Origin of the sequence: Pseudoalteromonas sp. BMB (assembly GCF_001709235.1) — a bacterium.
GTDB lineage: Bacteria > Pseudomonadota > Gammaproteobacteria > Enterobacterales > Alteromonadaceae > Pseudoalteromonas > Pseudoalteromonas maricaloris.
The window spans coordinates 1-52792 of the sequence record NZ_MBQA01000176.1; the positions used below are offsets into that span (position 1 = coordinate 1).

The 52792-nt window shown below is 42.8% G+C and carries 39 protein-coding genes; 28 read left to right on the plus strand and 11 right to left on the minus strand.

Annotated features, from left to right (window positions below; all coding sequences use genetic code 11):
- Nucleotides 1–1122 precede the first annotated feature (1122 nt).
- A complete protein-coding gene (locus BB427_RS15450; protein WP_083229896.1) occupies nucleotides 1123–3402 on the minus strand; it encodes a CHRD domain-containing protein in 2280 nt (759 codons plus the stop codon).
- Between the two features lie 318 nt (nucleotides 3403–3720).
- On the opposite strand from BB427_RS15450, the gene BB427_RS15455 reads away from it, so the two are divergent.
- The gene (locus tag BB427_RS15455) at nucleotides 3721–5559 is read left to right on the plus strand and encodes a choice-of-anchor I family protein (protein ID WP_069021733.1); all 1839 of its coding nucleotides are present in this window, start codon (nucleotides 3721–3723) and stop codon (nucleotides 5557–5559) included.
- A 285-nt stretch (nucleotides 5560–5844) separates the two neighbouring features.
- On the opposite strand, the gene BB427_RS15460 is transcribed toward BB427_RS15455, so the two are convergent.
- Both BB427_RS15460 and BB427_RS15465 read right to left on the minus strand, forming a co-directional pair.
- Nucleotides 5845–7143 (minus strand): methyl-accepting chemotaxis protein, encoded by a 1299-nt coding sequence (locus tag BB427_RS15460; protein ID WP_069021735.1) that lies wholly within the window; start codon nucleotides 7141–7143, stop codon nucleotides 5845–5847.
- 191 nt (nucleotides 7144–7334) lie between these two features.
- Nucleotides 7335–9242 carry a M6 family metalloprotease domain-containing protein gene (locus BB427_RS15465; RefSeq protein ID WP_069021737.1) on the minus strand — a complete coding sequence of 636 codons (1908 nt, stop codon included), beginning with the start codon at nucleotides 9240–9242 and terminating at the stop codon, nucleotides 7335–7337.
- A gap of 508 nt (nucleotides 9243–9750) precedes the next feature.
- On the opposite strand from BB427_RS15465, the gene nudB reads away from it, so the two are divergent.
- On the plus strand, nucleotides 9751–10191 hold the full coding sequence (nudB, locus tag BB427_RS15480; RefSeq protein ID WP_069021743.1) for a dihydroneopterin triphosphate diphosphatase: 441 nt from the start codon (nucleotides 9751–9753) through the stop codon (nucleotides 10189–10191).
- Nucleotides 10192–10198: 7 nt separating this feature from the next.
- Nucleotides 10199–11320 (plus strand): alanine racemase, encoded by a 1122-nt coding sequence (locus tag BB427_RS15485; RefSeq protein ID WP_069021745.1) that lies wholly within the window; start codon nucleotides 10199–10201, stop codon nucleotides 11318–11320.
- A gap of 43 nt (nucleotides 11321–11363) precedes the next feature.
- Here BB427_RS15485 and BB427_RS15490 read toward each other — a convergent pair whose 3' ends face one another.
- Nucleotides 11364–12242, minus strand: a complete 879-nt coding sequence (locus BB427_RS15490; protein ID WP_017218222.1) for a hypothetical protein — start codon at nucleotides 12240–12242, stop codon at nucleotides 11364–11366.
- A 189-nt stretch (nucleotides 12243–12431) separates the two neighbouring features.
- On the opposite strand from BB427_RS15490, the gene BB427_RS15495 reads away from it, so the two are divergent.
- The 15 genes from BB427_RS15495 (at nucleotide 12432) to BB427_RS15565 (ending at nucleotide 32777) form a co-directional block, all read left to right on the plus strand.
- Nucleotides 12432–13892 carry a pre-peptidase C-terminal domain-containing protein gene (locus tag BB427_RS15495; protein ID WP_069021748.1) on the plus strand — a complete coding sequence of 487 codons (1461 nt, stop codon included), beginning with the start codon at nucleotides 12432–12434 and terminating at the stop codon, nucleotides 13890–13892.
- Between the two features lie 147 nt (nucleotides 13893–14039).
- Entirely contained in the window at nucleotides 14040–14990 is a 951-nt protein-coding gene (locus BB427_RS15500) for an SPFH domain-containing protein (RefSeq protein WP_010377916.1), read from the plus strand.
- A 5-nt stretch (nucleotides 14991–14995) separates the two neighbouring features.
- Nucleotides 14996–15448, plus strand: coding sequence for an NfeD family protein (locus BB427_RS15505; protein WP_017218224.1), 453 nt, complete (start codon nucleotides 14996–14998; stop codon nucleotides 15446–15448).
- 226 nt (nucleotides 15449–15674) lie between these two features.
- On the plus strand, nucleotides 15675–16361 hold the full coding sequence (locus BB427_RS15510; protein WP_069021750.1) for an ABC transporter ATP-binding protein: 687 nt from the start codon (nucleotides 15675–15677) through the stop codon (nucleotides 16359–16361).
- Nucleotides 16343–17293, plus strand: a complete 951-nt coding sequence (locus BB427_RS15515) for an HlyD family secretion protein (RefSeq protein WP_069021752.1) — start codon at nucleotides 16343–16345, stop codon at nucleotides 17291–17293. The genes BB427_RS15510 and BB427_RS15515 overlap by 19 nt, the downstream gene beginning before the upstream one ends.
- A complete protein-coding gene (locus BB427_RS15520; protein WP_069021754.1) occupies nucleotides 17283–18437 on the plus strand; it encodes an efflux RND transporter periplasmic adaptor subunit in 1155 nt (384 codons plus the stop codon). Before BB427_RS15515 ends, BB427_RS15520 begins: the two co-directional genes overlap by 11 nt.
- On the plus strand, nucleotides 18434–19624 hold the full coding sequence (locus BB427_RS15525) for an efflux RND transporter periplasmic adaptor subunit (protein WP_069021756.1): 1191 nt from the start codon (nucleotides 18434–18436) through the stop codon (nucleotides 19622–19624). The genes BB427_RS15520 and BB427_RS15525 overlap by 4 nt, the downstream gene beginning before the upstream one ends.
- Complete coding sequence (locus BB427_RS15530; protein ID WP_010607432.1) at nucleotides 19624–20859, plus strand: ABC transporter permease; 1236 nt, start codon at nucleotides 19624–19626, stop codon at nucleotides 20857–20859. Before BB427_RS15525 ends, BB427_RS15530 begins: the two co-directional genes overlap by 1 nt.
- Nucleotides 20860–21164: 305 nt before the next feature.
- A complete protein-coding gene (locus tag BB427_RS15535) occupies nucleotides 21165–21701 on the plus strand; it encodes a hypothetical protein (protein WP_045989276.1) in 537 nt (178 codons plus the stop codon).
- A gap of 507 nt (nucleotides 21702–22208) precedes the next feature.
- Nucleotides 22209–25886, plus strand: coding sequence for a PKD domain-containing protein (locus tag BB427_RS15540; protein WP_069021758.1), 3678 nt, complete (start codon nucleotides 22209–22211; stop codon nucleotides 25884–25886).
- A gap of 10 nt (nucleotides 25887–25896) precedes the next feature.
- Nucleotides 25897–27843: a Hint domain-containing protein gene (locus tag BB427_RS15545; RefSeq protein WP_069021760.1), complete on the plus strand. Its 1947-nt coding sequence runs from the start codon at nucleotides 25897–25899 to the stop codon at nucleotides 27841–27843.
- 56 nt (nucleotides 27844–27899) lie between these two features.
- Entirely contained in the window at nucleotides 27900–29147 is a 1248-nt protein-coding gene (locus tag BB427_RS15550) for an internalin (RefSeq protein ID WP_069021762.1), read from the plus strand.
- Nucleotides 29148–29158: 11 nt separating this feature from the next.
- Nucleotides 29159–29998 carry a GEVED domain-containing protein gene (locus BB427_RS15555; protein ID WP_069021764.1) on the plus strand — a complete coding sequence of 280 codons (840 nt, stop codon included), beginning with the start codon at nucleotides 29159–29161 and terminating at the stop codon, nucleotides 29996–29998.
- An 11-nt stretch (nucleotides 29999–30009) separates the two neighbouring features.
- Entirely contained in the window at nucleotides 30010–31518 is a 1509-nt protein-coding gene (locus BB427_RS15560) for a hypothetical protein (protein ID WP_069021766.1), read from the plus strand.
- A 122-nt stretch (nucleotides 31519–31640) separates the two neighbouring features.
- A complete protein-coding gene (locus BB427_RS15565; RefSeq protein WP_045989281.1) occupies nucleotides 31641–32777 on the plus strand; it encodes a hypothetical protein in 1137 nt (378 codons plus the stop codon).
- Between the two features lie 157 nt (nucleotides 32778–32934).
- Here BB427_RS15565 and BB427_RS15570 read toward each other — a convergent pair whose 3' ends face one another.
- Together BB427_RS15570 and BB427_RS15575 are read right to left on the minus strand one after the other, a co-directional pair.
- Entirely contained in the window at nucleotides 32935–33732 is a 798-nt protein-coding gene (locus BB427_RS15570; RefSeq protein ID WP_069021768.1) for a hypothetical protein, read from the minus strand.
- A 185-nt stretch (nucleotides 33733–33917) separates the two neighbouring features.
- Nucleotides 33918–34811 (minus strand): LysR family transcriptional regulator, encoded by an 894-nt coding sequence (locus tag BB427_RS15575; protein WP_069021770.1) that lies wholly within the window; start codon nucleotides 34809–34811, stop codon nucleotides 33918–33920.
- Nucleotides 34812–35146: 335 nt separating this feature from the next.
- On the opposite strand from BB427_RS15575, the gene BB427_RS15580 reads away from it, so the two are divergent.
- Nucleotides 35147–37822: a leucine-rich repeat domain-containing protein gene (locus BB427_RS15580; RefSeq protein WP_254663653.1), complete on the plus strand. Its 2676-nt coding sequence runs from the start codon at nucleotides 35147–35149 to the stop codon at nucleotides 37820–37822.
- 122 nt (nucleotides 37823–37944) lie between these two features.
- Nucleotides 37945–38481, plus strand: a complete 537-nt coding sequence (locus BB427_RS15585) for a YaeQ family protein (RefSeq protein ID WP_069021772.1) — start codon at nucleotides 37945–37947, stop codon at nucleotides 38479–38481.
- Between the two features lie 91 nt (nucleotides 38482–38572).
- Here BB427_RS15585 and BB427_RS15590 read toward each other — a convergent pair whose 3' ends face one another.
- Both BB427_RS15590 and BB427_RS15595 read right to left on the minus strand, forming a co-directional pair.
- Complete coding sequence (locus tag BB427_RS15590; RefSeq protein WP_069021774.1) at nucleotides 38573–41218, minus strand: glycosyl hydrolase family 18 protein; 2646 nt, start codon at nucleotides 41216–41218, stop codon at nucleotides 38573–38575.
- Nucleotides 41219–41236: 18 nt separating this feature from the next.
- Nucleotides 41237–42811, minus strand: a complete 1575-nt coding sequence (locus BB427_RS15595) for a lytic polysaccharide monooxygenase (protein WP_069021776.1) — start codon at nucleotides 42809–42811, stop codon at nucleotides 41237–41239.
- A gap of 639 nt (nucleotides 42812–43450) precedes the next feature.
- On the opposite strand from BB427_RS15595, the gene BB427_RS15600 reads away from it, so the two are divergent.
- The gene (locus BB427_RS15600) at nucleotides 43451–43945 is read left to right on the plus strand and encodes a DM13 domain-containing protein (RefSeq protein WP_083229897.1); all 495 of its coding nucleotides are present in this window, start codon (nucleotides 43451–43453) and stop codon (nucleotides 43943–43945) included.
- A 44-nt stretch (nucleotides 43946–43989) separates the two neighbouring features.
- On the opposite strand, the gene BB427_RS23930 is transcribed toward BB427_RS15600, so the two are convergent.
- The 3 genes from BB427_RS23930 to ahpC all read right to left on the minus strand — a co-directional run bounded on the left by BB427_RS23930 (nucleotide 43990) and on the right by ahpC (nucleotide 46924).
- Nucleotides 43990–44388, minus strand: coding sequence for a DUF4177 domain-containing protein (locus BB427_RS23930; RefSeq protein WP_082086204.1), 399 nt, complete (start codon nucleotides 44386–44388; stop codon nucleotides 43990–43992).
- Between the two features lie 292 nt (nucleotides 44389–44680).
- On the minus strand, nucleotides 44681–46249 hold the full coding sequence (gene ahpF / locus BB427_RS15610; RefSeq protein ID WP_069021778.1) for an alkyl hydroperoxide reductase subunit F: 1569 nt from the start codon (nucleotides 46247–46249) through the stop codon (nucleotides 44681–44683).
- A 105-nt stretch (nucleotides 46250–46354) separates the two neighbouring features.
- A complete protein-coding gene (gene ahpC / locus BB427_RS15615) occupies nucleotides 46355–46924 on the minus strand; it encodes an alkyl hydroperoxide reductase subunit C (protein WP_069021780.1) in 570 nt (189 codons plus the stop codon).
- A gap of 229 nt (nucleotides 46925–47153) precedes the next feature.
- Between ahpC and BB427_RS15620 the strand changes: the two genes are divergently transcribed.
- The 7 genes from BB427_RS15620 (at nucleotide 47154) to BB427_RS15650 (ending at nucleotide 52768) form a co-directional block, all read left to right on the plus strand.
- Complete coding sequence (locus tag BB427_RS15620; protein WP_069021782.1) at nucleotides 47154–47576, plus strand: DUF3429 domain-containing protein; 423 nt, start codon at nucleotides 47154–47156, stop codon at nucleotides 47574–47576.
- 130 nt (nucleotides 47577–47706) lie between these two features.
- Entirely contained in the window at nucleotides 47707–48486 is a 780-nt protein-coding gene (locus tag BB427_RS15625) for a GGDEF domain-containing protein (protein WP_017218245.1), read from the plus strand.
- Nucleotides 48487–48660: 174 nt separating this feature from the next.
- Nucleotides 48661–49743, plus strand: coding sequence for a methyl-accepting chemotaxis protein (locus BB427_RS15630; RefSeq protein ID WP_069021784.1), 1083 nt, complete (start codon nucleotides 48661–48663; stop codon nucleotides 49741–49743).
- Between the two features lie 69 nt (nucleotides 49744–49812).
- Nucleotides 49813–50391: a DUF7010 family protein gene (locus BB427_RS15635; protein WP_069021786.1), complete on the plus strand. Its 579-nt coding sequence runs from the start codon at nucleotides 49813–49815 to the stop codon at nucleotides 50389–50391.
- A 58-nt stretch (nucleotides 50392–50449) separates the two neighbouring features.
- Nucleotides 50450–50905, plus strand: a complete 456-nt coding sequence (locus tag BB427_RS15640; RefSeq protein ID WP_069021788.1) for a hypothetical protein — start codon at nucleotides 50450–50452, stop codon at nucleotides 50903–50905.
- Nucleotides 50906–50951: 46 nt separating this feature from the next.
- Entirely contained in the window at nucleotides 50952–51734 is a 783-nt protein-coding gene (locus BB427_RS15645; protein WP_069021790.1) for a Rossmann-like fold-containing protein, read from the plus strand.
- A gap of 185 nt (nucleotides 51735–51919) precedes the next feature.
- Entirely contained in the window at nucleotides 51920–52768 is an 849-nt protein-coding gene (locus BB427_RS15650) for an EamA family transporter (RefSeq protein ID WP_069021792.1), read from the plus strand.
- Nucleotides 52769–52792: the final 24 nt, after the last annotated feature.

Here is a 52792-nt window from a genome sequence, read left to right on the forward strand (position 1 = left end):
AGCGCCCATTTTTATTCCGATTTTTATGTTGATTGTATTCTCTAGTAATCCTCTTCCAGAGTTCTTTAAAAATCTTTAATAAAAATTACTATTTTCTATATTACGCTCAATGGGCTTTTAACAGTTTGGTTATAGACTCCTTGACCTGCATTGAAGTAATTAACCTGAGCTGCGGATAATTAATGCCTTTCTAGCAGCCAGTTTCAGCGCTTCGTTCAAATAGCCAGCTATTGGTAAGTAAATTCGCCTTGCCTACAGCAAGTAGGTATCTAAAGCGAAAGCAGGACGCGGTGTTTCTCCTAAAACTCTCTGACTAGACAAGGAGGTAGAACATTCCTTATCCAAACTTGAGGTTAATTATCAACACCCCTCTTATTGTCTCGACCCCTTCTCTCCTTCCTCAAACTGTGCATCTACATTGGCTCGTTGAGATGCTTGAATAACGAACTCTGATTGCTACATTCGTACTGAGCTTCTGACCTTTGTCACTACTTGAACTTACATTAACATCTTCTATTAGTTATCGTCATGCTGCTAATATGACCCAAGCACAGCTGGCCGTGGTTTTGGATTTCTCTAAGAAGACAATGAGAAGTGAGAAAGTTAAGGGTTTCAGAGGAGGAAGTAGCTAACTTAAGAACTAGAGCTGAGTAATCTTTATACTCAGCTTCTTTACTTGAAAGATATAAACAGTAAGCCCTGTGATCAAATTCACCACAAATGAAACATAGCTACGGTGTCTTATTTGGTCTATCAGACTTAAGTTAATCAAATACAGCTTCAATACTGAAACCCTTTGATAGCTTCGCTTTATACCAATTTGACATAGATTGTCGCATCGTATTACTTCGTTGTTCTGTAACAAAGTTAGTTCCTTGTTCTGCTAAATTTAGCCTTTTAGCTACCTGATGCATAACCTTTATCAGCATACAAGTAGTCTGCCAATGAGATTAAAACAACAAACAACAAACAACAAACAACAAACAACAAACAACAAACAACAAACAACATTATCCGCATCTACGAAAATCGCGTCTAAGTTATTCATGCCCTTGTGGTGATCTGATCTTTGATCAGATCACCACAAGGGCTTTTCGTTCAATTTTTTATGCGCAGATCAGGTTAATTAACTATTTGGCCTCTTAACTCACCACTTGGATTTGCTGGTGTATGCACATTTACGTAGTGACCACCGCCTGCCAGAATCGCAAATATTTCCGCTGTCAATGCTGCATTGGCCGGAGCCATCCAGCGATTGGCATCACTACTATCTTGCATTAATGCCAATAACACAGGGCCGTTTTCACCAGCAATGCCAGTATGTATATGCGCAGCCGTTGCATCAGCAACACCTGAGGTGAGGACTTGTAATTCAAGGTCAAAGCCGTTTCGATTTACCAAAGCATATCCACTACCAGTGGCAGTGGTTGTAACGGCTGGGACTTCTTGCTCGCCACTCAATGGAAACGCTACCAACGTGTAGTTGTCAGTGAGGATCTGACCACGGAGTTCACCACTCGCATTTGCTGGTGTATGCACATTAACATAGTGACCACCTGATGCGAGTACCGCAAAAATCTCGGCGTTGATCATGGTGTTGTCTGGCGTCATCCATACATTCGTATCATCGGTGCTTTGCTCAAGGCCAACTAACACATCACCAGTCATGCCGATCCGGCCAGTATGAATATGTGCCGCAGTTGCATCCTCAACACCCATTGTCACTACACGAAGTTCAAGTTCATAATCGTTCATGTTAACCAATGCGTAGCCATCCCCTGACGCCATTGTCGATACCGCAGGAACCTCTTGCTGACCTGAAAGCGCAAATGTAGCGAGTGCATAATTTCTGGTAAGAATTTGGCCACGTAGCTCACCACTGGGATTGCTAGGAGTATGGACATTAACATAGTGACCACCCGATGCGAGTACCGCAAAAATCTCAGCATTGATCATGGTGTTGTCTGGCGTCATCCATACATTCATATCATCGGTGCTTTGCTCAAGGCCCACTAGAACATCACCAGTCATGCCGATCCGGCCAGTATGAATATGTGCCGCCGTTGCATCCTCAACACCCATTGTCACTACACGAAGTTCAACTTCATAATCGTTCATGTTAACCAAAGCGTAGCCATCCCCTGACGCCATTGTCGATACTGCAGGAACCTCTTGCTGACCTGAAAGCGCAAATGTAGCGAGCGCATAATTGCTGGTAAGAATTTGGCCACGTAACTCACCACTTGGATTGCTAGGAGTATGGACATTAACATAGTGACCACCCGATGCGAGTACCGCAAAAATCTCAGCATTGATCATGGTGTTGTCTGGCGTCATCCATACATTCATATCATCGGTGCTTTGCTCAAGGCCCACTAGAACATCACCATTCATGCCGATCCGGCCAGTATGAATATGTGCCGCCGTTGCATCCTCAACACCGCTAGTGACAACTCTGAGCTCTACTTCATAGTTATCTGTGTTAACAAGGGCATAGCCATCACCGGATGCCATTGTTGCTACTGCTGGCACTTCTTGTTTGCCGGATAAGTCAAATGTCGCAACTGCGTAATTGTCCGTCAGGATTTGGCCGCGGATCTCACCATTTGGTAGCTCTGGCGTATGAACATTGACGTAGTGTCCACCCGAGAGCAAAATATTCAATGTCGCTTCGTCGATCATCGTGTCATCTGGCGTTACCCAGTCTGTCATTACTTCGTCGTCCTGCTCTAACACCACAAGCACATCGCCGTTCATACCAATGCGGCCAGTGTGAATATGTGCTGCTGTGGCATCATCAACGTCCATAGTGACCGCGCGAAGGTAAAGCGCGCCATCGGTGCTGTCGTATGACGCATAACCATACCCCATGGCACTACTTTCATTCATTGGCACCTGTTGTGAGCCATCTAATTTGAACGTGATCACGCTTACCGTGTCAGATACAATCTGAGCGCGTAACTCGCCGTTTGGAAAGGCTTCGGTGTGTAGATTGATATACCAATCACCATCCAACATATCCTCAATTAGATCCTCAGACAGATCTGTGATTGGAATACTGACCTTATTGTCATCTGATGCTTCAAAAGCGAATGCCACATCGCCATTCGCCCCCAAATCACCATCGTGAATATGTGCAGCACTAAAACCTTCGACGTCGCTGTAGTCGAGTGTTGCTCTGAATTGCATCAGATTTTCATCAAGCTCAACTGTTGCGGAAGCGGTTTGCATTGACGTATTCATCGGTACTTCTTGCTTTCCTGATAACATCAATTCAAAGGTCTTAGTCGCTGAAAACTCTTGGGCTGGCGGCGGTGGCGGAGGTGTAACAGTATCGTTATCGTCATTATCGCTGCATGCCATAAGAAGCATGAAGCTGGCACTTACTATAAACTTTTTCATTATACTCATCCTGTAGACTCGGTTAAAAAGAATGACTTTTGTCACCCATAGCTAACCCTTACGAACAGGTTTGAATAAAAGTTCATCAAATTTGAAAAATTATTGTATATTTTTTGTCTGTACCTAATTGCGCCAACTGCAATACCAACTTTTGCCTGTTCATCCATTGATACCGATGATACTAACGCTTGAATGGCATTACATTCAGCTCAGTGATATCAATGAATTTCTCACCATAATTGTGAAACCTCATTGCCATATAAGAGTCATATTTTTGTGATTAAGTAGCTGCTTTAACAATAATAATCAGGATATTTTATGTTTAAGCACTCACTTATCGCGCTCTCTTTGCTTTCTCTTCTCACTGGCTGTTCACTTGATGGTGACGATGGCGCCACAGGCTCGCAAGGGCAACAAGGCGTTGCCGGACAAGATGGTAACGATGGTCAAAATGGCTCCGACGGCCAAGATGGAGCAAACGGACAAGACGGAACCAATGGCACTAACGCCAATAGCGTGCTTGAAATAAGTCTTGTGGGACGCGCAGTGCTTAATGCAGAAAGCCCTGAAGGCGCCGCTGAAATTGTCGCTTACCAAGCATCCAAAAAATGGATATATGCCATTAATAGTTCAGGCAGTGCCGCTGTGGTTGAAGTTATTCCAGCAACCAGCTTTGATACGGCCGCTCTGGTCAAAAATAATGAAGGTGTTATTACCGCTACAAATTTAACATCAGCCATGACAATCAACTTAAACGACAATACACCCGGCGACGCAAACAGTATTGCAGTTGACGAAAACAACCAACTATTGGCAGTTGCAATGGCTGCCAAGACTACGGGTGACGCAGGACAAATCGCTTTTTATGATATCTCAGGTGCAACTCCGGCCTTTGTTAAAAATGTAACGGCGGGTGCACTACCTGATATGGTTACCTTTACTCATGATGGCAGCAAGGTCGTGGTCGCAAATGAAGGGGAGCCCGCAGGTGACTACAGCGTTGATCCTGAAGGTAGCATCAGCATTATCAACATTACAAATGGCGTAGTTGCAAATACAGCAACACAATTAAACTTTAGCGCATTTAACACCAAGCAAGCTGAGCTAGAAGCACAAGGCATTGTCTTCGCCAATCCAACTGGTCGCACTATCAATGGCAAACTTATTAATACGACAGTTGCGATGGATTTAGAACCGGAATATGTCACCATCTCTAAAGACAACCGCTTCGCCTATGTTTCAATTCAAGAAAACAACGCACTCGCTATCGTAGATCTAAGTGACAATAGCCTTAATTTAGTCGGTTTGGGATTCAAAGACTGGTCAAATTACACCATGGATGCCTCGGATAAAGATAAAAAGATCAATTTTAAAAAGTACCCCGGTCTTTACGGCATGTATCAGCCAGACACTATCTCTAGCTACACGTGGAAAGGCGCTAACTTTATTGTCTCTGCTAACGAAGGTGATGGTAGAGAATATTTTTTTGATGCTGCCGATGAAGCCGACTGTACCGCGAAAGGTGGCCTAGATTACGATAAAGACGATGGCTGTTTAGCGTACATTGATGAGAGCCGTGCCGAAGATCTTACCCTAGCAAGCAACTTTGCTTATCTCAATAATGACGATGACGACATTGGTCGCCTTAAAGTCACAACGGTGAAAGGCGATGAAAATAATGACGGCCAATATGAAACGCTGTACACCTATGGTGCACGTTCATTCACCATTTGGGATAGCAACGGCCTTGTGGTGTTCGACTCTGGCGATCAAATCGAGCGGATCACAGCTTCCGTGCATGGCGCACAATTTAACAATGATGAAGACACCAATGAAGGCGATACGCGCTCCGATGCAAAAGGCCCAGAGCCGGAAGCACTAGCGCTAGGTCAAATTGGTGAACGCACTTTTGCATTCGTTGGCTTAGAGCGTATGGGTAGTATCATGGTTTACGATATCACCAACCCTTACGATGTTAAGTTTGAAGATTATTTTTACAACCGTGGATTAGTTGAAGATGCCGAAATCAGTGGCGACTTAGCCCCAGAGGGCATGGCATTTATTCCTGCCGACAAAAGTGCAACTGGCGAAGCCTTATTGGTGATCGGTAATGAAATTTCCGGCTCAGTTGCGGTATGGCAAATCGCTGAAAAATAAAGCATTCACATTATGTTGCAGTGGGAGGCGCTCTATGCGCCGATCTTGATGAAAAGATCGCGGGGTGAACCCGCTCCTACACCATATTCAAGCCTTTGGTGGGAGCCACTTTACTCGGCGATTATTGGGAAAAGCTGGCTGGGTGAACCCGCTCTCACAACATATTCAAGCTCTTGGGGGTAGGTGCTTTACGCGCCGAGCATTAGAGATAGGAGTGCGGGTAAACCCGCACCTACCAAATACTCAAGCTCTTGGTGGGAGGTGCTTTACGCGGCGATCTTTAGGTTATTCTGACAATCCTTTGACCGTATTTGTGAGGTTTTCTGCGCCTTGCTTTATTTCATTCATCACTTTATTCACTTCGTCGATTTGTGCAAGACCAAGTTCAGTGCTTTCAGACACCGTATTCATCAGTGCGGTGGCTTCTTTAGTTAACACTTCATTCTGATTTACCACATCATTGATTTCGTTGGTCGACTGCGAAGTACGTGCTGCCAAGCTTCTTACTTCATCGGCTACCACCGCAAACCCTCTTCCCTGCTCACCCGCTCTGGCGGCTTCTATCGCTGCATTTAACGCAAGTAAGTTAGTTTGCTCTGCAATCGCGCTGATGGTAGACACAATTGCCGAAATCCCTTTTGACTGTTCATTAAGCTGTGCTATTGCGGCCATTGCACTTTGCACTTGATTAGAAATAAGCCCTGAGGTACTAACAGACTCTTGCAACAGTAAACTCGCACGGGCCGCTATTTGCTCAGTTTGCTCTGATGTCACCTGCGCAACTTCGGCAGCTTGTGCGACTCGATGCGCTTTTTGCACCCGCGCCGTGATATTTGTTGCGAACTTTATCACTTTAATGACTTTGCCATGTTCATCAAAGATAGGGTTATACGTTGCTTCTATCCAAATATCTTCGCCATGTTTACCTAAGCGATGAAAGCGACCACTTTTATGCTGGCCTTTTGCCAGCTCTTGCCAAAAATGTGGCTGCTCTTTGTAAAAGCTGTCGTCACAGAACATTCGATGGTGCTGACCTTTAATCTCACTGAGCTTATAGCCCACAGTTGCCGTGAAATTTGGATTTGCATCTAAAATAACGCCCTCGGGTGTAAACTCTATGGTTGCCATGGACTTATTGAGTGCGTTAGCTATCGCTTCTTGTGCTTTGATAGTGAGCTTTTCTGCTGTGATGTCATTCGCAATTTTAACAATACGGGTGACTTTGCCATTTTCTTCAACCGGAAAATAGGTCGCATCGAGCCAAACCACGTCACCTGTTTTGGTAAAGCGCTCAAAATTACCAAACTGAGCTTGGCCACGTTGAAGGCTTGCCCAGAAACTGCGATATTCCGGAGAATTTACGTAGTCCTTGTGGCAAAAAATACGATGGTGCTGTCCTATCACTTCAGCCTCTGTGTAACCCACGACAGCGAGAAAATGTTGATTGACTGCAGCTATTTGACCATCGGGTGTAAATTCAATTTTTGCGACCGCTTCATCAATCGCAGAAAGTAATGCCCGAGCACGGTTGAGTTCAGCGGTCAAATTTTCAACTTCTTGATTTGGCTTTCGAAAAAAGTTCATAAGCTATTCCGTAACAAACAATATGCATGACTGCATTATTATCATAATTTTGGTAATAAAGTATGAATTATAGATAAGAAAGTGGAGTTTGGCGTTCTAACATACGCACCAAAACAAGCCGCGCGCTGATCACACAAGCAACGCGACTTGGCATTATATCAATTGTATTGACTAACCAGTGCTTTGGATAACTACTTCTGTACCGTTAGACGGTAGTCACCCGCACCGCTATATGAATAAACCAAAATGCGGTAATAACCTGAATTTGCCGTATAGTTAATTGACTCTTGTGAGGTTGGCGTCTCCGAAATAGCAACTTGTTGCCATGTACCACCTTGCCAAGCTTCGAGTTTCAAATCGAAGTCTGCGTTCGCCGGCCCCTCTAAAGTAAGTGCTATTGTGCCACCGCTGTACTGAAACCAACTGCCGTCAGGTTGTATGGCTTGTTGCTTGTCTGCTAAGTATCCAGTGTAAACATCTCCCGCAGGTGGTGGGGTTGTACTACCGCTTACGGTAAATTGGATCTCTGCAGCGGGATCAGAAATATTGCTGATGGACAAGCCAGAGTCGCTTCCATTCCACCATAGCGCATTCGTCCCTTTGCTACTCAACGCATTCGGCAGTGTGGCGCTAAACTCTCCTGCCACATCAAATAAATCGCCATTATCCCCACGGTTGCGACCATTTTCAGGATCTCGTTTGGCATCACCATGCTCCATTTGGATATACGGATACCATTCATTCGAGTTATTGCCGGCAGAATCAACGTGCCAAATAGCCAAACCTGAATCGAGTTGCTCTGAGTTTTGTCCCGATTGATGAATAGCCTCAATGTAAAAGGCTTCATTCGCGTTACTTGGGTTGGTCCATTTATATGAGCTATTAGCGCCCGAAATATGACTGAGCCTTCCCGTTGGGGCATTAGCATTTACGGCAGGATTAAGTTCAATTACCGTATCCCAACCAGCTATTGCTCTAAAGTGTGCGACAGGTGGCGTCGGCTTAAAACGGTTGGAAGCACCAATCGCGCCAAATCCCATAACGCCAAAACTTGCGACTGAGCCTTCTGAGCTGCCGTCATAATCATAAAGATCGGGCCAATTTGTGATTAAGTGACCTGACTCATGTACAAAGGTGCCAATTGCAAGGCTATTTCCCATATCCGTGATTTGATAGCGGTCGGTACACACGCCATCAGCACAAAAACGTGGACTGAGTCTTGCCATATGTGGCCACAGACCTTTAGACCATGCACTATCAGAGTTGCCAGCATAAAAAATATTTAATCCACGGATCTGCCCACTACTATTTGTAGTCAGCGAGCTAAAATCAAATCCCTGTTGAAATTCAAGCCAATTTAGCGCTTCTTTTATGAGTTCTTGCGAGCGTACTGTTGAGCTTAATGCGCTATCCGCGTAATACGCTTTGTTTTTCTTTGCAGTGTAATAAGCCGTTACCGTATTGGTATAATCCAGCTTGCCTCCAGAGACCGACGAAAAATACCCTCTTACTGACTGCGCGTTACCAAATTCATTGTAATTTTGGTCATTTAAAAAACGCTCAACTTGCGCTTTTGTGATAGTGCCGCGCTCATCAGGGAAATCAATGATGATAGTTAACCCTTTTACTTGACCGCTGATCTCGGCATTCAACGCCATTGCATTATCACTACGCTCAAACTGATGCGTATGTATCAAGTCGACTGGTGTTTGGTTTTGACCCAACATTACCTGCTGCGCCGCTTTTACTTTTTTTGCAATAGCAGTCGAGGATAATCCTTGCTGCATAGTGTCTACCGAGTGACGTTGTATGCCTTGCTTACTGCGTTTGGTCACAAGCTTACCCGTTGATATAAGTTGCTCCCCATCGACTGATACCTGTGCGTAAGCCATGCCTTTGAGCGAGGCATCATACACTACAAGCTCGCCGTCAGGTGTACGCTGCTGAGCAAAGTACGTATTACCATTAAGAATAAGAGTGATCACCTCACCACTTGGTTGGGTAAATTGATACTGTTCATTTTTATAAGGTATCGCCGCGTTTACTGCGACACTGGTTGCCAATAATGAGGTTGCGATAATTGCTGATGTTAATTTCATTTTTCCTTTCCTAGGTTACATGTTGTACAATTCATTAACATACAGAATGGATACAAAATTGCAACAACTCTCAAACCATTAAAGGTACAAAATTTATCAACCAGATAAATAACAAATAGTTACATCGATTGTAATTCCATCATTTTAGAAGCTTTATATTTCAAAGTGAGCAAAAAAAGCTCGTTTAAACTATTTTTTTCAATTTTTAGTTTACAAGTACTAAACATTACATTAGCATTGGTCTCGTTCCTTTGGGGCTGCACCTTTTTACCTGCGTATCTAGGCGTGCCTAAAGTCACAATTGAACTCCCGAGAAGTAGAGCTTGCCGACTGGGATGTTGGCATTATTGGGATTTCCTTGGCACAGCTTGTTGCTATTGGAGTTTTTATGCAGGCCAGATGGCCTGCTTTTTTTTTTCCAAAATTCGCCATCTACGCTTTATACCAATTGCCGAGTGCAACTCAACTGGTTAAACTCAAAGCACATGTTCCTGATTTGATGTAAACCATGTCGGCACTACGTAAACCCGTTTCGGTATTGGTCGTAATATACAACGAGCATAATGAGTTTTTGCTATTACAAAGAGCAGACGATAAACACTTTTGGCAATCAGTTACTGGGGGAGTAGATCCCGGTGAAACTCCAATCACTACCGCGTATCGAGAGTTAAAAGAAGAGACCGGTATTGACGCCGCGGCGCTTGGGATCACCATCCACTCGCATAATAAAACGAATCAATACACGATAAGACCACATTGGCGCCATCGTTACGAGCCGGGTGTTACCATCAACACTGAGCATGTTTTTAGTATCCAAGTACCGTCAGGGATCAGTGTGGTACTTGCTGAAGATGAACATACAGACTTTATTTGGCTTAACAAAACGCACGCTTGTGAACGCGTCTGGTCCCCTAGCAATCGACAGGAAATAGAACTCATAGGAGTATGATTGAGCTATGTTTACAACATTAGGATCTTTACAAACACCATGTTTAGTTGTTGATAAAATTGCTTTTTTACATAACCTTTCGCGTATGGAAAAGCATCTTGATGCTTTTAATGTGGCCCTTCGCCCACATTTGAAAACGGTAAAATCCATTGCAGCCGCAAGCTATATTTTGGCCGACAAACAAGCGGGATGTACGGTTTCCACTCTAAAAGAGGCAGAAACATTTGCAGCGGAAGGTTACACTAATATCACTTATGCGGTGGGGATCACAGAAGATAAGCTACAACGCGTTCTTGCCCTAATCAACCAAGGTGTCAACCTAACCATACTGCTAGACAGTATGGAACAAGCCATGCTTGTCTCGCAATTTTGCTCGGAAAATGAGTGCACGATCCCTTGCTTGATAGAAATAGACTGTGACGGACATCGCGCAGGACTTAGCCCTAAAAACAAAGAAATCGTGACCATCGCAACCATACTGGAAAGCAGTGGTTTATATCGGGGTTTACTAACGCATGCCGGTGGCTCATACGCGTGTAGCACGGCCGAGCAACTAATACAGTTTGCTGAGAAAGAGCGCTCAGCAGTTGTGGCTGCCGCGTCCATGCTGGAAGAGGCAGGGATCACCACAACAGTGCTGAGTATTGGCTCTACTCCAACAGCACTGTCAACGCAAAACCTCGATGGGATCACTGAAGTGCGAGCTGGGGTCTATACATTCTTCGACCTTGTTATGGCTGGTATCGGCATATGTGACGTCGAAGATATTGCACTAAGCGTGCTAACGCGTGTCACTGGTATCAAGCGTAGTGAAAGTAAGCTCTTTATAGATGCCGGCTGGATGGCGCTTTCAAGAGACAGAGGTACCGCGAGTCAAGCGTTTGATTGCGGCTATGGCCTCGTTTGTGACCAAGCGGGTAATTTGCTGCCTGGGCTCAAAGTAACCTCAGCAAATCAAGAACATGGCGTTATTGAATGTGAACCCGGCTTCACCTTACCAGACATGAAACATGGTGACCTACTACGTATTTTACCGAATCATGCATGTGCAACAGCCGCTCAGCACTCGGGCTATCATGTGTTAAGTCATGATGACATCGAGTTTTGGCCAAGATTTGGGGGCTGGTGATAGCTGTACCGCCCGACACAGGATCAGGAGCATGCTTAGTGGATTAGTTTGAGCCGAGTTGATCTATGTAGCGCTCTATAACTTCCTGAATAGATCGATGCTCCTGAACGGGTAAATAATTTATATGGGCCAATAAAAACTCTTTGGTACCATAATTACTGAGTAGTATCTGGTTTACTCTCTCTAACACCTGCCTGCTTACTTGAGTCTTATTACACATCACATGACCTAAAATAAACCGAGGTGAATCCGCGATTAGATAGGATTCATATTTATCTTGATTGGCTTTCGCGTATCGCATCACTTCAACAGGGTAACCAAGCAGAAAGTCCACACGTTTCAACTCGAACATCCGATGTACAGTTTCATAATGATTACTTCCACCTCTCACCACTTTATTAGCGCTATCCACCTGTGCTAATTGCTTATCTAAAAAAGGCCCATATGACAGGTCGTCAGCAGTTACTATCAGCTTATTTCTGTATACGTTAAAAAGTTGCATAAGAGAGACTACATTACCTTCTTCATCAAGCACTTCTTTAGATAGCGGAGGTGAATCAGCATGTTGATATAGACGTCTACTGATATAAAAATTTACTGGCAAGCTGAATAGAAAGTTTTTTTCGCGATAAGTAGTTTTTACTTTGTTAAGAGTGCAAATAGCTGATTTATCTTGCTTTAGCATTGAGCGTAACGTCCGTTTATAACTTGCGCCGAGAAACTCAATGTTTGAGAGGTTTAATTGTTCAAATAGTATTTTGTTGGTTGCGCCAGCAATATTTTCAGGTTTAGCTTTTTGCGTCAAAATAGCGAGGTCTTCTTCATCATCCAAAAATATCTGAATCGTTGTTGCATCAACATTAGCAGTGACAGCTAAGCAAAAAACGACAAATAGGTACCTCAGAAAATTCATATACATCATTCAATTACCTGGTAAACAAAAGGATTCCTGAGCCTAATACCTCCCTCTCTAAATTTAGTTGAGGATTTTACGATTGTAAAATCCATACCTTTCACCAATTCACAAGAATGTTATATTGAATATTGTATACTTTAATCCTATGTTAAATAGGCTTGTAAATTAGCAAGCTTATTTAATAAGGATACAACTGTGAAAAAGATATATTTGAGAAGAGCGCGCTGTTATGCGCTTCTATTACTATTAACGGCAGGTCCGGCAAGTGCAGCTCAACTCACTGACACCTGTAAATCCTCAGCCCCATTTACTGGAAGAGAAATTGTCAATAAGCAACCTATTTGCCTTCCGAGTGGCACTCGAACTTACTTAAGTATTCCAGGTACAAATAGTGTAAATAGTTTGGCAATTACCACTGGACATGGCTCAGGAAATCTTAATTTATATTCAAAAAATGGGGGGTGGCCAAAACTGGACGGTAGCGATCCAAATTCAAAAAGAAACGGTAATAGCGAATGTATCGTGCTTAAGAACTTAAACCAATATTGGACTTACATTACGTTAGATGGGGCCAGTCAAGGTGCCTCATTGGTCGTTGATTTAGGTGCAACCTCATGCCGTAACTTAGGTTCTACTCCACCACCTGGAGATAATGATGGTTATCCTTTAAATTATGCCAACATCAAAGTGTTTAGATTTCAATTTAGCGATGCGCAACTTAACTGGAATTCAATGCAGCGTGATTTAGCTGACGCTGCAGCATATTACACGGACCAATCTTACGGTAAATTTAACCTCACATATGATACATCGGTGCCAATAATTAATATTAATCGACCCAAAAGTGACTTTGACAGTGACTTTCACGGTTGGACAGCTGAATGGAAGAAGCATGTTAAAGCAAACGGCGTTGACCCAGAAAACCCTGGAACTGGTAATGTGGGAATGATGGTTGCCCCTCAAGTTGGTAACTTCAATTCCAGCGCTGCTCCTCCTTCAATCAGTTTATATCACCACACATCAGGCGTGGTGGCGCATGAGTTAGGGCATGCACTTGGGCTACGTCATGCTAAAGCGCTAGAAGCTGGCCCTGGTAGAGTCATTGGCGATCATGATTATGCAAAGGAAAGTTTAAACTATGGTAACGTATATAGCATGATGGGAATGGGCGCTCATTCTTTAGAAGAATATAACTTACTGTACAAAAAGTATTTCGGTTGGGTAAGCGGATCAGAAGTCCCACTCATTACCTCATCGGGAACATATCGCATTTATGCATTTGACCACGGGCGCAATGATCAAGGATATATCGGATTAAAGCTAAAATCGGGTAACGGCTTATATACGTATTGGTTAGAGTACAGAACTACAAATGCGCGATATCCAAATACCAAAAACGGCATACTCATCAATTTAGAGGGCTACTTCGAAAATGAGCAAGATCCACGTTTTTGGAAAACGACCTCTTACCTCTTAGATATGACTCCAGGGTCAAAAACACCAGGCTGGTGGGGTGACGACCAAACCGATTCGGAGCTAACAATCGGAAATTCATATACCGATCACTGGGGAGGATTCAAAATCACCCCTACATCAAAGGGCGGAGCAGAAAATAGCGCTACCGCATGGATAGAAATAAAAGTAGAACTACTTTAATAGAGTAAGTAACGATGGCTATCGTTTGAGGATGATTGCCATCGCTATACCTCTGAGTGAATTTATTTATAGAAATTCACTAATGGTTCATCTATATTGGGAACATGCATTTGATGCGAACAATTCTTATGTAGTAGGAGAGCTAACATGGATCCAGTCACACTTATTTTTGATTACCTTTTTACCATCCAAGCGTTTTTATTGATTTTCGTTATTGTGGTACTAAAAGGGAGTATCAAATTTGTCCCGCAGAACCGTGCGTGGATTATTGAACGTTTCGGTAAGTATCAATCCACTAAAGAAGCCGGCCTAAACTTTATTCTGCCATTTATCGACCGCGTAGCCTCCGATAGGAGCTTAAAGGAGCAAGCCGTTGATGTACCATCTCAATCAGCCATAACTAAAGACAATATTTCATTGATTGTTGATGGTGTACTTTATTTTAGAGTGTTAGATCCGTATAAAGCGACTTACGGTGTTGACGATTATATCTTCGCGGTAACTCAGCTCGCGCAAACCACCATGCGTAGCGAACTGGGTAAAATGGAGTTGGATAAAACCTTTGAAGAGCGAGATTTACTTAATACCAACATCGTCGCCGCCATCAACTCAGCTTCTGATCCTTGGGGCATTCAAGTACTGCGCTACGAGATTAAAGATATTGTGCCACCAAACTCTGTAATGGAAGCAATGGAAGCACAAATGAAGGCTGAGCGTGTGAAACGAGCTCAAATATTAGAGTCAGAGGGTGACCGTCAAGCCGCTATCAACGTCGCGGAAGGTAAGAAGCAAGCGCAGGTGCTTGCAGCTGAAGCCGAAAAGGCTGAGCAGATCCTAAGAGCTGAAGGTGAAGCAAAAGCGATTATTGCCGTTGCAGACGCACAAGCCGAAGCCCTTCGTAAAGTCGGTGAAGCCGCAAATACCGAAGAAGGCCAAAAAGCCATCCAGCTTGACTTAGCAACAAAAGCCATTGCAGCAAAAGAAGCGATAGCTAAAGAATCTTCTGTGGTATTGCTACCAGACAATGGCACAGATGCAAGTTCGCTTGTGGCACAAGGCATGTCTATTATTAATACATTAAATAAAAAGCAAGGGTAACGCCTATGGCCTTTTTACTTGAGCATTTAGCACAAACCTTAGTAGTACTAGGAATTGCTTGCCTAATTGTTGAGGTTGCTGTGCTTGGTTTTGCGACCTTTGTACTGTTCTTTTTGGGTCTGTCGCTGGTGATCAGCGGTGGTCTAATGTACGCAGGCATGCTTGACCAAACTTGGCTGACTGCACTTTGGTTTAATGCGTTAGTCACGACATTACTGGCTGTGTTTTTATGGAAACCACTAAGACGCATGCAAGATGTCACTGACAACAAAGAAGTAACCAGTGATTTTGCTGAGCTTACCTTTACGCTAGAAAAGGACTTGAATGCAGATAGTCGTATTTTTCATACCTATTCTGGTATTGCGTGGCAACTAAAAAGTAAACAACCTATTACTGCAGGAACACAAGTCAAAGTGGTTAAAAAAGAGGTTGGCGCGTTTTGGGTAGAGCCTAATTAAGCAAATTGGTATAGCCTTGCGAACAAAGTGCCTAACAGCCAATTTTGTTAGGCACTTTCTGTAATCCGCAGTATTCAGAAACAACTTTTTACCTTATTCTCTTTTCGTCTAATACCTTCTCGGTTTACTCTATCCTACACAACAGTTACACTCAAATTTAGGTACAAGGCTAAACACCTCTGAACCATGAATAAAATATAATAAAAACAAGGGATTATAATCTACAATGATTCGGGTCGAAAACTTAAGCCGAGTATACGGAAGCGGAGAGACACAAGTGCATGCACTAAAATCAGTTTCTCTAGAAGTAATGGAAGGTGAATTTGTCGCAGTAATGGGGTCTTCTGGCTCTGGAAAGTCTACCTTAATGAATATACTTGGCTGCTTAGATTCTCCAACTTCCGGCTCTTACTATCTTGCTAATCAAGAAATTCAGGCCGTGGAAGATGAAGCCTTATCACAAATTAGAAATCAAAAAATTGGCTTTATCTTTCAAACATTCCACCTACTCACTCGCCTGACCGCACTGGAAAATGTCATCTTACCGCTAAGGTACACAGAGACTTCCCCATCAGAGGCAAAAAGTCGCGGACTTGCCATGCTAAAAAAAGTAGGTCTTGATAGCAGAGCACATCACAAACCCTTCGAAATGTCTGGCGGACAACGCCAACGTGTTGCTATTGCTCGGGCTCTTATCAATGAGCCAAAAGTCATTTTTGCCGATGAACCAACTGGCAACTTAGATAGTAAAACCTCGCATGAGATCATGGAATTACTATGTCAGCTACACCAGCAAGGTCACACGATTGTAATGGTAACGCATGAAGACGATATTGCGGCATATGCCGAGCGTATCATCAGAATGAAAGATGGCGAGAAAGTGGAGGATAGCCAATGCGCAGCTATGTCATAAGCATCGCCCTGCTCACCTCTTTGCAGGCTTTTGCCAAACCAATTATCGTTTCGGGTCTTATTAAAGCAGGTGAAACTCAGGTCTTTCACGCGCCGATGAGTGACTCTTGGAAGATTCAAATTCAATGGATGCTGCCCGAGGGTGAAGTTGCTAATAAGGGTGACATCGTCGTCGTCTATGATTCAGGCTCTATCGCGACCTCAATCGACCAAGATAAAGTAGCGCTCGATGCTGCAAAAGATGAGTACAAACGAATTGAGCAAGACGGCGCCCAAAAGGTACTAGAAGCTCAGTTTCAGTTGAAAAAAACCATTTTGCTCGTCGAAAGAGCCAAAATAGATGCCAGCGTGCCAAAAGCCAATATCAGCACCTACGACTACGAGCAACATCAGCTGACGTTAGAAAAAGCGATTATCGAAAACCATAAAGCCGAAATAAGTTTAAGCAAGGCCGAAACTGAAGCAAAGGCAAATACTCAGAAACAGCGACTAGAGATAAAGCGGCTAGAAGCAAGCCTCACGCACAACCAAGAGCAGCTCGATAAAATGAGTCTAACAGCTAGTAACAGCGGCCCAATTCTGTATACGGATCACCCTTGGAATGGCAACAAGTTGTTTGCTGGCGCAACAGTACAACCGGGTTGGAAAGTAGCAGAAATCCCTTCTACAGCGGGTCTGTATCTAGAAGCCTGGATCCATGAAGTAGATGCTATTGGCATTAAGGAAGGTCAAACCGCCGATTTAAAATTTGACGCCTTTCGCTCCTCATCAACGCCTAGTACCCTCACTGAGCTATCAACACAACCAGAAAAGCGCCAAGACTGGGGCCAAGGCATGTATTACCGAGCTAAGTTCACATTCAACACCGATTTGCCACTACTACCGGGCATGAGCGGAAGCATAACTTTGCCAGGAGAGAAAAATGAAAGTTAAGTTGCTGGCAGTCATCATTCCATTCTATTTACTAGGCTGTAGTCAAGCCCCCAGCGATATACATATTGTTAAGGCGCAGCCAATCACTATCACAGTAGAAGCGAATGGTGAATTGGAATCAAAAAGCCGAGCGTTGATAGCCCCTCCTTCAATCAAGCGTATGTGGCAATACAAAATAAAACAGTTAATGCCAGAGAATACCACGGTTCAAAAAGGCCAAATTGTTGTTTCATTTGACGATCAAACCGTTAGAGATCGCTTGATGGAATATAATTCGAAGCTAAGTCAAGCGCAAAAAGAGCTAGAAAATAAACAAGCTCAAGTCGAGAAGCAGGAAGAAGAATACAAACTCGCACTCGCTGAAGCGCAAATGAACTTTGATAAGGCAAAACGACGCGCAGAGATCATAGATAACTCACGCTCAGACAACGATCGTAAAAAAGCACAAATCGACTTCACCATTGCAACCAATGATTTAGAGCTTGCCCGCAGTCAACTCGCTTTTCACCTAGACAACAAAGAACTGAGTATCCAAATGGCAAGAAGCAAGGTTGCACGAACGGATGCTGAAGTAAAAGAGCTAAAACGTGATATAGCGCGTTTACAAGTAAAAGCGCCGATGGATGGGCTAGTTGCATATCGAGCAAACTGGGAAGGCGAAAAGCCCAGTGTTGGCGAGTCCATGCAATTTGGTCAACCTGTTGTTGAGCTATCAGTTATTGAACAAATGCAAGTAAAAGCACAAATTAAAGAAGCCGATTTTGGACGGATAAAATTGGGGCAAGCAGTAAAAGTTATCATAGACAGCGCCGACGGTTATGTTATCGGCGGAACACTCGTTGAAATAGGAAAAGCTTTTAGAGAAAAGTCGCATCAAGATAAAAGCCGCATTGTAGATGCTATTATTGAGCTGGACAAAGTCGATACCGAAAAGCTGCGGCCAGGCTTGAGTGCTCGTATAGAGATAGTGACAGCACAACTCGATAACGCCTTGGCCGTGCCATTAAACGCGTTAAAACAAAGTGCGGGTAAAGTGTTTATAGACACAAATAGCGGAGAGAAAGAGGTCACTGTATCTTATACCACACCGACACTTGCCGTGATTTCTTCTGGTATTAGTCAAGGCGCGGAGGTAAAGCTATGAAAAAAACGTTACTCGCAGTCATTGTCCCACTATGGTTACTTGGCTGCCAAGAAGCACCTGAGCAGTCAGCGCAACTACTATATACCGTAGAGTCGAAGCCATTTTCGATTACTGTGGATGCAGAAGGCGAATTGGAAGCCGCAAGTGAAACCGTCATATCCGCCCCAACCTCAGCAAGAGGGGCTCAGACGCTCGCATGGATCATGCCTGAGTATACTCAGGTGAAAAAAGGCGATGTTATTGCACGCTTCGATGGCAGCCAATTAGAAAGACGAAAACGCTTTAGTGAATTCGACAAAGGCAAAGTCGCACAAGACATTACGGTCACCGATAGTGATTTAACCACAAGAAAGTCCCATTTGGATAGCGACAAAGTTATCGTTAGTGAAGAGAAACACTTTGCCGAAACCTTTTCAGTTGACGATGAACGGATCCGCTCAAAGCTCGACATTTTAGATCAAATGCAAAATGTTGAGTATCTCAATGCAAAAGAAGCTTATTTTGGCTGGCAGACAGAGCAATTTTCATCTTCTGCTCTTGGAGAGATGGAATTGTTAAAGCTGCAGACAAAACAGCATGAAAGCAAAATTGCGATGTACAACGCAAACTTAGAAGGTCTTGAAGTCATCGCACCACATGATGGCTTACTTACCCTCAGTGCCGATTGGCGTGGAGAGAAGCCCAAATCAGGCCAAGCGCTATGGCCTGGGCAAAAGATCGGGGGGTTACCAGATATTTCATCCCTGCAAGCTAAGCTTTTCGTTCATGAAAAAGAAGCGCTTGGCCTTGCGATTGGCCAAAAGGTTGAGTTTACCCTGCTCTCCAATAGCGATGAGCGCTTTGATGGTAAAATCACAAAAGTATCACCTTACCCACAATCTATTCGTCGTGGAGATCCACAAAAATACTATGAGATCATCGCTAGCCTTGATGAGACTCCAGCCCACTTCAAGCCGGGCAATAAAGTACTCGCTACGGTATTTGTCCAAGAAAATAAACAAGCGCTACTCGTGCCTAAACATAGCGTGATCAATGATAACAACGCATTTTTTGTTCAAGTTAAAGACGGTAGCCAGTTTAAACGCGTAAAAGTGGAATTAGGCCAAAGCAACCTAAGCCATACTGAAGTATTGGCAGGGTTATCTCCCAAACAACAAATTGCACTCGTCGCGAATAAGGAACTGTAATGAAATATTTGGATTTATTTACCGACGCTATTGTGCAATTAAAGCAGCATAAGCTCAGAACCCTATTGACCTTGCTCGGCATGATTTTTGGTGTGGGAGCCGTTATTGCTATGTTAAACATCGGTGAAGGTGCTGAACGAGAAGCGCTTAAAATGATCGATTCTATGGGGATCAATAATGTTATTGTCAGTGCCAAAGACATTGAAGAGAATGACCTAAAAGAACAACGAAAACACTCGCAAGGTCTTAATCTATTAGACGGCCAAGTGATTGTCGATGCCCTGCCCTTTGTTAGTGACTTTTCGGCTGAGCGACTGGTGGATACCTACCAGATATTTAGCGAATTCGGCAGCTTTGAAGGAGAAGCCGCGGGCGTCACAGCAAACTATTTTAGCCTTGCGCATTATGAACTCGCGGCGGGTCGCCTGCTAAATACGGAAGATAGCAAGGAATATAGGCAGGTTGCATTACTCGGCGCAAATACCGCAAAAACTCTGTTTCCCCTCGGGAGCGCTGTTGGTCAACAAGTAAAAATTAACCATTTATGGTTTGAGGTTGTTGGCATTTTGCAAGCACCGCACCTGAACAAAAAGGAGTTTCAAGGCGTTGCCCTAGGTGGTGAACAAAGCCGTATTTTTGTTCCGCTAACGACCGCCATTCATCGCTTTAATAAAGGATTACTTGAACCAGAGGTTACCGAACTAAAACTCGCTATCGACAAATCTCAGAGTCCAATTTTGGCATCTCAAGCTATCACTAACATATTAACCAATCGCCATAGCGATATTGATGACTATAGGCTAACCATTCCCGCCGCTTTGCTTGCTCAGCAAAAACAAACACAGGCTATTTTTAATATGGTGATGTCTTGCGTTGCGGGTATATCACTCCTTGTTGGTGGTATTGGTATTATGAATATCATGCTCGCAACCGTACTTGAACGAACCAAAGAAATAGGCTTATTACGGGCAATAGGCGCCACTCGCAAAAATATTCAAGTCCAGTTTATTACAGAGAGCTTTACCATCTCGATATTAGGCGGACTACTCGGTGTAGTGTTTGGTATTTTACTGTCAGAGATAATTGCATTTTACTCAAATTGGGCGGTGTCTTGGTCTCTAAGCGCTATTTTCCTATCTTTTAGTATTTGTGCCTTAGTCGGTTTAACATTTGGGGTATATCCAGCCATTAAGGCTTCAAAGCTAGACCCAATCGAAGCGCTGCAAAGTGACTAACCAATAAAGGAGGTACTAACGCCTTCTTTGTATTTCAAATCTAATATACTTTTTCGCATGCTGTTCAATGACCAAAGTCATTAACTAGCATGCTTTTTGTTGGACTTTTTTTCGCCACAAGGTAAACTTTTATGCGATTTAAATCAAAAATAACTGGAAGCATTGTATGAGCAAAGAATGCTCGTATTGCTTTGTGTTAGTTTTACAGCTTAGTAAGTCTTTGAATATATTACTTACTAAGCGTTGAAGAAAGCAGCTAACATTAAGTAAAAATGCTGATGCGAATGGAACTTCAAGGACAAATAATGAAAAAAGTAACACTTATCGCACTTTCACTTATCTCTCTTACCGCATGTAAAAGTAATGATATCAATCGTGTAGTTAACGACGGTGTTGACGGTGCCATCAACGGTATTTTTGGCAGCTCAAGCACTGTGGTTTCGGCGACGGGTAGCGGCTCTAGCAATGATTACTCAATTAACAAAGAAAAAGTATGGCCCCATCAAGCAACGAAAACGGCTCGAGATTATGGCTCATTGGCATTTGTAAAAACGGCAAAAAACCCAGACGGTAAAACCAGACTTAAATTTAACGAATGCAAACACCCTCGGATCGGTAAAATTAAGTGCGAAGGCTATTTATACGAAATTTCACCCGAGGGCTGGTTAGTAAAAGGTGATTCAATTCACTTTGGTACACATTACTACACTGATATCGTTATCCCAGCTGGACAATACTATATAAAAATTGAAGGTGAAGATGTGGGTAAAGATGTTTACGCGACAGGAACTATTGAGATATCGCCCTTTGTTACTAACTACATTAATGTAACCGTTCAATAAAGATCACAAAAAGTACCTAGTGCTTATAAAACAGCTAGGTACTTTTTACCAGACCAATTTCCTCTTTAATTAAGCAACCCAAAACAACGCTTCTTATTCATTTTATTTCATCAATATTTTGCAAAAGCTCCTAATAACGGAACAAATAGTAAATCTGCCAGCATTAAAATTTACCTTACATTACAAAATGATGACTACCTCTCCTAGCGTATTAGCTGTTCTTAGTTTTTTATAAGCTCTAAAAAAATTTAGATTTATTCAACAATAATAATTAGTTAGATAAAAATAACAAAAAATAAAACCTCCTCCTAAATTCCCAACGAAAACATAAGGTTATTATTTTGTTTATTTTTTGTTATTTATTTATTTGAAATTCTTTATTACCTTAGAGTTTGTGCTCAAAGTAATAGCACTAATAATCAGCCGCACTCATTCGCTCTTATATCTCATGTATTGAGTAGTTGCGTTTTAGTGGGAAGGAATCTTCAAAATAATTATGGAGTTAACATGCAAGGGTTAAAGTCTCTGTGCGTTTTAGCATCAGCGATAAGTATGTATTGTCACGGCGCTGAACGCGTCTCTTTATTCAATGACACGCAGAAAATTGCGCCAACTTTACAACAAAAACAATCCACATTTGGTGATGATTCTAATCAAAACTATCTACTAACGCTGAAAACATTTGCAGCGCAATACACAGGTCATACGCTTACATTTCATCAAAGCCAAGTAGGTCAAACGAAGCAAAGCCATACCATAACTCAAAAGTACCAGAATATTCCAATCTGGAATCATGACCTTGTTGTGCTGACAGACGAAAATGGCGCTGTTGAGCAAGTTTATGGTGATCTCATTATTAACGTCGCTAAAGATATACCCACGCTCGCTCCTGTTTCTGAAGCACAACTTAGCGCGACTTTAGACTCAGTCATTTCTCAGTTTACCAGTGAACGCCCTAGAATTTTTAGACGTTCATCAGCAGAAGAAGTAATTTATATAGATGCTCATGGCAAAGCCCGACACGCTGCCAAGCTTACTTTTTTCACCGATTTTAAGTCTGGTCCTTTTAAGCCACAAAGGATCCTTGCTTTTGTAGATTTAATAACAAACGAGCTTATCAGCCAATCAGATGTATTGCAGCGCGTTGTGTATGAAGGCGGAAGCGGACCATCTGGTAATGACAAGGTTTCACGCCCAGATTATCAACAAGAAGATTACGTTTCCTACCCACCAAAGACCTTTGTTGTCGCCATGGAAACTGATGCTCAGCAAACTAACTGCTTGTTTGATGCAAAAAACGTTGAGACCAGAAACTACAATCACGGTACCGCGCAAGTTAATACGCCTTATAGCTATAACTGCTCAGATTCAACTCGCAATGACTATAAAGAATATCACGGCGCTCGCTCTGCCTTAAATGATGCTCATCATCATGGACAAACAGCAAGCTTGATGTTCGAGGCTTATCTTGGACATAAACCCTACTTTAATAAAAAGATAATTCAAAATGTCCATTACGGTCTAAACATGGATCAGGCATTTTATGAAAACGGCGAGGTCTATTTTGGTGATGGTGACTACCTCTTCTATCCTATGGTTTCCTTGGATGTAGTTGCCCATGAAATCGCTCACGGTTTTACCGAAGAGTATGGCTCAAATACGCCAAAATCAATGCTGACAGGTCAAGCTCGTGCCATCAATGAAGCCTTTTCTGATATGGCGGGTGAAGCAGCTGAATTCTTCTACTCTGGCGCGAATGATTGGAAAAGTAATCACGAAACGTTCCGCCTTGATGATGCACTGCGTTATTTCAAAACTCCTACGCTAGATGGAAATTCGATTGATCATGTTGAGGACTATGACGACTCAGTCACTTCTCACCATGGCGCAGGCGTATTTAACAAAGCTTTTTATTACCTCACGACTGCAGATCTAGACAACGAAACCTCACCGTGGAATACAAAGTACGCCTTTATCTTGTTTGCTAACGCAAATAAAAACTGCTGGACCAGCAATAGTACTTATCTTACTGGTGCTGATTGTGTAATGAGACAAACTCACACGGTAACTGATCAGCTGACTCAAGATGGCGTTAAAAAGCAAGATGGTAGCAACTGGCAAGCTACTGATTTACAAAACCACGTACGTAAGGCATTTGCACAAGTCGGTATCGGTTTGAAGGTAGACCGTGGACTCGAGAGTGAACTTGGCTTTGATCGTCAATTCTTAGCTTTTGACTTTAAAAACTTAACTCGCCGTGACGGCCAGCAAGTTTCGGCTAGTAACAGCGAAGGCTGGCAATGGCAGTGGAATTTTGGTGATGGAAGTGCACAAAGTAGCGCCTTTGAGCCTACACACAACTATACTACTGCGGGCGAATACAATGTTGAACTGACCGCCATCGCCCCCTCTGGTCAGTCTGATACTTTTATGCTGCCTATTGAAGTTTTTGACGACTATTGCCCCGCGCAAGGCATCAATCATAGCAAGTACTACTTATCATCAGTTTCGTTGAACAGCTACAAAAACGATTCTACATCAAGCAATTATAGCGACTACTCACATGATGTAGTCGAAGTTAAGGATGGTAAAGCACTCAATGTAACGCTAACCGCAGCACCCCACCCAGATACTCAAGACAAGACAAAGAACTTTTATGTCTGGTTAGACAAAGATAATGATGGCTTATTTCATAAGACAGAAGAACTCGCACTTTTTGGCAGCAGTAAAACGCAATTGACTGGCGAGATCTCATTGAGTGGTGAGCTAAACCAAAGCTACCGCCTTCGAACTATGGTGTCATTTGGTCTAGTGAAATCCGCGTGTGGTGACATGTCTTGGGGTGAAGTTGAAGACTACACAGTGAAGCTCATTGAAAACACAGATCCTGTTGATTTAAGGATCAGCACAAACCAAGGTGTCAATCAGATTAGCTTTGAAAACAATACTGTCGATGCACGTGTTAAACGTTGGCATTGGAAATTTGGCGATGGCACAACCAGTAGTGAAAAGTCGCCTATTCACCAATATGCGCAATCTGGCAACTATGCGGTCGAGCTAAAAGCATATGACAGATTCAACAAGGTAATTGGAAGCTGGAACAAACAAGTTCAGTTCAACACCACTATCACGGCAAGATTCACACCTCGTAAATCCGGTAGTACTGTTTATGTAGATACAAATCAGAGTGTTATCCCTAAAGGTAGCACAATACAGTGGCAATTTGGAGATGGTGTCACGTCCTCGGTAAGAGACACTCAGCACACCTATCAAGCCGATGGCGAGTACACGATCACACTCACAATTAATCATGCTGATGGCACACAATCTACCACTGAAACAGTGAAAATTGGTGAGACGAGCTTTACGCCTGATGTGAGCTACACGGTAAGCGAACAAGCAGACGGTACGTTTAAGGTCAGCTTCAGTAATACCACCACAAAACCTGATAATGCTTCAAGATACCCAGATGTAACATTGGAATGGAACTTTGGAGATGGCTCAACACTTACGCAAACTGGTGATTTTGGCCAAGACACCGAACACACCTATCAAGCCGCAGGTAACTTTAGCGCAAGCCTAACTATTAGTTACAACAAACCTATTTGGGATGATTGGGGAAGCCGAGTTACAGGTACCAAAAATATGCTGCTAGAGCTTAAATCAACACAACCTGTTGAATATTGCACGGCTGTAGGCCTGACCGATTATGAACACATCAGTAACGTGACTTTCAATCAAGATGGTCCATTTAGCAATGCACAGCAACCTGGTGTCGTTAATCCTAACAATCCAATCAAGCTCTATGCCACACAGAATAATACTTATCGTATTGAGGCAGGTTATGCAGGCAATGAAGCCTTCGCTGAAAACTACCACATCTGGATAGATTTAAACGGCGACGGTCAATTTGGCGATGGCGATTGGAGAAACAACAAATCAGAGTTGCTGGTCATGGATTTTGACCAAACTAACCAAGACTACGGTAAAGGCTATGTTGAGGGGGAATTTAGCATTCCAAGCAATAAGCTGTCACAACCTGTCACAACGACTCGAATGAGAATTTTGCAGTATTACGGATTTAGCAGAGTAAATAGTATCGATCCTTGCTCTGACTATAGCAGTGCCGCGACCTCGGGGAGCGGAGAAATTGAAGACTACCTTGTAGAAATCTATAAGAATTAAGGAAAATAAAATGAAAAAACTAAACAAAAAGGTGCTCATGCCGCTTGCAATCGCGTTAGCAGTCAGCAATGCGGTTGCTGCTAGCAACAGTGTTAATGAACAACCGACTACCACGGCGTCGAAACAGAAGTCTGGTCCTGCTGCAACCCAGGGTATCGCAGTAACTCAGCCAGACCAATTCGGGATCCGTAAACTCGATATGTCCAATCCGCAGCACTATCAATTGGCGAAGTCACGCTTAATAAAAGCAAACCGTATTGAGAGCGAGTTCCCACAGCTACACAAAACGCTAGATGTAGCAAAAGGACAGCACTTATCAGCCAAAATGAATATGACCACCTCTGAAGTGCCGCCAGTTAGTGAAACTGAAGTGGATATTATTAAAGAAGCACATTTCTTCTTGGATATGAACTTAGCTATTTCGTCTGATACAAACGAACCTTATCTCATTGTACGTGCAAAAAGCTCACGCTTTGGTGGTACAAAAGCGACCTACATCGACTTGTTGTTAGAAGATGCAAATGGTAATCAGCTTGCGCCTTTAGGTTCTACATTTAATGTATTAGATGGTAAAGACACACTTGCAACTTCGACTATTTCACTGAAGTCATTGAAAGCAAACTTTCCCAACCTAGATACCATTTACGCAAGTTCATACGTTGAACTAGAGCAAGAAGATGGCACTATCAGTACGACGATGAAGTACACTGAATACCCATTCTCATGGGAGCACTTTGAAGCGCTGTATGGCTCTGCTGCACCAGCAGCAAAAGGTGAGGCTTCTGCACTTAACGTAGGGATCAGCTCATCTTTGGATACACGTCCGAAATATAATGCGACTGCGCCAATCGATAAAAACAACGACGCGGTTATTAAAATCTGTTTAAACCGTAGTCATACTGACTGTGATTACGCAGCAGATCAATACCGTGAACCGAATGAAATTACCGATGTAAATATCCCATTCAACGGCGAGTTACGTGTTCCTCACGAGATCACTGAAATCTATCCAACTGTAGGCGATTTGCCAAACGGTATAGATGAACCAACGAATATCTATCTACAAGAAGGTATCTATGGCGGCGCGACAAAGCAAAGCTATAAAGGGCTCGAAAACGCGGTTAAGCAATTTTCCGATTACTTGGAGTTCGAAGTTGATACAGTAAACCAAGAGTCGATTATCCGTTGGAATATTCCACGTTCTGAGGGCCGTTTTGGTAATGCCAAACTGTTCTCAAACATCGCTGAAGCAAACTGGTATATGACCTTTGCTGTTAAAGGTTATCCGTACTTTAAGAAAGGACGTGGTGGTGCCGTTGCATTCCAAGTTTCACTAACGTCAGAAACAGCAACGCGTTTTGGTAACTTCTATAGTGAAGTATTACCTATGATGAAGCTAGGTTACAGCTGTCTAGCTACAGGCACAATGATCACCATGGCCGATGGCAAACAACTTGCCATTGAAGACATAGCAAAAGGCGATTTGGTATTAGGTGCACTTGCTTCGAATACCCAAGTTAAAGAACCAATGCAAGTTATTGATGTGTCGGTTGGGATTGAAGCTATCAAGATGTATCGCGTAAAAGGCGCTGATGGCTCTGATATCTTAACTACTGAGACTCACCCAATTTCGACGTCAAATAAAGGGATTATTTGGGCGAAAGAACTTAAAGTTGGCGACCGTATCTTAACTGAGAATGGGTCGGTGCTGGTAACAAGCGTGACTAAAGAGAAGTATCGCGACAAGATTTATAACCTAAAACTTGCTCCAACAGCAGATTCTAAACTAGCTGAGTCACGTAACTTTGCCATGTTTGCCAATGGTATGGCGGTAGGCGATCTTGCTACACAAGATGAGTTCAACTACAAAGATCAGGACGTACGCATGTCTGAAGAAGAGATTCTCCAACGCCTTCCTGAAAAGTGGAAAACAGACTACATCAACAGCCTGAACTAATCGCTGCATCTGGCCTCTCCGATTGAGGGGCCATACTTCTCAGTAAGGAATTCAACATGAAATTTATACATTCTCCATTGGCACGTGCCATGGGGGTAGTGGGACTTTTTGCCTGCAGTTTTTCAGCTACTGCTGATCAAATTGCTAATCCTGAGTTCACTACCCAAGCAAATAACTCTGATTTAGACTCAGTGACACTCGGTACTGCTTACCATAGTGAAAAAGAAGGTTTTTATGCACTGCAAAGTGTGCTTGGCCGAGTTGACGAAACCTATGGCAATACCGAAATGGATTTTGTAGTCGGTGTAGATATGAGCTATAGCCAACTATCTAGCATGCTAGATGGTAACTTAGGCGCTGCACTTGATGTTCCAGTCATAAAAGTTGGCGTTGGCGCAAGCTACGCAAAACAAAATGCCGCAGATAACTACACCGGCACTTACACCCTATTTCTCTCTTTGAAACCGAAAAAACGGCTGTTAGTTGCGGATCCTCAGACAGGATTTAAGCCAACACAAGCGGCGCTTGATTTGGTCAATGCTAACCCTGGAGATAAATTCAATAATATTGGTAATGAGTTTGTATCAGCGATTGAGTACGGCTCTCAAGTCATGATCAATCTCAAGTTCCAATATAAAAATGACGAAGACAAAGTCAAATGGGGTGGTCAGCTTGGTGTTGACTGGGCGGGTAAGGTCAGTGTCAGTGGTAAACTGCAAAAAGTAGACGAAGATGTGAAGCGTAACATCAAAATTACCGTTTCTGCGCTGCAACTTGGTGGTGATCCAACTGAACTATTGAAGGTGATCCCTAATCAGCTCGTCAACTGCACGATGGAAAACCCAACACCATGCTTTGATGTGTTTAAAAACAGCATCGATTACATCAAAACTAACTACGTCACTCAGTTTGATACCTTAGATAAATACAACGTTGGTCGAGTCTTAACACAAAGTTATACCGACTCAGGACCAAGCCTATCTCCCTTAGTACCTGATGATGTCTATCCAGCCAAAAGCATCTTGACTAAATTGGCATTAAAAAACATGAGTGATGATTGGGTCCAGGCAATTCTCGACAATCGTCGTGCCGATAACCTACTCAATTACTACGCCAGTGAGCTGAATAACTCACATCGAACTGCATTAGAGACCATTCGCGATAATGCACTCTTTAACTCATTTATTCTGGCAGACGCCGTTGATTATTGTAAGCGTAATCCAATTGGTAATTACTGTCGCGATAGAGAGCTACAGACTCGTGGCCGCGTTCATCAGTATGACCGTAAATGGCTAGAATTATAAGGAATAAGACTATGTTAAAAGTCATGCTAACCAGCAGTTTAATTGCCTCATTCGCTGCCACAATAGCACCATCAGCGCAGGCAAATACGACTTTATTTGAATCTCGAGATGTACTTACGCCACAGCAAGCGTTAGGACGCTTTCAATGGTTGGAAAAGTGCTACCCAGGGTTATTGGTTGAAGTCTCTGATAATATCTTTGATCCCACAACTCCCATTCCAAATGATGAGAAAATAGCAAATCTTAAAAAAGTAATGCTATACAAAAATAGTACCCTCAGGACCGATGCAAAATACCTTACCTTTGGAGATGAAGACAATGCGAATCCAAAGAACTGGTTTGCGGGTAAATCACCAACGACTTCTTGTTTGCAGATCCCATCAGATTATCGCATAAGCGCGGTGATGGTTACACCTGCAATGCCGAACTACTGCACCACTAAGTCTCGTGAACGTGCCTATGAGTTTATCCAATCAGTCAAATTTTCTAATCTTGAAAACACCAGTAGCAACACCTTTTACAGTAACTATGTTGGTGATACTGCGAAAATATATGCCGATAGAAGCTACCAGTTAACGTTAACCCCAGGATTTAGTAGTGCAGAAACATACCCGGAAACTTGGCATGTGTTTATAGACTGGAACCAAGATGGTGATTTTAACGATACAAAAGAAACCTTATTTGCAGGTGTTTCAGAACAAGCCGTTCAGGTAGAAATTACACCGCCAACGGGCGCTAAAAAGGGCATGACGAAAATGCGCGTTACCATGGATTACTTGGGTGGCAGCAATGACGCATGTAAAGAAGTAGACTCCGGAGAGGTAGAAGATTACCTCCTTTACGTGAAGTAATAGGTGGCAACATGAACTTATACAAACAGACTATCGCGGCACTTATTGCCGGCACTACACCTTTCGCATTCGCAGATTCCAATTTTGTGAACGAAGCGGAATTAATGCAAAAAGCACTAAATGTGAATACCTTTCAAAGCGAAATCCCTGGATTGATGAACGATCACATTGTACTAGGTACGGCTTATAACAGCGACCAAAAACGCTTTTTGAATGTTCAAACTGTCGCAGGGGAAACAGTTGAGACTCTCGGTAATACCCGAGTGCAATTTGAACTAGTAAACAATGGCAGCTATGACGAAGTGCTCCGTCAACTCAACGGTAATGTTGATGTTGATGTTGGTTTTCCAGTCATTCGTGTGAAAGCTGGCGGTCACTTAGCCAAGGAAATGTCCTCGACTGAGTTTTCTAATACTTATACTTTCCAAGCATCATTAACACCGAAAAAGCGTGTACTTATGCCAGTGGATGCCAACATTGGTTACACCTTGACCCCGTCAGGTAATACGCTAGCGAATGAATACCAAAGTAAACTAATGAGCATGGCAGGCGATGGATTTATCAGTGAGATTGAATACGGTGCACAGCTACTCATTAACATGAAAATTGAATACTTAAGTGAGCAGCACAAAAGTGAAATTGGCGGTTACTTAGGGGTAAGTTACGGTGCTGGTAATATCGGTATTAGCGTCGATGGTAAGCTTAATTATATCGACGAGGACCTAAAGAAAAGTGTGCGCATTACCGTCAGAGCCTTACAAAAAGGCGGTGATCCTAAACAGCTTCTCAGCATAATCCCTAACAATATTATCACTTGTTCGCTCGATAACTACGAGCCTTGCTTTACTTTATTTGAGCAAGCGGTGAACTATGCGAAGAACGACTTTGGTAATCAGTTTAATGCGCTATCTGATTACAACGTAGTGCGCTACAAGGCAACGCCTTACGAGATCAGCTCACAAGATGTACGTCGTTTAGATTCAGGTAATAAAGATATTCGCTTTGAAACCACTTACCGTACTTTATGGCTTGAAGATCAATTCAAAAAGTCGGTTAATCATGAACACCGTGCGCGTGGTGTACTTGCGCAATACGCCAGTTGGATGACGGATGTACAACGTCAAAAAGCAGAAGGCGTACAAGAAGCCGCTTACAACAATGCATGGATTTATGAGCAATATGCTCGAGTTTGTCGCGATAATCCTTATGGTACAGCTTGTACAGATGCGTGGAACGATTACCTAAATACCTGTAGTGGTAGTGGCGTCGGCTGCATACAAAACTACACGCTTGCCGATCTGAATATACCAGCTGATAACATGACGCAATACTTCAAATGTGAAAATGCCCGAGAAGCAACAGCAAACTTTGGGGTTGAAGAAAATCATGTATCACTTGGGTTTAGACAGTTGGGCTGGGCGCCTTCCTTTGTTGATGCAAATGACCCTGCTGCGGGCGTGATGGTTTGGCTACCATGTAAATCAGCCCTACCAACCTATGGAACCGCTTTTGAAAATTAGTGAGCAGTAAAAACGCTAAGACTCAATTAGTTCAATTGAGGCGTGGCAAGTAATAAACATTCGAACATTGAATTATTACTTGTTCGCCTCTCCCACAGTAAACCATCTACAGGAATTTATGTATGCACTTAAGAACCATATTAATAGTGCTCTGTGGCCTGTTAAGCTTTTATGCAAATGCACATACCTATTACTCTTTAAATACTGAGCATGAAAAACTCGGACAGGGATTTGAACAGGAATTAGGCATACCGCTTGAATCGTGCCTCGATGGTCAGTGGCAATTTCAGGGTGGTAGCATGGGCGACTTGGCTTATCGTGGCGATTTTGACTCCGACACCATGATCAATACCATTACAGGTAGTGTAAAGGCTGGTATCAACTTAGTTATTTTTGGTGGCTCAGCCAAGTTTTCCATGCGCAGGAAAGTAACCAAAAATAGAAATTCAGCTGCCTCAGCGGTCGAGTTAACCTATGAAAAAGGAAGTTATAACTTTGAAAATCGAACCACCAAACCCGCTTTTGTCGAGCTACTCAGTACAGATCCGACTCAGGTCAGAAACCGCTGTGGTGACAGCTTCATCCACAATATCAAACTTGGTTCTCGTATCTATGTTACCGCTAAGCTCCATTTTAAAGATCGCACAAAATACGAATGGTTTCAGACCAAAATCAAAGTGAAATTTCTTTTTTTCAGTAAAACTTTTACTAAAACCAAAGTATTTCAAGAGGCAACCAAAGATGCCGTCTATACGATTCAGGTGAATACCGATGGGGGGATGACGCCAGAACTCGCTAGACTCAGTAAAAATGGCACCATACACTGCAAAACCGATAATCTAACTCCCTGTATTACATACGCTGACAATTTATTTAGCTACTTACTAGACGGTGGAGAGTATGTCGACGACCTTAAAGACGAACATTTAAACGTTTTAAAGTACGAAGTCGAAAGCTATGAAGATTCTGGCCATTATGACCTCGCCTATGCTGGTCACACCGCACTATCTAACCGCTATATTGCACTGTCCGCCAGACTCAGAAGTTATCAAGATTTAGTTTATGACGAAATAGAAAGGTTGAGTGCATTTAAAGCTGTGTCTGAAGACCCGCTTGAAATCGAACAGCTTACAGCTCGTATTTCTGCCCGCAATACGCAGCGCATCGGACTCGAGCAAGCTGGCGAATACTGTGCGACACTGCCCGGCACTACCCTTTGTGAAAATCGCATAGAATCTGCAATCGCAAACGTTGATTAGGCGAACCAACTTCAGGAAAAGGAGCGCGCTAGCACACGCCCTTAACCCGTTGTCCTTACCACTCTATTCTCCAACCAATGAGGCTATATAGCCTCGCTTCTTCTATGTCGCAATTAAGCGTCACCTCAAAAAGCGCTGTGGAACCGCTGAGATATTCTTAATCTAATAATGTTGGCGTCTCAGACGTAAAATCAATCCATGTATTAGTGCCTAATAGCTCAGCACCCTCCACACTCGGATCTTCATATCGCATAACGAAATTTTTTGGTCCGTGCGCGTAGGCCACTACTAAGCCATATTCAGAGTCCAAAAAGCCTCCGTGTGGAACAAGTCCCGGGTAGCTAATACGCCATGCGTTACTGTGATTACTTACCTGTCCTAACGTTAGCTTACCGATCACGTTATCTGGTAGTAAAAAGAACCAGGTCCATGGACCACCTGATACAATCGTCATCACTTCATCGATGCCAACGCCATTTTCGGCGCTATTGACATGTAGTTTCCCAAACTTTTCTTGTAGATAGAACTTAACTTCGCTGCTCATCGCTTTCATGTCGTATATCTTAGGATAAGGTGCAACGCCTATCTCTGAAGTAGATAAGAATCCACCACGATGCATTTCCGGTTGACGCCCTGCTTGCTTGATTTCGTTTAGTAGCTCGCCTCTGTGTAATGAAAATAACGACAGTAACTGCATGCTTTCTTGTTCGTTAATCGCTCTTTTCTTGGACACCTCCAGAATCGGCCGAGCCTCTTCTGGAATATTCACGGTGCTCACCCTCACCCCAACACGGCGTAATACTTTATTTACCTGCGCAATCCCCTTTGACTCAGCTCTGCCATCACTATACGACAATATAAGCTGCCCTTCGCTCTGGGTGGCATTGGCGATACCGCTTGATAGGGGCAATACCGAAACAAGCGCAACAAGCACCAAATTAGAAAACTTCTTCATATTAATTTCTCCTCAAACAATTAGACAAGTAAGGCAAAACCATCACTGTCAAGCCTATTTTCCAAGTCTAAATATTAATTATGAGTAGAAAAACATAGTTACAGTAAACAAATTAAACACTGAGAGTAAACAATAAAACAGCAGCGTACGCGCATACTATGTGGCGTTTAGACTAAATATCTGAGTCATTCATATTTTAAGTAGGAAGTTAAGAAATCAATGAATACACGCACTTTTTGTGACTGCGCTTTATGATAGGGATAAACCGCGTAGAGCGCATGGGGACTAATTTTCCAATCCGGTAACAACGGTAGTAATTCACCAGAGTTTATTTCTTTTGCAACAAACACTTCTGGAAGGATCATGATTCCAAGCCCAGCTAATGCGGCTTGTTTTAAAGCCAAACCGTTATTAACGGAATAATTGCTCTTTTGGATATTGACAACTTGCGTGTCGTCCTCTCGCGAAAATGTCCACCGAGTTGCTGAAGAAGATAGACTATAAACCAAGCAATTATGCAATATCAGCTGTTGAGGAGTTGTAGGTGTACCATATTGTGTTAAGTACGATGGAGAAGCGCAAAGAACGCGATCCATAGTAGTTAGTTTTCTGGACCTAAGCGTGGAGTCTGTTAGTGCTTGTCCTCCACGTATTGCGATATCAATCCCTTGTTCGACCAAGTCGATATACTGATCGTTCATGACGACTTCTACCGATATTTCGGGGTACTGTTTCATAAATTCACAAATGGCTGGATTTAACATTAATATGCTTACCGACATTGGAATATTGATCCTTAAAAGCCCTGAAAGTTGCTGCGAAGACTCTATGATAGAAAGATCAGCACTAACCCATTCATCCAAAATAGTCCTGACGTGGTCATAGTATTGTTGTCCGCTCTCAGTTACATGCATCTTACGCGTGGTTCTATAAATAAGAGGGCTTTTTAAATACGCCTCAAGTTCATTGATATTTTTACTTATCGCGGCCTTTGATAACGACAAATCATCGGCCGCCGCGCTAAAGCTTCCAAGCTCGACAACGCGCCTAAATACCGTAATTGCTTTTAGCTTATCCATATACCTAACCTAATTTTATAGCCTTCAGTCAGTGCGCTTCATGGCACTTTGACATAGGCCGATCGAGAGATAAAGCCTGCCGATTCAAAAATAATAAACACTATTCTCATCGGAGATCGACGACTTATTCGCACATCTTCAGGAATGCCAACTAGTAGCGATAAAAATTTAGCCAACGCTAAGTTTCACAGGTCTCTGTAATATATCTATTTAATAATTATCCACATGATAATCAAAAAAGACCTACTTATTTGTGAGTGTAATTATTGGAAACTAGTTTCTAAATAACGTACACTCCCACGCCCAATGATTATTCAATAAAATAAGATATCAAGATGATTAAAAGCGCTATATACAAAGGAATCGTAGCCTCATTACTCACCTCCACTTTAGCAGCTTGCGGCGGTAGTGGCGGTGACAAAGGCGATACACCAGTCACATCAACAAATAAAGCACCAGTAATTGCGACTATAGCACCAATTACTGCAATGGAAAGAGACTCAATCACAGCTGTTGCGACTGTAACAGATGAAGATGGTGCGATTGAAACGTTACTTTGGGAGCAAACGGCTGGAACAACAGTCGAATTGATTAACAATAATAATGAAACGCTCGAATTTCGTGCACCTGACATCAATGAAGCGACCACGTTAACTTTTAAGTTAACTGCGACAGACGATAAAGGAAGCGCAAGCTCACAAGAATTAACTGTCAACCTAAATGCTTACGCTCCACTTTCAAGCTTAACGATTTCAGACGCAGCGCTAGCGCAATGTTTATCAGATACACATCAAGACGTAGGTATTTCAGTTGTTGACTGTACAGACTACCCAATTGCAACATTAGCAGGGCTCTCTGGTATTAGTGGTTTATCTAGGGTGTCTATTAAAAACGCAGAATTGGATAATCTCGAAGAGTTAGCTCAAATTTCTACGCTCACCGCGTTAAAGCTCGATAACGCGTTTGCCGCAGCTGAGCACAGCTCAAATAATGATGCACATTTAGAACAAATTAGTAAGCTCAATACACTTGAGTCGTTGTCTATTGTTGAAGCCCAAGAAAGTAATAATTATAGTAAGCGCCTAGATTTTTCTTTGTTAGATTTATCAGGCTTTGCACAGCTTCATACGCTTGAAATAGACAACGAAAGTAACCAATATGAAACTATAAAGCTTAGTCAACTTCCAAGTGATAAGCTCACTCGTTTGGCTCTACGTACTCTAAACATTGATGATAAAAATACTCTAAAACGCTTTAGTAACTTGCAAAGTTTATCTTTGACATATATACAAGATCTGGACTCACTGTCATTTTTAAACTCTATACCTAACCTCACAGCATTAACACTTAATAATATCGAAGCCGCTGACTCAACGGCAATAGAAGCTAAAACAAATCTGACAACACTCGTACTCAACAGAACGCAGATTGAAGATTTCTCATTCTTAGAAAAGTTTAGTGAGTTGGAAAAACTAAGCCTTAGTCGTTATTATAGTGATGCTGAGTTTGATATCGCGGACATCAGTGGTAATACGAAGCTGACATCTTTGTCATTAAACAATTTGAGCGTTGATAACGCCGGCGAGCTATCAACTTTTAAGGAACTTCAATCCTTGTCTTTGGAGAGGTTAAACCTTTCTTCTCTTAGCTTTTTACAAGCGATGCAGAAGTTAACATCATTGAAGCTCGATCAGTTACGTAACGTTAATGATCTAGGCTGGCTAAGTTTCACACCAAGCCTAACCGAATTGTACATTCATGAATTGGATAGTAGCGCGGATTTTAGCGCATTATCTGAGCTTGAAAATATGCGCAACCTCACCGTCGACAGCGATTACTCAAACTTTGCACTAGATACGTTAAGTAAAATGCAAGCATTAGAAACACTTAACCTAGAAGTTAGTTTATTTGAGGCTTCAAATGAGGCAACGTTACCGAACTTAAAGACATTAAACGTAAAAAGTAACCGATATTCAAACATGGTCAACTTGGCTAACTTTCCTGCGCTCGAATCAGCTGAGTTATTAAAAGAATACCATTATAGTAATGAAACAAAAATCACAACTCTTGACTCTTTAGGTATAAACACGAGCCTGAAATCGTTAAAGCTCGGCGGCTTTACAGAACTAGAAGATATCACCCATGTATCTCAATTTGAAAACTTAGAAACTCTCTTTATTGACTATTCTCAGGCGACTGATATCTCAGAGGTAGCATCATTAACTAAACTTAAGTCATTAACATTAGGCAACTTTTCCGAGTTTTTTAGAGCTGACATGCTTGCCAGTTTAAACACTCTGGAAAGACTTGAAATAAAAAGTAGTGCCATTTATTGTAATGATCAGGAGCTATTAAAATCTCTCGATGGTGTAACAACAAATCTTTCTAACTCTAACTGTATTATGAAGCCGGTCGATTTGAGCTTAATTACAGATGCGGCACTTAAACAGTGTATTGTAGATCAGAGGTATCAAGATGCTGTCCGTAATACCTCACTCTCTTGCGATGGCTCAGCAATTGAATCATTAAATGGAATTACACAGTTTGAAGCAATTAAGGCTTTAACACTAAGTGGCTCAGTTGACAGTTCGTTGTTACGTGATCCTAGCTTAGCTCAGCTCCACACCTTACAGAGTCTAGATATCTATAGCCTCACGGGTGAACTAACGGCTAAAGCTACACTGCCTCAATCATTGACCTCCTTTGAGTTAAATACAAATAGCCAAACCGTATATGACTTCGCGCTTTTTGGCTTGCCTACTACCTTAACTTATTTGGACTTGGATAATACCAAGCTGACAAACTATGGTTCACTTAAAGATTACACCGAACTTACCCGCTTAAAGTTGAACTATACCAACATTTCAGATCTGTCGCCGCTATTCAATTTGACCAATCTGAAGTATTTAAGTATATATGGAAACCCAAATATCGACTGTGCTCAAGTAAGCAAACTAAAAGAGTCTTTGCCCTATATTTGGATATCTCAAATAACTGCAATTAGCTGCTAGGGCGTTAAGCAATTCAAATAAGCACAGTCTCATTGCGAGGCTGTGTTTCATTTCCACAATCACATTCTGTAAATTGTTATCTCAACCCGCTATACTGGCGCAAAAATTTTTTAAGCAAATTTATGGCGCTCAAATCTACTATTATCAAAGCCCAACTATCACTCAGTGATATGGACAGACATGTTTACCAAGACTTTAATTTAACGTTAGCTCAACACCCTTCTGAAAACGAACAACGGTTAATGATCAGGCTACTTGCTTATGCACTAAATGCGTGTGAGGGACTTGAGTTTACCAAAGGCTTATGCGCTGACGATGAACCTGAACTATGGGTTAAAAATTACAGCGAAGAGATTGAGCTTTGGGTTGAACTAGGACTGCCTGATGAAAAGCGCCTTAAAAAAGCGTGCAATAAATCAAAGCAAGTGATCCTTTACACCTATGGTGAAAATAATCAAGCTATTTGGTGGCAAAAACATCAGCCTAAATTATACGACTTTAAAAATCTGAGTATTTTCAGCTTGGATTATAGTGCGACTCAGGCATTAGCTCAGTTAGCGGATCGTAGTATTAAGCTTACTATTACCATTCAAGATGGCGAAGTATGGGTAAGCTCTGATAGCGCCAATATTGAAATTAAACCACAGCAGTTAATGTAACATTCTGCTTAGTGTTATATGGTGTAACTCATTGAAAACTTGATCTCACTGGCAGCAATATCTGCCAGTGATTTGTAAGAGGGACTTTACATTAAAGCTTACGCCACACAGAGTTAGTGTCTGGTTGCTGACCACGAGTCCACCAGCGCGCCTGATATGTCTCGCCCGAGAAAGTGACTTTATCGCCACCTGTGTATACTAAGTCGCTACGCCACGCTCGAACTGTACCGTCATCAGGAATGATTTCTTGCCACACACCGCCTTTACTTGGCACGGCTCCGCGCGTCCACCAACGAGCTTTGTATTGCACCCCTTGGAACCAAACCACATTACCACCAACATAAACGGCATTTACATCCCACGTAGTTTTACCCGGCTCAGTCGGTGGCTCAACAGGGTCCGTCGAGGTGGTATCGTTCACTGTGATGTTAAATGTGCGTGTTACTTCATTTACGCCATCGCTCACCGTCACTTTACCTGTACTGTGTTGCGTCTTTTCTACCTGAGATGCGGTAAGCGTTACACTAGCACCATTGCCAACCACAGTATGGCCGGGAATATTCCAAGTATAACTAAGCGGCTTTCCTTCAGGATCACTGGCAGTCACGCTAAGCGTTACTTGCTGACCTTCATCAAGTACCACATCTCTAATACCTGCAACTTCTGGGGCTTTATTCTCAGCAACCGCCGCTTTCACATTTACTTTGAGCTGACGATTGACCGTATGTTTACCGTCCGTTACTGCAAGCATTACCGTGTATACAGCGTCTTGCGTCACGCTAGGTGTCGCAATGGTGACGCGGCTTTGCTCGGTCGTTAACGTTAACGCCGCATCACCTGACCAAGTATAAGAAAGCGCTTTACCTTCAGGGTCAGTGGCTGTTGCCTCCACTTGCACTGATCCCCCTGCCACTACGTTTACTTCACTCGCAAGTGTCACCGTTGGTGCTTTATTAACAGGCGGCGGTGGCATATCTCCCGCTAAACCTTCATGCATGGCATTGAGAATGTCACCGTTGTCTGCATCAATTTCCCACGCAAATATACCGCCAAGGTTATGCTGAAGAATGTATTGGCCTTTGGCACGAACTGAGCGTGGGCTGTCGTAGGTTACCAATGTGCCTTTACTCTTATTCCAAACGTACGCGGCCTGTGCTTGTTCATCGTAACCCACTTTAAATCCATTCAAGCCTTGCTCGTTATCACCAATCATGTACTTTTTCAAGCCTTTATAATCAATAACGCCTGCTTCACAGACACCCTGTGCGGTTGTACCTTTCAACTTGCCATTCGCAGGTGCCGTCATTGGGTTGCCTGCAACGGCTGCGTTTTGTGGATACACCCCTTCCCAGCCACGACCATACATGGCCGCGCCAACAACTAGCTTTTCACTAGGTACGCCTTGAGCCAGTAACAGCTGGATAGCGTTATCCATCGTATAAGCTGGGCCTTTATGTGGCTTGCCAATTTCATCGACACCACTGCCATTACAGGCTTCATTGCTTAAATGCGAACCACAATAGATCCCAGTTTGGTGCCCCGTGACATTGTTCCAACCACCGTGGAAGTCATACGTCATGGCAAAGATATAGTCCATATACTCGGCAGCACGCTGGTAATCTACGTCTTCGATTTTGTCCCAACCTGTACCAATTGCTGAGGTCAATTCGTATTCTCGGCCTGTTTGCGCTTCAAGCTCATCTAGCATGGCGCGCAGTTCTTTCATTAAAGTGATATACACTTCACCATCGTTGGCTGAACCAAGGTTTGGATTCGCACCATCTCCACCAGGGAACTCCCAGTCAATATCAATACCGTCATAGAACTTCCAAGTAGTGAGGAATTCACGCATTGAATTTACAAAGGTGTCGCGGTTGGCTTTGTTATCAAAATCAAAGAAAGGATCCGATAGCGTCCAGCCACCCACTGACGGTAAGATTTTTAAGTCTGGGTTACGCTGTTTCAATGCCATTAATTGCGCGTAGGTACCACGGATAGGATCTTTGCTATCAACTCCCGGTAGCGCCTTCTGTACCGCTGCCCATGGGTCGTGGATCACCACTTCATAATCATTAGAGCCACCGCAGGCTAACTTCAGCGCGCGTAGGCTATTGCCATTTTCGATTTCACCGAGAGACTCATTCGGTCCACAAATTGGAATAAAACCATAAAGCAAGTGTGTCAGGTTATCCGCTGGAATTTGGGTCACATCAAATTGACGACCATAAATACCCCACTCCACAAAATAAGCGCCAACCACTTTGTTTGGATCAGTATTAAACTGCTTATTGTTGGGGTTTACATTGAGTTTCAGTGGCGCTAAATGCCCACCGTCGGTATCCGCGATTACAATCGGCTTTGCCGCTGATGTGGCGCATCCAGTGGCATCGCAAAGTTGGATAGTTAACTGATGACGGCCTGAACGCGTGTAAGGGAAGCGGATCACGCCCGATTTGGTGCCTGCGGCAAGCGCCCCTTCGCTGACCAAATTATCATCAAAAAACACCTTATAGTGGTCGCCGCCCTTGCCAGACCAAGCGTTCCATTCAATCTCAATATCAACCACCTCTTTGGCTTGAATTAACTGTTTGTATGAACCGCGGCCATAGATGTTTACATCAACAAATGAATAGCTTTGCGGCTTCCAGGTGATGCTCGGTGTTGACGGCGCGGCTTGTACGGCACTTGACGCAATAGCTGCCGCGACAGCAAGAGATGATGAGAGTAATTTAAACATTGATACTTCCTCGTTTTATTATAATTTTTTCCACACTGAGTGCTTGTCTGGTTGCTGACCTTTGGTCCACCAGCGCGCTTGATATTCAACGCCTTGATAACTTACTCTGTCGCCGCCTGTATATGCCTTATTGGCATTCCATGTGTTACTTGCATCGGACTTGTCGACCAGCTCCCACGCATCACTTTGATCGGGCTGCTGACCTTTTACCCACCATTTAGCACGATAGCTTTTGCCCTGATACACTGCGGTATCACCAGCGGTATAAACTTGATCGGCACGCCACGTATCACCATTTGGTGGTGCGGTTTGGTCAGTCACTGTGATGGTAAAGCTAACGGTTTGTTCAAACGTGCCATCAGAAACGGTTACTTGCCCCTGATAGTCGGTATTTTGCTGAACCTCAGGCGCAGCCAACGTGATAGTTGCACCGCTACCGCTATAGCTCAGTGGTGCAGGGATCTGCCATGCAAAGGTGAGTGGATCTTTGTCATCATCAAACGCATGAACATGAAGTGATGTGCTTGAGCCTTCTTTTAGCGTGATATTGGCGGGGGTATGAACCACAGGGGCACGGTTTTGTGGCTTAGCTAAAATTGAAAGGTTAAAAGTGTACTGGGGAACACTAACAAATAGCTGATTAGCAGCGAGTTGCGCAGCATCAAATACAATATTGCCGTCACTTTGTTGTACGCCAATTTGTAACGTATTCGCATGATTATTATTAAGTGTGCTAGCAAATTGCGCTGCCCAATGAGTGATATTGCTTTGTGTTATCGACAGTTTTTCTTGTACCAATTCTTGCCCATCACCATCAAAAACGCGTAGCCATACCATATCGCCTACATTGGCCAGTTGACCCTGTTTGATAAAAAAGCCAGCAGACGTCCAACTTACTGGCTCAGTCGGTGTAGTATCTCGTACTATGGTGACGTCGCTACAATTGTAAAAGCCTTCACCTACAACATCATCACGCTGCCAGCGCGTATACAAGATAGCATCTCCGCTAAATTTACTCGGCACCGCAACCTGCATTTCATAATAGCGTTTACCGTCTGGTGCGACGAAAAAGTCAACATTGCCATACTCTTGCACTAGCTCTAAGTCTTGCCACGCTAGAGGCGTTGACTGAATATCCGCCTCCGGTTTGGTGAGATAAAACTGCCAAAAGCTAGGGTTGTGCGGCGTTGTAGCGCGAAATCTCACTTTAATTTGGTTTTGAGCATCTGGCGTTATCGCAGTTCTTTGCCACTCACTCGATGCGATATTCATACCCGCTTTGTTTCTGTCGCCACCCGCACAAAGTTGTCCGTTAGGAACAACAGCTTGTACCGCTTGCAAATTAAAATAATCAGGAACATTCGCTGCAAACTCATGCTTTTGAATAAACTGCACATGCTCAGATGCCAGGTAAGCTGCTCGACATGCTGCGTTTGGGATATTGCTTCCATCTTTTGGCCACCAAAATCCGCCCTGCTCCTCACAAATAGCTTGTCTTGCCTTTGGGCTATCCATGTAACCATGTGCAAATGCATTCGATGCTGCCATGCCAAGTGCCACAGCAATACTGACTGTTAACATTGAGTTTTTCATTTTCTTCTACTCGTTTTAGAGAAGTAGCCGCCGCCACTTCGATTAAGATTAGAATGAGCGAGAGTCTATCGATGCTTGCCACACGAAATTCAACCTTGTTCTGTGCACCCAGGTTTCGCACGTTGATAAACACAACTTATCTTGGTCGCGCTACTGTGCTTCGACAGTAAAAAACAACGCTGTCATTTTTCACAACTGATAAGCTCTTGCACGTCCATGGCATGCTCGCCTTCATTTTTTGTAACAAAAAGGTATCCAAGTTAATTTTATTGTGAGCACCAACTCGAATTCGAGGCATTTTACCCAAGCACAAATCAATAACAATAGGTGATATTATTAATTACATTCAATACTTTATAACTAGATCAAAAAACACCTTTACGCCATAACTCTGGCCTAAGCACTTGTTTACTCTGACTATTATAATAATCAAAACAATTGAAATACTTTATTCTCTAATAATTAACAATCAGAAAGCGCTACTCTGTGTAAAGTTTTATCTACATTGGGTACTAAATTACATTTAATAAAAACACTTTTTTCTTATCAAAAAATTAAAAACAACCCTTTTTACGCAGTCGATTTTCCTACTAGAGCCTTAAAATTTGGCTATACTTTGACTTTACTGCTCACTTGGAAATGATTTTGCGAACGCTATTTACGTTACTGTTGCTCATTGTCGTGTTTATCACAGGGTTTATTGTGGGTGTGTACACTTTACCGATAATGACGCAACCTCCGGCGGCTAGCCACACAGAATTACTGGCGATCAGTAAAGCCGCAACATACAAAGGCCAATTCAAAAAGGAGCTTAAAGATTCAGACGCATTACACTACGCTACCGGTGAGATTTATTTTACGGATAACCACATTGCATTTGTGGGCGAGATAGCTCCGGGGCCTGATTATCGGCTTTACCTCGCAAAAACATTTATTGAGACAGAAGCCGACTTTAAAGCACAAAAACACACCATGGTGGAAATTGCTAACATAAACCAATTTTCGCAGTTCGTGCTGCCCAAGTATCGCCAAGTTGATCTGGCCCAGTTTCAGAGTGTTATTATTTGGTGTGAGCATTTTGAGCAGTTTATATCGGCAGCGCCATTACAACGCATGGATAGTAACCAGATCTGAAGTGATGGTGCGACAGGTAAACAAACGAGCCGACACTAGCTCAGTTATGCTGTCTCTCGCTCCAAAATAACAACCATGGAATCAGATTCACCAAAGCCAGATGCAGGAATAACAACCTGTTTTAATTGCCAGCCATTTTGCCCTTCAGCATTTAATAGCGACTGTACGTCTGGTGTCCCTGATTTAAAAAAGCGCAATTTAAATGGTAATTCAACTGTTTTATATTCATATTTTTTCATCACTCTAGCCTCCTTAAGAGTAAGACTCGTATAATCTAAATTAAAAGTGGCAGCTAGTGCCTTCTGAGTTTCCATGGAAGCACTCGCTTCTCTTTCGACCCTCTGAATGGTTCTTTTGCTTAAACCAGAAGCACCAGCTAATTGCTCTTGGGTCCACCCCTTGAGCATCCTTTGCCTGATTATCAAAGCGGCATCAATTTTCATTTTTTACACTTATATCTATTCCCTAGCGTAATTAAGTAATACCCTAAAAATATGAAGTTTAAAACGCCAAATTAGTGAAAGCTTGGCGACAAAAAGGCGACAGCACGGACAATTCAAAGCTTTTTTGCTTTATAGAAAGCCCACAGAAAACACTACACTTTGGAGTAGGGGCTGCTTTACGCAGCGATGAGTCTTAGAAACCTAAGCCAAAAAAAGCCACACTGTTGAAGTGTGGCTTGAGAGCATTGCATGGGTGTATTGTTGCAATGATTCTTTCCAGTAATGGGAGTAATTAAGCAGCTTGCTCGTCGTCTTGTCCTAACCGAATTAGGTAATCAAAAGCACCTAAGCTTGCTGTCGCTCCACCACCCATCGCAATGATAATTTGCTTAAATGGTGTGGTGGTTGCATCGCCCGCAGCGTAAACGCCAGCTAGACTTGTCGCACCTTTGCTGTCAATTTCGATTTCACCAAAGCGGCTAAGTGCAACATCACTCGACTTTAACCATTCAGTATTTGGTACAAGCCCAATTTGTACAAAAATGCCGGCCAATGGTAGTGAATGCGATCCACCGCTCACTCTATCTGTGTAGTTCAAACCCGTTACTTTATTGCCGTCACCAACTACTTCGGTGGTTTGTGCGTTTTTAATAATGGTAACGTTAGCAAGGCTTTTCGCCTTTTTGATCAGCACTTCGTCAGCTCTGAGCGTATCGGCAAATTCTAATACCGTGACGTGTTCAACGATATTTGCCAAGTCGATAGCCGCTTCAATACCCGAGTTACCGCCACCAATGACTGCAACAGGTTTCCCCTTAAATAATGGACCGTCACAGTGCGGGCAATATGCTACACCTCTCCCCTTGTACTCGGTTTCGCCGGGTACATTCATGCTTCTCCATCGTGCACCTGTTGCCAAGACTAGAGATTTGGCCCTTAATACCGCACCGCTTTCAAGCGTGATATCAATGATTTCACCTTTGTTAATTGCCGCTGCACGCTGGTTCTTCATCACATCAACGCCATACTGGTTAACATGCTCTTCTAACTGTGCAACCAGCTTAGGACCTTCGGTTTTTTGCACTGAGATAAAGTTCTCAATGCCCAAAGTATCAGCAACTTGGCCGCCAAAACGCTCCGCAACTACCCCTGTATTTAACCCTTTGCGAGCAGCATAGATTGCAGCTGATGCACCAGCAGGGCCGCCACCTACAACGAGCACGTCAAACACGTCTTTCTCGTTAAGTAAGGCCGCTTGTTTTTCACCAGCTTTACTATCAAGTTTTAATAAAATATCGCTTAAGCTCACTGCGCCTTGGCTAAATTGCTCACCATTTAAGTACACGGTTGGCACGGCCATGATGTTGCGCGATTCCACTTCTTCTTGGAACAAAGCACCATCAATCATGGTGGTGGTAATATTTGGGTTAACAGCCGCCATGAGATTCAAGGCCTGTACGACTTGCGGACAAGTTTGGCAACTCAGTGAGATGTAAACCTCAAAGTTCAATGCGTTATCTATATTCCTGATCAGTTCCAAATCGTCTGCCGATGCTTTAGGGGCATGGCCACCTGAATGCAATAATGCAAGTACCAAGCTGGTAAACTCATGTCCCATAGGCACACCGGCAAACGTAATTTCGCTCTTTGTTTCAACGCCACGCACCACCATTTGTGGGATACGTTCACCTTCATTTGATTCAGATAAAGTAATTTTGTCGCTCAATGACGCTAAGTCTTGTGCTAACCCTTTTAGCTCTTGCGATTTTTTACTGTCATCAACAGTAATGACGAGTTCAATCGGACGTTGTAGAGAGCTAAAGTGGCTTTGTAGTTGAGTTTTAATTTGGTTGTCTAACATATAAGGTAACCCTCTGCAGAAACTACAGTAAAAATTCGCAAAAACGATGAATTTGATTCATCTTGATGGTTGAGATGGGAGTGCATGCAGCACTCCCCTGACAAATTAGATTTTGCCAACTAGGTCTAGTGAAGGTGCTAGTGTTTCTTCACCTGGCTGCCAAGAAGCTGGACATACTTCACCATCGTGAGATGCGATGTATTGAGCAGCTTGTACTTTACGTACTAGCTCTTTAGCACTGCGACCAATACCTAGGTCATGCGTTTCGATAACTTTGATTTCGCCCTCTGGGTTGATAACAAAAGTACCGCGAAGTGCCAGACCTTCTTCTTCGATCATCACACCGAAGTTACGAGTAATACGGCCTGTTGGGTCACCAATCATTGGGAATTGGATTTTCTTAATGGTGTCTGACGCATCGTGCCATGCTTTATGCGTGAAGTGCGTGTCTGTCGATACAGAGTAAACATCAACACCCATTTCTTGTAGCTGTGCATAGTAGTCAGCTAAATCACCAAGCTCTGTTGGACACACGAAAGTGAAGTCCGCTGGGTAAAAGAATACGATTGACCATTTACCTAGTAGGTCTTGCTCAGAAACTTCTACGAAGTCGCCACCATGGTATGCTGTTGCGTTGAATGGTTGAATTTTAGTATTGATTAATGAAGTGCTCATCGCTTTCCTCACTGTTGTTTAGTTTAAAATAATGTTGGCGATTACTGTTCGCCTTGGCTTGAGTACAAAGATAAGGGGAAGTGATGATTAAATAAAATGGATTGTTTGAATCACTGTAATCGGAAAAACCGATAACTCACTTTTAAATGATCAACTAATTCAGCATAAGAGTATAAAAATAAGATAATTACGGTATGATCCCAGCAATTAACTACAGCAGAGCGTGACTATGCACCCGTACTTCAATCATATTCAACTTGGTTACTTTGGCTTCGTTCCCTTTTTGGCTTGTATCGCGTGGACGCTAATGACAGGTGTATCAAGTGACGTGCTTCATGCTTTTCAGTTTTACAGTCTGGGGATTCTAGCTTTTATGGCGGGAAGTTTATGGCGTGCAGGTGAGCAAACCTACAAACAAGCGATACTGTCCGTGATTGTCGTGATCCCTTACCCCCTGCTTAGTATTGCAGCACCACAATGGTTGCTTCTCTATCTCGCTATCGCATATTGGCTCGTATATTTTATAGAACGCAGTTCGTCTCGCTGGGGTGACTATCATAAAGACTATCAAAAAATGCGAACGGTGCTAACTTCTCTCGTTTTTGTTAGTCACCTATTTATGATTGCTCAAGCACTTGAGTTAAACGCATAAGCGGCTTGCTTCTGAAGCTCAATTAACTATAACTAAAGATAACTGAAGCACCAGAAGCCAAAGTATTTTGATCAAACGCGCGTTACCTCCCTTAGTCATATGGATAGCCATCATCATTTTTGGTGGCTACATGTACTATATTGGTCACTACGAATACGAGAGCTACGAAGAGTTGTTCTGGTTCGGTATTTCTTTCACTTTATTCAATTTGATCACCAGAGAAATCGCAAATCCGTTCTTACGCCTTGCCCTACTTGTGTATTGTGCGGGCCTACTCCTTGATATTATTGATAATTTTACCGACGGTTTTTCCATTCCCTTACTTAATTTTGACACTTCTTTGAAAAATATCGGTTTTTTACTCATCAGCTTTGGTTTTTACTGCATGATCACCAATAAAAGAGCCAGCATTACAGAGCTAAAAAAAGAAGTAGAGAGAAGAAGGTTGTTAGAGGAGCGGATGCGGTATGAAGCTAACCATGATGCAATGACGGGTGTAGGCAGTCGTCGCGCATGTTTTGAAGGCTTGCAAACACATCGCTTTGATAATCAATGGCTGCTATACCTCGATTTGGATAATTTCAAGCAGGTGAATGACAACTATGGCCATCATATTGGCGACGAGGTTTTGATTAAGTTTACGCAGAATATGAAAGATTACTTTGGCTTAGACTACAGCTTTCGTATCGGGGGAGACGAATTTATTGCCTATATTAATGCGGTGCTTCCGGACACAGATGAAGTAAGAGCGGCATTATTAAAAGGATTACACGATTACAAAATTAACGTCAGTATTGGAATGGTCAAAGTTGACCCAGCTAAACAAGCTGATCTCATCATCCACGAAGCCGATGAGCATATGTATGGCGATAAACGCGGTAAATCACTAAGATCTAGTGCTAGAGGGTAACATCACAGCACTGTTTTATTGGTTAAATTTCAATGACGCTCAGCGCACCAAAATCCAATCACAATTCTACGCTAACTTCTCTAAACTTATAGCTTTTTTAAAATCTAAAGAAGTAGCACTATTTTCCAATGATTGCTAAGCTTGCGTTAATATCAAGTTACAAGGGAAAATAACGTGTTTGCAAAACTATTTACAAACAATGAAACCCAACAAGCCTTATTAGCCGCGCAACAAGAGATTGCCAGTTTAAAACATGCGAATGCGCAATTAGTTGCTGAAAATGAGTCATTAAAACAAGAAGTTGTAAGCTCACAAGCTGCGCTCAATGATAATACTGACAATCAACTACTGCAGTGTGCATTGACTGGGTTAAGCCAAGTGCAAGGGATCCGCGAAACCGTTCTTGCAAGCTTTATGAGTATTGAAGAAGAAAGCCATTCAATTGAGCAAGTAAACTCCGCCTTTTCTAAATCTGAAACCGCATTGCGTAAAATACTCACGGGAATGGAGCAGCTCGGCGGTAATATGGACAGAATGACCACCAATATTTCTGGACTATCGCAGATGGCCGATAGCATTAATACCTTTGTTACGACGATTTCAAAAATTTCAGATCAAACGAATCTGTTAGCGCTTAATGCTGCTATTGAAGCCGCCCGGGCGGGTGAAGCTGGCCGTGGCTTTTCGGTTGTCGCCGATGAGGTACGTGCACTGGCAACCAACACCAACGAGTCCGCCAACGAAGTCTCCGATCTGGTCAAAAAGATCATCGATACGACTCATACAACCGTGAGTGCCGTGGAAGAAATTCAAGCGTCTAATATCACGCTGTCTGACAGTATTGGACACTTAAACGATGAATACGAAGGGATAGTAAGTTGTTGTGATTCAATGAAAGACACCATTTTAGTTTCTACCACCCAAACCTTTATCCAGACCGTAAAGCTCGATCATGTCGTTTGGAAAGGAGACGTATACAACGTTATTATTGGCAATAGCCATAAAAATATCAGCGACTTTGCCGATCATACGATGTGCCGCTTAGGTAAGTGGTTTGGTGGCGATGGCGCCCAAAAGTTTGGTGGTCACAATGCGTTTAAACGCCTAGAAGCTCCGCATAAAGAAGTCCATAGAGCTGGTGTAGAAGCAATGAAAAAGTTTAAAGCAGGTGATTCTCAAGGCGCAGTAAAACAGCTTAACCAAATGGAACATGCCAGCGTTGAAGTAATGGACTTACTCGATCAACTAGGGCATTGATAAGCAAGTTCTTTACAGACACATAGCAACCGAAAGCGAATTTCAGAGGTACGATAAGGTTAATACCCAATGGCTAGAGAGAGCAAAAGGCTGACTCAGGGAGATATTATGGACAACCGAGATGAATTAATAAACCTAACTAAAAAAGGGATAGGATTCCCATTTGCAGGTTTAATGGTAATTTGCTTTTGTACTTTAGCCATTCATTTTATGCCGCAAAGACAAGCTTTGGTCATGGTGATTTTTGCAACCGGAAGTACATTCCCAATAGCCTTCCTAATCTCAAAAATGTTCAAAGTCAATCCATTTGCTAAACACCCCCCGTTATCAAACTTAGGGACGGTGTTAGCATGCGCCCAATTTTTATATTGGCCAGTATTAATCTTAGTATTTCAATTAGTCCCAAATTGGTTCCCTTTTGCCTTCGCCATTCTTTTTGGCTCTCACTTCATTCCATTTGGTTGGCTTTATAAAAGCAGAGCTTATTACTTTCTGGGCATTGCAATGCCTTTAGTTGGGTGTGTAATGACGGCTTTTGGCAGCGAGTTTTCCTATTCGTATACATTTTGGGCACTTATTCCTCTGTATTTTTTTACGTGTATACTACTTCTTAAAGAGAACTCTTCATTTAGGTATGCTGAGTTATAAACGCTTATAATAGACAAATAATGGTCCTACACCGTTCCGATATAAATAAAGGAAATCAATGCAATACCAGACTAAAAGGATAATAGGCTGTATTTTCCTTTCAACATTTGCGGGTATTGCTATCTTTACTGCAGTTGCACATCTTTCATGTATTTATTTGGGTGCTAGTTGCTATCGCGCGCAACTTGCTCCAGCAGATATTATCGACTCCGCCATCGCAGGCACTTGGTATGCGCCTACTGCAACCGTTTTTATCTCCGCATTATTTCTAACCACTGCCGCCTACGCACTTTCCGCCCTTAAGTGGCTCAAACCATTACCTATGCTTCGCCCCGCCATCTTTACTATTTCAACGTTATGTTTAGTAAGGGGAGCAATTACACTGCCGCTAGCCATTGTTTTCCCTGAAAAAACCACCAGTTTTGCAATTGTGGCTGGAGGGATTTGGTTTTTGGCTGGTGTATTCTGTCTAGTTGGCTTTAAACTAATAAAAGAGCCAATTGCTACAAGATAATAGCCGGATTTGATAAACTCCTCCTTTTACTGATTTAGATTGTTACATGATACTCGATAAAAACTGGCGTATTCTTACCGTTGGTGACGGCGATTTAAGCTTCTCATATTCATTAGCAAAACATTTTGCTCCAGCCCATCTTACTGCCAGTGTTTACGACAGTGAAAGTGAACTTAAGCATAAATATCAAGATAATGCATTTGATAAGCTGCATGATTTAGGAGTTACTGTAGTGACTCAATTTGATGTCACTGAGGCGCATTGTTGGCAAAAAGTGCCGCTGCATGCCTTTGATGCAGTTATTTTTCAATTTCCTCTCATTCCTGCATTTGATTCGTTTGAAAGCTTCCAAAACCAGACCTTGAGCGTTAACAGCCTCAATCGGAAATTGCTGCGAGAATACTTAATAAACGCTGCGGCTTATGCACTTGACCCAGATGGCGCTCAGCTCGGGATCATTACGTCAAAGGACGTAAAGCCCTATATTGAGTGGAATCTAGAAGGCAGCCTGATCACCGGGCTTGAGCAATATTACCTCGGCCAATCTCGATTTGAGATTTCACAATTCCCAGAGTATCAAATTCGCAATGTCGACCGTGATAAGCACGTAAAAGACACCAGTGGTATTAGCTATTACTGGTCTGTTAACCCAGCTCACGCCATAAAAGAAAAACTCAAAGTGCCTGACTACTTGGGTGATAATTACTGTACCATTTGTAGAGCAGGCCCTTTTATCAATGACAGCGATAAGCTCGCGCACTTAGACTCGAAAAAGCATAAAAATATGCAAAAACATGAAAGTGCTTGGCTTACCTACCTGAGTACGTAAACAAAATTGGAACGATAACAAAAAGAAAACATTGAAAATTAAAAGTAAATAAATCAACAAATAACCATTTCAAAAGCTAAGAAAGGCATAAAATATACAAAAGTAATTGAGCCATTATTTAGACACGATTAGACTAGCCTTATATCGCCATTTTTAAGCTTGTTATTTATCTTATTGGGGTCTCAATGCCACTACTTAGCCGCGACTTTGTCATTGCGATTTTATGCCTACTTTGCGCTATGGTCACCATTCAATCCGGTGCCTCTATTGCCAAGCAGTTATTTCCGTTTGTGGGGCCCGAGGGTACCACAGCATATCGCCTTGGATTTTCAGCTCTTATTTTATGCTTGGTGTTCAAACCTTGGCGTCATTTACCAACAAACTGGCGACCACTCATCGTTTATGGCCTATGCTTGGGCGGCATGAATATCACCTTTTACTATGCCATTGAGCGTATCCCTATTGGCATTGGTGTGGCATTAGAGTTTACCGGGCCGCTCGCCGTAGCGCTGTTTTCATCTAAACGGAAACGTGATTATTTGTGGGTTGCATTTGCTATTTTGGGGATCTTGCTATTGTTACCAGATCTTGGTGATGTCAATGGTTTAGACCCAGTCGGTGTTGCTTTAGCCTTGGTTGCTGGCGCTTGTTGGGCGGGATATATTCTCTATGGTAAGCGCTCAGGCAATGAAAGTTCCGGCGGGGTGACTGTGGCAATCGGCATGACGGTTGCGGCCCTTGCTATCGTGCCGTTTGGTATCGTTTCACAAGGTGCTGCACTGCTTGATTGGTCACTTATTCCATTGGGTATCGCGATTGGTTTATTATCCAGCGCCCTGCCTTATAGCCTAGAAATGGTGGCGCTTCGAAAAATGCCCGCACAAGGGTTTAGTATTTTAATGAGCGTTGAACCTGCGGTTGCGGCGTTGGCTGGCTTTTTAATTCTCGGAGAGTTGCTGACTGTTTGGCAATGGCTTGCCATTTTTATGGTAATTACCGCTTCCGTCGGCAGTTCGGTGTCTAGTAAAGAGTAACTTACCTGAGATCTGTATAAGAAC

What these genes read in the sequence shown, in the direction of transcription:
- BB427_RS15585 (WP_069021772.1), top strand. Translation starts at nt 37,945, where the DNA reads ATGGCGCTCAAATCTACTATTATCAAAGCCCAACTATCACTCAGTGAT.
- BB427_RS15600 (WP_083229897.1), top strand. Translation starts at nt 43,451, where the DNA reads ATGATTTTGCGAACGCTATTTACGTTACTGTTGCTCATTGTCGTGTTT.
- BB427_RS15550 (WP_069021762.1), top strand. Translation starts at nt 27,900, where the DNA reads ATGAAATTTATACATTCTCCATTGGCACGTGCCATGGGGGTAGTGGGA.
- nudB (WP_069021743.1), top strand. Translation starts at nt 9,751, where the DNA reads ATGTCGGCACTACGTAAACCCGTTTCGGTATTGGTCGTAATATACAAC.
- BB427_RS15485 (WP_069021745.1), top strand. Translation starts at nt 10,199, where the DNA reads ATGTTTACAACATTAGGATCTTTACAAACACCATGTTTAGTTGTTGAT.
- BB427_RS15580 (WP_254663653.1), top strand. Translation starts at nt 35,147, where the DNA reads ATGATTAAAAGCGCTATATACAAAGGAATCGTAGCCTCATTACTCACC.
- BB427_RS15535 (WP_045989276.1), top strand. Translation starts at nt 21,165, where the DNA reads ATGAAAAAAGTAACACTTATCGCACTTTCACTTATCTCTCTTACCGCA.
- BB427_RS15460 (WP_069021735.1), bottom strand. Translation starts at nt 7,143, where the DNA reads ATGAACTTTTTTCGAAAGCCAAATCAAGAAGTTGAAAATTTGACCGCT.
- BB427_RS15635 (WP_069021786.1), top strand. Translation starts at nt 49,813, where the DNA reads ATGGCTAGAGAGAGCAAAAGGCTGACTCAGGGAGATATTATGGACAAC.
- BB427_RS15530 (WP_010607432.1), top strand. Translation starts at nt 19,624, where the DNA reads ATGAAATATTTGGATTTATTTACCGACGCTATTGTGCAATTAAAGCAG.
- BB427_RS23930 (WP_082086204.1), bottom strand. Translation starts at nt 44,388, where the DNA reads ATGAAAATTGATGCCGCTTTGATAATCAGGCAAAGGATGCTCAAGGGG.
- BB427_RS15520 (WP_069021754.1), top strand. Translation starts at nt 17,283, where the DNA reads ATGAAAGTTAAGTTGCTGGCAGTCATCATTCCATTCTATTTACTAGGC.
- BB427_RS15510 (WP_069021750.1), top strand. Translation starts at nt 15,675, where the DNA reads ATGATTCGGGTCGAAAACTTAAGCCGAGTATACGGAAGCGGAGAGACA.
- BB427_RS15640 (WP_069021788.1), top strand. Translation starts at nt 50,450, where the DNA reads ATGCAATACCAGACTAAAAGGATAATAGGCTGTATTTTCCTTTCAACA.
- BB427_RS15525 (WP_069021756.1), top strand. Translation starts at nt 18,434, where the DNA reads ATGAAAAAAACGTTACTCGCAGTCATTGTCCCACTATGGTTACTTGGC.
- BB427_RS15545 (WP_069021760.1), top strand. Translation starts at nt 25,897, where the DNA reads ATGAAAAAACTAAACAAAAAGGTGCTCATGCCGCTTGCAATCGCGTTA.
- ahpF (WP_069021778.1), bottom strand. Translation starts at nt 46,249, where the DNA reads ATGTTAGACAACCAAATTAAAACTCAACTACAAAGCCACTTTAGCTCT.
- BB427_RS15625 (WP_017218245.1), top strand. Translation starts at nt 47,707, where the DNA reads ATGTACTATATTGGTCACTACGAATACGAGAGCTACGAAGAGTTGTTC.
- BB427_RS15560 (WP_069021766.1), top strand. Translation starts at nt 30,010, where the DNA reads ATGAACTTATACAAACAGACTATCGCGGCACTTATTGCCGGCACTACA.
- BB427_RS15490 (WP_017218222.1), bottom strand. Translation starts at nt 12,242, where the DNA reads ATGATGTATATGAATTTTCTGAGGTACCTATTTGTCGTTTTTTGCTTA.
- BB427_RS15555 (WP_069021764.1), top strand. Translation starts at nt 29,159, where the DNA reads ATGTTAAAAGTCATGCTAACCAGCAGTTTAATTGCCTCATTCGCTGCC.
- BB427_RS15595 (WP_069021776.1), bottom strand. Translation starts at nt 42,811, where the DNA reads ATGAAAAACTCAATGTTAACAGTCAGTATTGCTGTGGCACTTGGCATG.
- BB427_RS15515 (WP_069021752.1), top strand. Translation starts at nt 16,343, where the DNA reads ATGCGCAGCTATGTCATAAGCATCGCCCTGCTCACCTCTTTGCAGGCT.
- BB427_RS15540 (WP_069021758.1), top strand. Translation starts at nt 22,209, where the DNA reads ATGCAAGGGTTAAAGTCTCTGTGCGTTTTAGCATCAGCGATAAGTATG.
- BB427_RS15650 (WP_069021792.1), top strand. Translation starts at nt 51,920, where the DNA reads ATGCCACTACTTAGCCGCGACTTTGTCATTGCGATTTTATGCCTACTT.
- BB427_RS15570 (WP_069021768.1), bottom strand. Translation starts at nt 33,732, where the DNA reads ATGAAGAAGTTTTCTAATTTGGTGCTTGTTGCGCTTGTTTCGGTATTG.
- BB427_RS15620 (WP_069021782.1), top strand. Translation starts at nt 47,154, where the DNA reads ATGCACCCGTACTTCAATCATATTCAACTTGGTTACTTTGGCTTCGTT.
- BB427_RS15575 (WP_069021770.1), bottom strand. Translation starts at nt 34,811, where the DNA reads ATGGATAAGCTAAAAGCAATTACGGTATTTAGGCGCGTTGTCGAGCTT.
- BB427_RS15465 (WP_069021737.1), bottom strand. Translation starts at nt 9,242, where the DNA reads ATGAAATTAACATCAGCAATTATCGCAACCTCATTATTGGCAACCAGT.
- BB427_RS15565 (WP_045989281.1), top strand. Translation starts at nt 31,641, where the DNA reads ATGCACTTAAGAACCATATTAATAGTGCTCTGTGGCCTGTTAAGCTTT.
- BB427_RS15500 (WP_010377916.1), top strand. Translation starts at nt 14,040, where the DNA reads ATGGATCCAGTCACACTTATTTTTGATTACCTTTTTACCATCCAAGCG.
- BB427_RS15455 (WP_069021733.1), top strand. Translation starts at nt 3,721, where the DNA reads ATGTTTAAGCACTCACTTATCGCGCTCTCTTTGCTTTCTCTTCTCACT.
- BB427_RS15645 (WP_069021790.1), top strand. Translation starts at nt 50,952, where the DNA reads ATGATACTCGATAAAAACTGGCGTATTCTTACCGTTGGTGACGGCGAT.
- BB427_RS15450 (WP_083229896.1), bottom strand. Translation starts at nt 3,402, where the DNA reads ATGAAAAAGTTTATAGTAAGTGCCAGCTTCATGCTTCTTATGGCATGC.
- BB427_RS15590 (WP_069021774.1), bottom strand. Translation starts at nt 41,218, where the DNA reads ATGTTTAAATTACTCTCATCATCTCTTGCTGTCGCGGCAGCTATTGCG.
- ahpC (WP_069021780.1), bottom strand. Translation starts at nt 46,924, where the DNA reads ATGAGCACTTCATTAATCAATACTAAAATTCAACCATTCAACGCAACA.
- BB427_RS15505 (WP_017218224.1), top strand. Translation starts at nt 14,996, where the DNA reads ATGGCCTTTTTACTTGAGCATTTAGCACAAACCTTAGTAGTACTAGGA.